This is a genomic window from Hymenobacter segetis (assembly GCF_054776495.1).
Genome location: NZ_BAAHBV010000001.1, coordinates 975171 through 1032841 on the forward strand (window position 1 = coordinate 975171; position 57671 = coordinate 1032841).

General features: G+C 60.6%; 49 protein-coding genes and 2 tRNA genes (1 of these 51 only partly in view). 33 read left to right on the forward strand and 18 right to left on the reverse strand.

Annotated features, from left to right (window positions below; genetic code table 11):
- Window positions 1-241: 241 nt before the first annotated feature.
- On the forward strand, window positions 242-535 hold the full coding sequence (gene groES / locus ACYU70_RS04210) for a co-chaperone GroES (RefSeq protein ID WP_342296444.1): 294 nt from the start codon (window positions 242-244) through the stop codon (window positions 533-535).
- Window positions 536-598: 63 nt separating this feature from the next.
- The gene (gene groL / locus ACYU70_RS04215) at window positions 599-2245 is read left to right on the forward strand and encodes a chaperonin GroEL (protein ID WP_342296443.1); all 1647 of its coding nucleotides are present in this window, start codon (window positions 599-601) and stop codon (window positions 2243-2245) included.
- Window positions 2246-2679: 434 nt separating this feature from the next.
- On the opposite strand, the gene ACYU70_RS04220 is transcribed toward groL, so the two are convergent.
- On the reverse strand, window positions 2680-4245 hold the full coding sequence (locus tag ACYU70_RS04220) for a peptide MFS transporter (protein WP_342296441.1): 1566 nt from the start codon (window positions 4243-4245) through the stop codon (window positions 2680-2682).
- 233 nt (window positions 4246-4478) lie between these two features.
- The gene (locus ACYU70_RS04225; RefSeq protein WP_342296440.1) at window positions 4479-5396 is read right to left on the reverse strand and encodes an AraC family transcriptional regulator; all 918 of its coding nucleotides are present in this window, start codon (window positions 5394-5396) and stop codon (window positions 4479-4481) included.
- A gap of 231 nt (window positions 5397-5627) precedes the next feature.
- Here ACYU70_RS04225 and pckA point away from each other — a divergent pair, with 231 nt between their 5' ends.
- Window positions 5628-7253, forward strand: a complete 1626-nt coding sequence (pckA, locus tag ACYU70_RS04230) for a phosphoenolpyruvate carboxykinase (ATP) (RefSeq protein ID WP_342296439.1) — start codon at window positions 5628-5630, stop codon at window positions 7251-7253.
- Window positions 7254-7346: 93 nt separating this feature from the next.
- On the opposite strand, the gene ACYU70_RS04235 is transcribed toward pckA, so the two are convergent.
- Window positions 7347-8306: an NmrA/HSCARG family protein gene (locus ACYU70_RS04235; RefSeq protein WP_342296438.1), complete on the reverse strand. Its 960-nt coding sequence runs from the start codon at window positions 8304-8306 to the stop codon at window positions 7347-7349.
- A 157-nt stretch (window positions 8307-8463) separates the two neighbouring features.
- Between ACYU70_RS04235 and ACYU70_RS04240 the strand changes: the two genes are divergently transcribed.
- The gene (locus tag ACYU70_RS04240) at window positions 8464-9159 is read left to right on the forward strand and encodes a 16S rRNA (uracil(1498)-N(3))-methyltransferase (protein ID WP_342296437.1); all 696 of its coding nucleotides are present in this window, start codon (window positions 8464-8466) and stop codon (window positions 9157-9159) included.
- 6 nt (window positions 9160-9165) lie between these two features.
- Here the strand turns inward: ACYU70_RS04240 and ACYU70_RS04245 are convergent, their stop codons facing one another.
- From ACYU70_RS04245 to ACYU70_RS04260, 4 genes are all read right to left on the reverse strand, one after another.
- The gene (locus tag ACYU70_RS04245; protein WP_342296436.1) at window positions 9166-10035 is read right to left on the reverse strand and encodes a cation diffusion facilitator family transporter; all 870 of its coding nucleotides are present in this window, start codon (window positions 10033-10035) and stop codon (window positions 9166-9168) included.
- Window positions 10036-10080: 45 nt separating this feature from the next.
- A complete protein-coding gene (locus ACYU70_RS04250; protein WP_342296435.1) occupies window positions 10081-10536 on the reverse strand; it encodes a hypothetical protein in 456 nt (151 codons plus the stop codon).
- 85 nt (window positions 10537-10621) lie between these two features.
- Window positions 10622-11308: a hypothetical protein gene (locus ACYU70_RS04255; protein ID WP_342296434.1), complete on the reverse strand. Its 687-nt coding sequence runs from the start codon at window positions 11306-11308 to the stop codon at window positions 10622-10624.
- 89 nt (window positions 11309-11397) lie between these two features.
- Window positions 11398-11943, reverse strand: coding sequence for a Crp/Fnr family transcriptional regulator (locus tag ACYU70_RS04260; RefSeq protein WP_342296433.1), 546 nt, complete (start codon window positions 11941-11943; stop codon window positions 11398-11400).
- Window positions 11944-12145: 202 nt separating this feature from the next.
- Here ACYU70_RS04260 and ACYU70_RS04265 point away from each other — a divergent pair, with 202 nt between their 5' ends.
- From ACYU70_RS04265 to ACYU70_RS04285, 5 genes are read left to right on the forward strand one after another with little or no spacing between them, the layout of a single operon-like run.
- Window positions 12146-12802: a DUF4159 domain-containing protein gene (locus ACYU70_RS04265; protein WP_342296432.1), complete on the forward strand. Its 657-nt coding sequence runs from the start codon at window positions 12146-12148 to the stop codon at window positions 12800-12802.
- Between the two features lie 60 nt (window positions 12803-12862).
- Window positions 12863-13447 carry a biliverdin-producing heme oxygenase gene (locus ACYU70_RS04270; protein WP_342296431.1) on the forward strand — a complete coding sequence of 195 codons (585 nt, stop codon included), beginning with the start codon at window positions 12863-12865 and terminating at the stop codon, window positions 13445-13447.
- A complete protein-coding gene (locus ACYU70_RS04275; RefSeq protein ID WP_342296430.1) occupies window positions 13429-15744 on the forward strand; it encodes an ATP-binding protein in 2316 nt (771 codons plus the stop codon). The genes ACYU70_RS04270 and ACYU70_RS04275 overlap by 19 nt, the downstream gene beginning before the upstream one ends.
- Before the next feature lie 4 nt (window positions 15745-15748).
- Window positions 15749-16195, forward strand: coding sequence for a response regulator (locus ACYU70_RS04280; RefSeq protein WP_342296429.1), 447 nt, complete (start codon window positions 15749-15751; stop codon window positions 16193-16195).
- Between the two features lie 6 nt (window positions 16196-16201).
- Window positions 16202-17449, forward strand: a complete 1248-nt coding sequence (locus ACYU70_RS04285; RefSeq protein ID WP_342296428.1) for a sensor histidine kinase — start codon at window positions 16202-16204, stop codon at window positions 17447-17449.
- Window positions 17450-17552: 103 nt separating this feature from the next.
- Here the strand turns inward: ACYU70_RS04285 and ACYU70_RS04290 are convergent, their stop codons facing one another.
- The 4 genes from ACYU70_RS04290 to ACYU70_RS04305 all read right to left on the reverse strand — a co-directional run bounded on the left by ACYU70_RS04290 (window position 17553) and on the right by ACYU70_RS04305 (window position 21033).
- Window positions 17553-18089 (reverse strand): 1-acyl-sn-glycerol-3-phosphate acyltransferase, encoded by a 537-nt coding sequence (locus ACYU70_RS04290; protein ID WP_342296427.1) that lies wholly within the window; start codon window positions 18087-18089, stop codon window positions 17553-17555.
- A 172-nt stretch (window positions 18090-18261) separates the two neighbouring features.
- Window positions 18262-19074: a patatin-like phospholipase family protein gene (locus tag ACYU70_RS04295; RefSeq protein WP_342296426.1), complete on the reverse strand. Its 813-nt coding sequence runs from the start codon at window positions 19072-19074 to the stop codon at window positions 18262-18264.
- Between the two features lie 63 nt (window positions 19075-19137).
- Entirely contained in the window at window positions 19138-19986 is an 849-nt protein-coding gene (locus ACYU70_RS04300) for an MBL fold metallo-hydrolase (protein ID WP_342296425.1), read from the reverse strand.
- A gap of 99 nt (window positions 19987-20085) precedes the next feature.
- Entirely contained in the window at window positions 20086-21033 is a 948-nt protein-coding gene (locus tag ACYU70_RS04305) for an acetyl-CoA carboxylase carboxyltransferase subunit alpha (RefSeq protein ID WP_342296424.1), read from the reverse strand.
- Window positions 21034-21335: 302 nt separating this feature from the next.
- Between ACYU70_RS04305 and ACYU70_RS04310 the strand changes: the two genes are divergently transcribed.
- The 13 genes from ACYU70_RS04310 to ACYU70_RS04370 all read left to right on the forward strand — a co-directional run bounded on the left by ACYU70_RS04310 (window position 21336) and on the right by ACYU70_RS04370 (window position 35844).
- Window positions 21336-21409, forward strand: a tRNA-Asp gene (locus ACYU70_RS04310).
- A 135-nt stretch (window positions 21410-21544) separates the two neighbouring features.
- Window positions 21545-21618, forward strand: a tRNA-Asp gene (locus ACYU70_RS04315).
- An 808-nt stretch (window positions 21619-22426) separates the two neighbouring features.
- Window positions 22427-23251 carry an aldo/keto reductase gene (locus tag ACYU70_RS04320; protein WP_425293339.1) on the forward strand — a complete coding sequence of 275 codons (825 nt, stop codon included), beginning with the start codon at window positions 22427-22429 and terminating at the stop codon, window positions 23249-23251.
- Window positions 23252-23297: 46 nt separating this feature from the next.
- Window positions 23298-24287, forward strand: coding sequence for an aldo/keto reductase (locus ACYU70_RS04325; protein ID WP_342299949.1), 990 nt, complete (start codon window positions 23298-23300; stop codon window positions 24285-24287).
- Between the two features lie 117 nt (window positions 24288-24404).
- Entirely contained in the window at window positions 24405-25580 is a 1176-nt protein-coding gene (locus tag ACYU70_RS04330) for a dipeptidase (RefSeq protein WP_342299947.1), read from the forward strand.
- A gap of 125 nt (window positions 25581-25705) precedes the next feature.
- Window positions 25706-27325, forward strand: a complete 1620-nt coding sequence (locus ACYU70_RS04335; protein WP_342299945.1) for a Na+/H+ antiporter — start codon at window positions 25706-25708, stop codon at window positions 27323-27325.
- A 90-nt stretch (window positions 27326-27415) separates the two neighbouring features.
- On the forward strand, window positions 27416-28318 hold the full coding sequence (locus ACYU70_RS04340; RefSeq protein ID WP_342299943.1) for a helix-turn-helix domain-containing protein: 903 nt from the start codon (window positions 27416-27418) through the stop codon (window positions 28316-28318).
- Window positions 28319-28435: 117 nt separating this feature from the next.
- A complete protein-coding gene (locus ACYU70_RS04345) occupies window positions 28436-29389 on the forward strand; it encodes a helix-turn-helix domain-containing protein (RefSeq protein WP_342299941.1) in 954 nt (317 codons plus the stop codon).
- 141 nt (window positions 29390-29530) lie between these two features.
- Window positions 29531-30376 (forward strand): SDR family NAD(P)-dependent oxidoreductase, encoded by an 846-nt coding sequence (locus ACYU70_RS04350; RefSeq protein ID WP_342299939.1) that lies wholly within the window; start codon window positions 29531-29533, stop codon window positions 30374-30376.
- Window positions 30377-30685: 309 nt separating this feature from the next.
- Window positions 30686-31327 carry a (2Fe-2S)-binding protein gene (locus ACYU70_RS04355; protein ID WP_342299938.1) on the forward strand — a complete coding sequence of 214 codons (642 nt, stop codon included), beginning with the start codon at window positions 30686-30688 and terminating at the stop codon, window positions 31325-31327.
- A 21-nt stretch (window positions 31328-31348) separates the two neighbouring features.
- Window positions 31349-32332: an FAD binding domain-containing protein gene (locus tag ACYU70_RS04360; protein WP_342299937.1), complete on the forward strand. Its 984-nt coding sequence runs from the start codon at window positions 31349-31351 to the stop codon at window positions 32330-32332.
- 166 nt (window positions 32333-32498) lie between these two features.
- A complete protein-coding gene (locus tag ACYU70_RS04365) occupies window positions 32499-34835 on the forward strand; it encodes a xanthine dehydrogenase family protein molybdopterin-binding subunit (protein ID WP_342299936.1) in 2337 nt (778 codons plus the stop codon).
- A 148-nt stretch (window positions 34836-34983) separates the two neighbouring features.
- Complete coding sequence (locus tag ACYU70_RS04370; RefSeq protein ID WP_342299934.1) at window positions 34984-35844, forward strand: fumarylacetoacetate hydrolase family protein; 861 nt, start codon at window positions 34984-34986, stop codon at window positions 35842-35844.
- Window positions 35845-35864: 20 nt separating this feature from the next.
- Here the strand turns inward: ACYU70_RS04370 and kduD are convergent, their stop codons facing one another.
- The gene (gene kduD / locus ACYU70_RS04375) at window positions 35865-36635 is read right to left on the reverse strand and encodes a 2-dehydro-3-deoxy-D-gluconate 5-dehydrogenase KduD (protein WP_342299932.1); all 771 of its coding nucleotides are present in this window, start codon (window positions 36633-36635) and stop codon (window positions 35865-35867) included.
- A 268-nt stretch (window positions 36636-36903) separates the two neighbouring features.
- Here kduD and ACYU70_RS04380 point away from each other — a divergent pair, with 268 nt between their 5' ends.
- Window positions 36904-37362, forward strand: a complete 459-nt coding sequence (locus tag ACYU70_RS04380) for a VOC family protein (protein WP_342299930.1) — start codon at window positions 36904-36906, stop codon at window positions 37360-37362.
- 7 nt (window positions 37363-37369) lie between these two features.
- Here the strand turns inward: ACYU70_RS04380 and ACYU70_RS04385 are convergent, their stop codons facing one another.
- Complete coding sequence (locus ACYU70_RS04385; protein ID WP_342299929.1) at window positions 37370-38833, reverse strand: Gfo/Idh/MocA family protein; 1464 nt, start codon at window positions 38831-38833, stop codon at window positions 37370-37372.
- Between the two features lie 326 nt (window positions 38834-39159).
- Between ACYU70_RS04385 and ACYU70_RS04390 the strand changes: the two genes are divergently transcribed.
- From ACYU70_RS04390 to ACYU70_RS04435, 10 genes are all read left to right on the forward strand, one after another.
- A complete protein-coding gene (locus tag ACYU70_RS04390) occupies window positions 39160-40836 on the forward strand; it encodes a GMC family oxidoreductase (RefSeq protein ID WP_342299928.1) in 1677 nt (558 codons plus the stop codon).
- 13 nt (window positions 40837-40849) lie between these two features.
- The gene (locus tag ACYU70_RS04395; protein WP_342299926.1) at window positions 40850-41461 is read left to right on the forward strand and encodes a gluconate 2-dehydrogenase subunit 3 family protein; all 612 of its coding nucleotides are present in this window, start codon (window positions 40850-40852) and stop codon (window positions 41459-41461) included.
- A gap of 154 nt (window positions 41462-41615) precedes the next feature.
- Window positions 41616-42866, forward strand: coding sequence for a nucleoside permease (locus ACYU70_RS04400; protein WP_342299924.1), 1251 nt, complete (start codon window positions 41616-41618; stop codon window positions 42864-42866).
- Between the two features lie 44 nt (window positions 42867-42910).
- Window positions 42911-44062, forward strand: a complete 1152-nt coding sequence (locus ACYU70_RS04405; RefSeq protein WP_342299923.1) for a Gfo/Idh/MocA family protein — start codon at window positions 42911-42913, stop codon at window positions 44060-44062.
- Window positions 44063-44069: 7 nt separating this feature from the next.
- Window positions 44070-45122: a sugar phosphate isomerase/epimerase family protein gene (locus ACYU70_RS04410; RefSeq protein WP_342299922.1), complete on the forward strand. Its 1053-nt coding sequence runs from the start codon at window positions 44070-44072 to the stop codon at window positions 45120-45122.
- A gap of 13 nt (window positions 45123-45135) precedes the next feature.
- Window positions 45136-45609, forward strand: coding sequence for a c-type cytochrome (locus ACYU70_RS04415; RefSeq protein WP_342299921.1), 474 nt, complete (start codon window positions 45136-45138; stop codon window positions 45607-45609).
- A gap of 11 nt (window positions 45610-45620) precedes the next feature.
- Window positions 45621-46508 (forward strand): hydroxypyruvate isomerase family protein, encoded by an 888-nt coding sequence (locus ACYU70_RS04420; RefSeq protein ID WP_342299919.1) that lies wholly within the window; start codon window positions 45621-45623, stop codon window positions 46506-46508.
- Window positions 46509-46556: 48 nt separating this feature from the next.
- Window positions 46557-47348 (forward strand): 3-keto-disaccharide hydrolase, encoded by a 792-nt coding sequence (locus ACYU70_RS04425; protein ID WP_342299917.1) that lies wholly within the window; start codon window positions 46557-46559, stop codon window positions 47346-47348.
- 160 nt (window positions 47349-47508) lie between these two features.
- Window positions 47509-48432, forward strand: coding sequence for a helix-turn-helix domain-containing protein (locus tag ACYU70_RS04430; protein ID WP_460615897.1), 924 nt, complete (start codon window positions 47509-47511; stop codon window positions 48430-48432).
- A gap of 73 nt (window positions 48433-48505) precedes the next feature.
- Window positions 48506-49246, forward strand: coding sequence for an SDR family oxidoreductase (locus tag ACYU70_RS04435; RefSeq protein ID WP_342299914.1), 741 nt, complete (start codon window positions 48506-48508; stop codon window positions 49244-49246).
- 18 nt (window positions 49247-49264) lie between these two features.
- Here ACYU70_RS04435 and ACYU70_RS04440 read toward each other — a convergent pair whose 3' ends face one another.
- The 5 genes from ACYU70_RS04440 to ACYU70_RS04460 all read right to left on the reverse strand — a co-directional run.
- Window positions 49265-50158 carry a sugar phosphate isomerase/epimerase family protein gene (locus ACYU70_RS04440; protein WP_342299913.1) on the reverse strand — a complete coding sequence of 298 codons (894 nt, stop codon included), beginning with the start codon at window positions 50156-50158 and terminating at the stop codon, window positions 49265-49267.
- A gap of 78 nt (window positions 50159-50236) precedes the next feature.
- A complete protein-coding gene (locus ACYU70_RS04445; RefSeq protein WP_342299911.1) occupies window positions 50237-51580 on the reverse strand; it encodes a gluconate:H+ symporter in 1344 nt (447 codons plus the stop codon).
- A gap of 52 nt (window positions 51581-51632) precedes the next feature.
- Window positions 51633-54839 carry a cyclic nucleotide-binding domain-containing protein gene (locus ACYU70_RS04450; protein WP_342299910.1) on the reverse strand — a complete coding sequence of 1069 codons (3207 nt, stop codon included), beginning with the start codon at window positions 54837-54839 and terminating at the stop codon, window positions 51633-51635.
- A 57-nt stretch (window positions 54840-54896) separates the two neighbouring features.
- Window positions 54897-55877 carry a YitT family protein gene (locus ACYU70_RS04455; RefSeq protein WP_460615898.1) on the reverse strand — a complete coding sequence of 327 codons (981 nt, stop codon included), beginning with the start codon at window positions 55875-55877 and terminating at the stop codon, window positions 54897-54899.
- Between the two features lie 186 nt (window positions 55878-56063).
- Window positions 56064-57671: the 3' portion of an ATP-binding protein gene (locus ACYU70_RS04460; RefSeq protein ID WP_460615899.1), read on the reverse strand. Its footprint extends 582 nt past the window's final position; 1608 of the gene's 2190 nt are visible here — the last part of the coding sequence; its start codon lies beyond the right edge, outside the window — the gene reads right to left on this strand; the stop codon is at window positions 56064-56066.

The following is a 57671-nucleotide window of genomic DNA, read 5'->3' on the forward strand; positions in this document are numbered from 1 at the left end:
GCTTCTATTCTGAACCTGCAAAAGCCGGTGCTTCTCTAGCGAGAGGCACCGGCTTTTTCTTTGGGCCAACGCTGTATAGCTGCACGACTGAACCGGCCACCGGTACCGGCGCATCCGCCACTTCTGCCACATTTCACGGTTGAAACCTGCCCATTTTGTCAGGTTTGTGGCGCTGGCACGGGAAATGAGACAGGGCTGCACACGAAGATTTTCCATCTAATCCAACCCAAATACACCCAAAATGGCACTTAGCATCAAGCCCCAAGCTGACCGCATTATTGTTAAGGCTGCGGCCGCCGAGGAGAAAACCAAATCCGGCATTATCATCCCTGACACTGCTAAGGAAAAGCCTCAGCGTGGTACTGTAATGGCAGCAGGAGAAGGCCGGTATGCTGAAATGACTGGCACCTTAGTTCCGGTACGTGTTAAAGTTGGTGACGAAGTACTCTATGGCAAATATGCTGGCACCGAAATTACCGTCGATGGCGAGGATTACCTCATCATGAAAGAGTCGGACATTTTCGCTGTGCTCTAAGCGACTTGCTTGGGCTAATCGAAATCCTTAACATTTACCCTCCCAAATACTCCAACCCTAGCAATGGCTAAGAACATCCAATTCGACACCGAAGGCCGCGCCCGTCTGCAGGCCGGTGTGAACAAACTGGCGAACGCCGTGAAAGTGACCCTCGGCCCCAAAGGCCGCAACGTCATTATCGACAAGAAATTCGGCGCTCCCTCGATTACCAAGGACGGCGTGACCGTGGCCAAGGAAATTGAGCTGCGTGACCCGATTGAAAACATGGGCGCTCAGCTCGTGAAAGAAGTGGCTTCGAAAACGGCCGACCAGGCTGGCGACGGCACCACGACGGCAACGGTATTGGCCCAGGCCATCTACACCGCCGGCTCGAAAAACGTGGCCGCCGGTGCTAACCCGATGGACCTGAAGCGCGGCATCGACAAGGCGGTTATCGCCGTGGTTGCTAACCTGAAGTCTCAGTCGAAGAAGATTGAAAACTCGGCTGAAATAGCTCAAGTGGGCGCTATTTCGGCCAACAACGACATGGAAATCGGCCAGATGATTGCCGATGCCATGGACAAAGTTGGTAAAGAAGGCGTCATCACGGTAGAAGAAGCCCGTGGCACTGAAACCGAAGTGAAGACGGTGGAAGGCATGCAGTTTGACCGCGGCTACCTCTCCCCTTACTTCGTGACCAACCCCGAGAAAATGGAGGTTGAGTTCGACTCGCCTTACGTCCTCATCTACGACAAGAAAGTGAGCACCATGAAGGAGCTCCTGCCCGTGTTGGAGCAGGTGCTGCAGACCGGTAAGCCCCTCGTCATCATCTCGGAAGATGTGGACGGTGAGGCTCTGGCTACCCTCGTGGTGAACAAGCTGCGTGGCTCGCTGAAAATCGCGGCTGTGAAGGCTCCTGGCTTCGGCGACCGCCGCAAGGCCATGCTGGAAGACATTGCAACCCTCACGGGCGGTACCGTTATCAGCGAAGAGCAGGGCTACAAGCTCGAAAACGCTACCCTGGAGTACCTCGGTACGGCTGAGAAAATTATCATCGACAAGGACAACACGACCATCGTGAACGGCAAGGGCTCGAAAGAGGCCATCACCGGCCGTATCAGCCAGATTAAGGCGCAGATGGAAACCACCACGTCGGACTACGATAAGGAGAAACTGCAGGAGCGCCTCGCTAAACTGAGCGGCGGTGTTGCTATTCTCTACATCGGCGCTTCGACTGAAGTGGAAATGAAAGAGAAGAAAGACCGCGTGGACGATGCCCTGCACGCTACCCGCGCCGCCGTTGAGGAAGGCGTGGTACCCGGCGGTGGCGTGGCCCTGGTGCGTGCCATCGAGGCTTTGGCCGCGGTGGACACCCACAATGCTGACGAGCGCACCGGCGTGAACATCATCCGCACCGCCCTTGAGGCTCCCCTCCGCACTATCGTGGCCAATGCTGGCGGCGAAGGTTCGGTGGTGGTGCAGAAAGTGCGCGACGGCAAAGGTGACTACGGCTACAACGCCCGCGAGGACCGTTACGAAAACCTGGTGGCCGCTGGTATCATCGACCCCACCAAGGTGACCCGTCTGGCCCTCGAAAACGCTGCTTCTATCGCCGGCCTGTTGCTGACGACTGAGGCCGTGATTTCGGACGAGCCCGAGCCCAAGGACAACGGCCATAGCCACGGCGACGGCGGCATGGGCGGTATGGGTGGCATGGGCGGCATGATGTAAGTCAACGCCGCTGGCAGCCTTTCGCTGTTAGCTCATGAGAAAGCCCCGCTGGCAGTGCCGGCGGGGCTTTTTTGTGTCGAAAGAGGTCTGGAAGGTTTGTAGTCGGGACGGAAGGTTCAGACCAGTGACCGAAGGTTTGTAGTCGGGAAGCGGTTGGCGGGAGTCGGGAAGCAGTTGGCGGTAGTCGGGAAGCAGTTGGCGGCGGTCGGGAAGCAGTTGGCGGCGGTCGGGAAGCGGTTGGCGATAGTCGGGAAGGGTTTGGCGGGGGTCGGGAAGCAGTTGGCGGCTATCGGGAAGCCATTGGCGACCGTCGGGACGGAACTGGCGGGGCTCGGGATACGGCAGGCAGTAGCCGGCAAGCCCACCTTCGGGCAGCAAAAAGCCCCCGATGCTGCTGCATCGGGGGCTTTTTCAGAAGCTAAACAGACTCCGCCTTACGCCTGCGCAATAGGCGCGGGGTAGTTGCGGGCGTCCATCATCTTGGCCAGCTTGCCGCTGATGAGGAAGAGGATGGCGGCAGCCACGGCGGCCGAAACCACGAAGACCATGAAGAAATCGTAGAGGTTGGTGATGTGGTAGCCGAGTATTTCCGGGGCGGGGGCCGTCGATTTGGGGTCGGGGTAGAGGCTGCTCATGTAGCCGGCCAGGTAGTTGGCGGCGGCGTTGGCGAGGAACCACACGGCCATCAGCAGGGAGGCAAATTTGACGGGAGCCAGCTTGTTCACCAGCGACAGGCCGATGGGCGACAGGCAAAGCTCGCCCACGGAGTGCAGGAAATAGAGCGCCACCAGGAAGAACATGCTCACCTTCACGCCGGGCTGCAGGTTGTGCACGCCGAAGCACATCACGAGGTAGCCAGCGGCCAGCATGGCGAGGCCGATGCACATTTTGAGGGGGGATGGCGGCTCGGCCCCGCGACGGCCCAGGGCCGTCCAGACCATGGCCATGAGCGGCGCGCCCACCACCACGAAGATGGCGTTGAGGTTCTGGAAAATACTGGCCGGCAGCGTGAAGCCAAAGATGGTGCGGTTCATCTGCTCATCGGCGAAGAAGGTGAGCGAGGCCGGAGCCTGCTCGAACGCCGCCCAGAAAAACACCACGAAAAACGACACGATGAAAATCACCATGATGCCCTTGATGTCGGCCCCGCTCAGGGATTTATCGCTGAAAATCATGTAGGCAATGCCCACGACGGCCACGCCCAGCAGCGGCGCGATGGTGGGAAACTTGGCCGAATCGAGCCAGAGAATGCCCAGGATGATGGCCAGCAGCACCGGCAGCAGCGCGTAGACGCCCATGATGCCGCCCGAAATGGCGGGCGTTTCGCCCACCTGCACGCCTTCCGGCGTGTGGAGGTATTTGTCTTTGCCCCAGTTGAAAACGACGGTGCCCAGCAGCATGGCAATGCCGCAGGCCAGGAAAGCCCAGCGGAAATCGGCGGGGTTGCCGGTGTCGCCGATGAGGCTGGTGATGGTGTTGCCGATGAACGAGCCCAGGTTGATGCCCATGTAGAAGATGGTGTAGGCCGCGTCTTTGCGCTTATCGGCCGGGCTGTAGAGGGAGCCCACCATGCTCGAAATATTGGGTTTGAAGAAGCCGTTGCCCACAATCATCACGCCCAGGCCGAGGTACAGCATCCAGTGGCTCAGGGCGTGGGTGTCGGCCGCGCCGTAGTTCGAGGCCGAGAAAAACAGGGTGAACTGGCCCAGCGCCATCAGCAGGCCGCCGGTGAGGATGGAGCGCCGGTTGCCCCAGTAGCGGTCCGAAATGAAGCCGCCGATGAGGGGCGTGAGGTACACCAGACTGGTGTAGCCGCCGTAGAATTTGGACGCGAAGGCCTTGTCCATCATCATGGCCTTGGTGAGGAACAGCACCAGCACGGCGCGCATGCCGTAGTAGCTGAACCGCTCCCACATTTCGGTGGCGAAAAGCAGGTACAGGCCGCGCGGGTGGCTCGTGGACTCCGCGGATTGCTCTATGGGAGCAGGAATGGTTTGCATTGAAGAAAACTAGGGGTGAGAAATGAGTTGCTAGCAGGGGAAATGCGGCCCGCTGCATTCTTGATGCAATACGGGCACGGTAAATCTAAGAAAGTTTCGGCATTATGAAGCTTGTGGGCCGGGCTGAATTAATGGCAGAACTGTCATCCTGAGCGTAGCGAAGGACCTTTTCACCCCTGCGCCAGTTGAATTTACTGCCAACCGTTCAGCGGTGAGAAGGTCCTTCGCTGCGCTCAGGATGACAGTTCTGCCTTGCCGGTCTTGCCGGCTGAGTCACTCCGGTACGCTTTGGCCCGGTAGGCCCCGGGGGCCATCCCGGTTTGCTTGCGGAAAAACCGCGTGAAATACCCGGGGTCCACAAATTGCAATTCATAGGCAATTTCGGCCACCGAGAGCGAGGTATATAAGAGGTAATTGTGCGCCCGGCGAATGGTGTGGGCCTGCACAATCTGCTGGGCCGTTTTGCCCTTCACGGCCTGGCAGATGCGGTTGAGGTGAACCGGCGTAATCTTGAGCTCCTGGGCAAAATCGGAAATCTTCTTCTCGAAGGGCGCGGTGCGCTCGATGGCTTTCTGGAACTCGCGGAAGTAGTGCAGGGCGCGGTTGGGGCTTTCCTCCTGGCCCCGGCGGTGGTGCAGCAGCCGGAATATTTTCACGAACAGCAGCTTGAAATAGCCATTCAGCGCGAGCTGCTTGCCGGGCAGCTCCGAATTGATTTCCTCGTGAATCTGCTGCTCCAGGGCCGATAAATCGGCGAAGCTGACTTCGGAGTTGAATTCGGACAGAATGTGCAGCGCGTTGATTTCAACCAGCACACCGGGCGTGGCTTGCAGAATGGTATCGAGCAAGGCTTCTGATAAGGTGAGCGTGCGGCCCTTCACCTGCGGGCTGAAGGTGAAGCCGTGGACAGTATTGGCCGGAATGATGACCAGGCAGGGCGTGCGCAACTCTACCAGCTCGGTGGCCTCGAAAGCGGCGCGGCCGGCTTCGAGGAAAAACAGCTGGAACAGGTTTTCGTGCAGGTGCGGCTTCAGGCCCCAGTCGGTGAAGCGCTGGCGGGGCACGATGAGCTGACTTTTGAGGTAGTCGTGCGAAATCTGGGCACGGCTATCGCCGTAAATTCCGTTGTAGCGGGCAATATCGGTGCGCATGGACAAAAGGGCGAAAGACCGGGACAAACCAAACCTAAAGGTAGTCAGGCGTTGCATTCCTCCTATCGGTTTTGATTTTTAAGCCGTATATTCCACTTAACGGGCACAAGTCAGCGATACCTGGTTTGATTTGTCCTGCTAAAAAAACAAATTGTTTCACTGGTAACGTTTGCAGCGTTTCTACCTTTGTACCAGAAGTCAAGAGAATTCCCACCCAACACTTTCAGGGCCATGCAACAAGAATCCCAGTTTGCCGCCAATCTCCGCAATCGTTTGCAGCCTTTGGGCTTCACCGAAACCGCCACCGTTCACCTCAACCCAACGCCAGCCGAGCTCATTGAGCACGCCCTGCGCAACGGCGAAGGCCAGCTTACCGACACCGGCGCGCTGATGGCCGATACCGGCAAATTCACCGGCCGCTCGCCCAAAGACCGGTTTGTGGTGAAGGACGCCAACACCGAAAACAGCGTGTGGTGGGGCGATATCAACATCCCTTTCGACACCGATAAATTCGACCAGCTGCACCAGAAAATGGTGGCCTACCTGGCCGATAAGGAGCTGTACGTGCGCGAAGCCTACGCCGGAGCCAACCCCGACTACCAGCTTAAGCTGCGCATCGTGAACGAGCAGGCCTGGCACAACCTGTTTTGCTACAACATGTTCCTGCGTCCCGCGCCCGGCGCGGACACCTCCTGGACGCCCGACTTCAGCATCATCTGCGCCCCCGGCTTCGAGGCCGACCCGGCCGTGGACGGCACCCGCCAAGCCAACTTCGCCATCATCAACTTCACCAAGAAGATGATTCTGATTGGCGGCACGGGCTACGCCGGCGAGATGAAAAAAGGCATTTTCGGCGTACTGAACTACCTGCTGCCCCACGAGCACAACACGCTGAGCATGCACTGCTCGGCCAACGTGGGCAAAGGCGGCGACACGGCCATCTTCTTCGGCCTCTCCGGCACTGGCAAAACCACTTTGTCGGCCGACCCCAACCGCGGCCTCATCGGCGACGACGAGCACGGCTGGACGCCCGACGCCGGCATCTTCAACTTTGAAGGCGGCTGCTACGCCAAGGTGATTGACCTGAGCAAGGAGAAGGAGCCCGAGATTTACGATGCCATCCGTTTTGGCTCCATCGTGGAGAATACGCGCTTCATCCCCGGCACGCACACTGTGGACTACGCCAACAAGTCGGTGACCGAGAATACCCGCACCGCCTACCCCATCAACTTCATCCCGAACGCCATTGAGCCCGGCGTGGCTGACGCCCCGAAGAACATTTTCTTCCTCACGGCCGATGCTTTTGGGGTGATTCCGCCCATCAGCAAGCTCGATAAGAGCCACGCCATGTACCTGTTCATGTCGGGCTACACGGCTAAGGTGGCCGGCACCGAAATGGGCGTGACCGAGCCCCAGACCACGTTCTCGGCCTGCTTCGGCGCGGTGTTCCTGCCGCTGCACCCCACCAAATACGCCGAGATGCTGGGCCAGAAAATGGACGAAAACCCGGACATCAACGTGTGGCTCATCAACACGGGCTGGACGGGCGGCAGCTACGGCACCGGCCACCGCATGAAACTGCCATACACCCGCGCCATGATTACGGCCGCCCTCAACGGCCAGCTCGACGAGGTAAAATTCACCAAGCATCCCGTGTTTGGCATGATGGTGCCCGGCGCGGTGCCCGGCGTGCCTTCCGAAATCCTGGACCCGCGCAACACCTGGGCCGACAAGGAAGCCTACGACAAAACGGCTTCGGACCTGGCCGAGAAATTCGTGGAGAACTTTAAGAAATACGCCGAATTTGCCAATGAGGAAATCCTGGCCGGCGCGCCGCACATTGCGGTAGAAGCTTAGGTTTCCGCAGTAGTTCACTCACCAGAAAGCCCCGTCGGTTGCAGCCGACGGGGCTTTTGCTGTTTTATTGAAGGAAGCTGGACGGCTAAACGGTTAGCTCACCAGCTGCTCGACGGGAATGCGCTGGCCGTTTTTAATCAACCATTCTTTGAAGGTTTGCAGCTCGGGATTTAGCTCCCGCGAGAAGGCCAGATTCCGGGCCTTGAGGCAATCTTCGGCAAAATCCCGCTGGAACTGGAACATGTTTCCGAGGTCGTCGGCTCCGGGAAAGCCCAGGTTGCGGTATTGCTCGGGCGTTATCTCGTTGTAGGCAATGGGCAGGCCGAAAACTTTGGTCATAGCATCGGCCATTTGCTGGCCAGTAAGCTGCTCGCCGGCGATGCCAACCGTTTTGCCAATCAGCGCCTTGCCTTTCTTGAAGACGCCCAGCGCGCACTTGCCGATGTCCTCGGCCGCGATGCCCGACAGCTTGCTATTGCCGAGGGGGAAACTGATGGCCAGCTTGCCGTCCGGCCCCGGTTTCGGCCCCATGCCGAAGTAGATGAAGTTCTCCCAGTAGAACGAGGTGAGCAGGAAAGTGGTCGGCACTTTGAGGTCGGAGAAGTAATGGTTGGCCCCGCCTTTGCCGTCGAGGTGCGGCACTTTGTATTTGCCCATCAGCGTGGGCATCCGGTTGTCGGTCAGCGGAATCCACTTGCGCGAGTCCTCCAGCGTCGACCAGATAACGTGCTTCAGGCCCGCATCCTTGGCCGCCTGGGCCATATTGCGGGCCTGGGTATCCTCTTTCTCGGGCGAGTAATGCTCCCAGAAAAAGGTCACGCAATACGCGCCGTAAGCACCGGCCATTGCCCGGCGGATGCTCGCCGGGTCGTCAAGGTCGCCGGCTACGACCTGAGCCCCGAGCCGCACCAGCTGCTGCGCCTTGGACGAATGAATATCGCGGGTGACGGCGCGCACGGCGAATTCATCGGAGGCGTCATTCAAAATTGCGCGGACAAGGCCGCCGCCCTGGGCACCAGTGGCACCGAAGACGGTAATGAGTTTCTTTTGCATAGCTCAAGCGGTTGATAGAAATCAAAAAAAAGGAAACGTTACTAAATTTAATTAATATATTCAATATTTACTATTAATAAAAACAAGCTAATTGCCTCCCCTTATCAAGTAGCTCTCCGCAAAGCGGCTTTTACTCCACCCTGCCGTTCTTTGCGCCATGCATACCTTCTTTGCGCCCGACCTCGCCGGCCCTACCTACACCCTGCCCGAAGACGAAAGCAAGCACGCCGTGCGCGTGCTGCGCCTGGGCGTGGGCGACGAAGTGGAACTACTCGACGGCCGGGGCGGCCTCTACAAGGCGGCCGTGGCCGATGCCAATCCCAAGCGCTGCCAGCTTCGCATCACGCACCACGAGAGCGTGCCGCCCCGCTCCTACTTCACCCACGTAGCTGTGGCCCCCACCAAAAACCTCGACCGCATGGAGTGGTTCGTAGAAAAGGCCGTGGAAATTGGCGTAGAGCGCATCAGCTTCCTGCGCTGCGCCCGCTCCGAGCGCCGCGAGCTGAAGCTGGAGCGGCTGGAGAAAATTGCCATCAGCGCGTTGAAGCAGTCGGGCCAGGCCTGGCTGCCGCAGCTGGATGAGCTGCAGGATTTTGGGGCTTTTGTGGCCGGGGTTACGCCCGAAACCACATTTATTGCCCACCTGGAGGAAGGCGAGCGCACATCGCTGGCGCAGGTGGCCGGCGCGGGGCCGGGCTGCTGCGTACTAATCGGGCCGGAAGGGGATTTTACGCCGCAGGAAATCGCGCTGGCGCTAGCAAAAGGGATTCAGCCGGTCACGCTGGGCGCTTCGCGGCTGCGCACGGAGACTGCCGCGCTGGCGGCGGTTTTTACGGCGCACATCGGGCGTTAAAACCTTCTACCCCTGCGGCTCAATGTGAATCAGGACGTGGCCGAGCTGCGGAAGCTCACTGCGCAGGGTATCCTTGAGGTGGTGGGCAATTTCGTGGCCTTGCCGCACGGTAATATCGCCGCTCACGTTGGCGTGCAGGTCGACGTGGTACTGCATGCCGGCTTTGCGGATGAAGCACTTTTCGGTGCCGCGCACGCCATCTACCGTGAGGGCAACAGCCCTGATTTCCAGCACCAAATCATCGTAGACGTGCTCATCCAGGATTTCGCCCAGCGCCGGGCGGAAAATCTGGTAGCTGTTGTAGAAGATAAAGCCAGAGGCGAACAGGGCGGCCCAATCGTCGGCCGATTCATACCCTTTGCCCAATACCAGCGCGATGGAAATGCCGATGAACGCGGCCACCGACGTAATGGCGTCGCTGCGGTGGTGCCAGGCATCGGCTTTGAGCGAGGAACTGTTCGTCTCCTCTGCTTTTTTCATCACCTTGCGGAAGGAAATTTCCTTCCAGACGATGATGCCGCTCAGAATGCCCAACGTCCAGGCTTTGGGCAGGGCGTGGGGCGTGCCAATGTTCTGAATGCTCTCGTAGGCAATAATGGTGGCCGAGGTTATCAGAAAGCCCACCACCAGAAACGTTATCAGCGGCTCAATGCGGCCGTGGCCGTAGGGGTGGTTTTTATCGGCGGGCCGGCTGGCGTACTTGATGCCGAAAAGCACTAGGAACGACGCGAAAATATCGGTCGTGGATTCGATGGCATCGGCCACCAGCGCATAAGAATTGCCGAAATAGCCGGCCACTCCTTTGATTAGCGCCAGGCTCGTATTGCCAATGATGCTGAAATAGGTGGCTTTGATGGCGGTTTCTTCGTTGGTCATAAAGTGAGCCGAGATGCTATTCTGAAGCAAAAAGGGCGGGCCGCCCTATTTCAGGTAATACGTGCGGACCAGTTGCATGGCCTCTTTTTCGTCGGCCGTACAAACGTCGCAAAAAGTCCCGCGGCCATTGACCGGTCCTTCGTATTCCCAGGCAAAGGTATTGGGCGTCTGGCCAGCGCCGCTCACCGACAGCAAGTCATCACTGGGAACAACGGACAGCACCTGGCCATTGGCAAACTGCACCTTAAAGCCCGGCTGGCCATTCAACTGCGTTTTGCCGACGTATTTCAGCTTTACTTCTCTACGGCTAGGCCCGTACGAATAATAGATGTCGGTGCGCTTGCCGGCCTTCACCCAGAAGCTCAGGTGCTCATAGCCGACCGTGCCCGACGCGCCAAAAGAATACGAAGCGACTTTGGTGGGCGCGCTTTTGGTTTGAGCTTGGGCTGCGGCTCCGGCTAGGAGCAGCGTGGCGGTGATGGCAAGGAGCTGGACCTTCATGGTCAAACGGATGAAGTTCGGGAAGCTCGGCGGGGGCACCCACCGAGGCGGGCGGCCCCACGGTGGCGTTTACTAAACCCAGCGCTTAAATGTTGTCACTCTTAAGCAGCTGCCGAATAGCGGCCAGATGCGCCAGCAGCACTAGGGGCACCACGCAGCCCGGCAGCCATACAAACGGGAAATGCAGAATGGCCACGTTGGGCTGCTCGAAGGCGAAACGCTGCAAAGGCGTGGGGGCCGACAGCAGCGCGTTGACCACGATATTGAGCAGGGAAGCAAGTCCGAGAATGTTCCACAGCAGCAGCCCACGGCGGCCTAACTGCTGCTGGCGGAAAGCGAAATAATATATCACGGGAGCCGTGAGACCCGCCAGAATATCCCAGTTGCGACCTTCGAACGTCATCAGCTTCGGCACGGCTTGGTGCAGATACAGACCGAACAAAACCAGCTCGACTGGAAATCGGACCATGTGAAGCAGGGTCAGCATTTCTAGGCGCAACCCATCAAACCAGCGCCGCCCGGCGGCCGTGGCAAACAGCACCGCAATCAGCAGCAGCGGCGGGCCCAGCAGCAGCGCCAGTCGCGGCGGCAGCGCGTTGCTGATGGTGTAAAAGCCGCTCAGGCCCACGGCTCCTTGCAGCCCCAGCCAGGCCAGTAGCACCAGCAGCGTGCGCCCGGAACGGTGCGCGGCGAGATAGAACAGCCAGACGGCTAGGCCCGTGGTCAGGCCGAAAACGAGGCTGAGAAGCGCGGTATTGGGGAGCGTATGCATGGCCGGGCGGGTTGGTTTTTGGTACAACACAAAGGAACTGACCCACCTCCCGGCGCGGCTTGCCAAATGGCAAGAAAATGCGGCCGACGCTACTTTGCTGTCGGCCCTTTCCGAATCCGGCTCAGCGAGGTGTCGGTGATACCCAAGTAGGAGGCTACGGTTTTCAGCGGCGCGTGCTGGAGAATTTCGGGGCTGGCGTGGAGCAGGCTTTCGTAGCGGGCGGCGGCGGGCTCGGTTATCAGGGCCAGCATGCGGCTTTTGAGGGCCGCGTAGCCGCGCACCAACACCGAGCGGCCGAACTCCCGGAACTCGGGCCGGGCGTGAAATAAGGCGTTCAGTTGCTGGTGGGTGATGCTCCAGCCCTGGCAGTCGGTGAGGGCTTGGATGTACTCCTGCGAGGGTGTGCGGTTGAAAAACGACGCTACCTCGAACACAATCTGGCCACTGGCATAGAAGCCGGTGGTCACGTCGTTGCCGTCGGTATCGTAGGCGAAGGCGCGCATAAAGCCGCTGTCCAGAAACAGGTAGTCGTCGCTCACCTTGCCGGCCCGAAGTAGAAAATCGTGCTTGGCAATAGTCTTAGGCACAAAGGCAATGGCAATGTCTTCGGCCTGCGCGGCGCTGATGGGACCCATGCTTTGGAAAAATTGGGTTAGCTTCTCTTTCGTCATGAATCCTGTCTAAAATCGCGGCCTGCCGTGGCACCCAATATAGGTGCGAAGCCGGCACAGGTGGCTACATTGCGCCTGTGGTGCCCACCGTGCGGCCCGCAGGCCCGAACTTTACGATTCCCGCTGCCATTATACGGCTGGCGGGTTCGGCCTGCCCACTCGTTTTATGCTGAAATACCTGCTTTTATCCGCTTCGCTGCTGCTCTCGGCCGCCGAGCCCGCGCCCAGCTTCCGCATTGCCAAGCTGCACTACGGCGGCGGGGGCGACTGGTACGCCAACAAAACCTCGCTGCCCAACCTCATCAGCTTCTGCAACCAGAGCCTGAAAACCAACATCGCGCCCGACGAAGCCACCGTGGAGCTCGACGCGCCGGAGCTGCTCTCCTACCCCTTCATCCACATGACCGGGCATGGCAACGTGAGTTTCACCGCGGCCGAGGCCAAAAACCTGCGCCGTTACCTCACGGGTGGTGGTTTCCTGCACATCGATGACAATTACGGGCTCGATAAATTCATCCGGCCCGAGATGAAAAAGGTTTTTCCTGAGCTGGAGTTTGTGGAGCTGCCTTACTCCCACCCCATCTACCACCAGAAATACCAGTTTCCCAAAGGCTTGCCTAAGGTGCACGAGCACGACGGCAAGCGCGCTCAGGGTTTCGGGCTGGTGTACAAAGGCCGACTGGTGTGCTTCTACACCTATGAATGCGACCTGGGCAACGGCTGGGAAGACGTGGGCACCTACCCCGAAGACTCGCCCGCCATTCACGACGCGGCCCTGCGCATGGGCGCCAACCTGGTGAGCTACGCCCTGACCCAGGACTAAGCAAAAAATGCCGCGCCGCGTTCGATGGCCTATTTTCGCCTTATCAACGTTGCTTTTTCTATGCCCAATCCTCCGGAAAGCCCGGCTATTCTGCCGCGCCTTCGCCTAGAAACCAGACCATTCCACGACGCCGTGGAGCAAAACCCGTTCAATCAGGCCTTGAGCGCGGGCACGGTAACGGCTGCCGATACGGCACAATTCCTGGCTAAGATGTACGGTTTGCTGGAACCGTATGAAGCTCAGCTGAAAGCGCACGCCGCCACCTTTGGCCCCGCTTGGCAGCTCGACCAACGCTACCGTGCCCCCCTGATTCTGGATGATTTGGCCCGGCTGGGCCACGATGCCACGCCGCCTTCTTACCCCAAATTGCCGCCGCTCAGCACCCGCGCCCAACTGCTGGGGGCCATGTACGTTTTCGAAGGGTCGACGTTGGGTGGTCAGGTGATTGCGCGGCAGCTCGACAAGGCGGGCATTGCCGCGCACGCCTTTTTCACGGGCCGGGCCGAACGCACCGGACCGCTCTGGAAGGCCTTCTGCCAGCAGCTGACCGAGGCCGCCGAAACCGGCAACGACGACCCGACGGCCATTGCGGCCTCGGCCGTTCACACTTTTCAAGCCCTAGCTACATGGCTAAATCAGCGCTAAAACTCACCGACGAAAGCCTGCTCGGTCAACCCATTACGCTCAATAACTGCGACCGGGAGCCCATTCACATCCCCGGCCTGATTCAGCCCTACGGCTTTTTGCTGTGCCTCGATGAGCAGAGCCGTCGCGTGGTGCAGGCCAGCGCCAATACCTTGACGCTGCTGGGAATGGCCCCCGAAACCCTCATCGGGGCCGGTCTGGGCACATTGCTGGAGCCCGAGCAGCTGGTGGAAGTGGAGCGTGTGTGGACCAAACTGGGGCCGGACGGGCGGCTGCTGGGCATCCGTCTCGGGCGGGTGACGGGCCAGCCGGCCTACAAGCTCATCCTGCATCGCTACGACGGCCTGCTGTGGGTAGAAGGCGAGCCCGTGGCTGACACCAGCGTGAGTGCCATCGACTTGCCCGCTCTTAACGTGAGCCTGGGCCGCCTGCTCACGGCCGAAAGCGTGCTGGAATGCTGCCAGGTCACGGCCCAACAAGTGCGCGCCATCACGGGCTTCGACCGGGTGGCCATCTACCGCTTCGCGCCCGACGACAGCGGCGAAGTCATTGCCGAGGACGTGCGCGAGGACCTGCCCCCCTGGCTGGGCATGCACTACCCGGCCACCGACATTCCGAAGCAGGCCCGGGCCATGTACCTCAAAAACTGGCTGCGCTTTATCCCCAATGCCCGCTACGCGCCGGTGCCACTGGTGCCCACGGTGGTGCCCGGGGCCAGCCGCCCGCCGGACATGACGTATTCGGTGCTGCGCAGCGTGTCGCCCATTCACCTCGAATACCTGCATAATCTGGGCTCAGAGGCCACCATGACCATTTCGCTCATTCAGGAAGGGCGGCTGTGGGGCATGGTAACCTGCCATCACCAAAGCCCGCGCCTGGTGAGCTACGAGCTGCGCGACCTGTGCCAGTTCCTGGGCAAAACCGTATCGGCGCTGCTCAAAAGCAAGGAGCAGCAGGACGAGCAGGCCTACCGCCTGCGCATCCGTGAGGCCCAGGTGCGGCTGTTTGATTTGGTGGCCACCCAGACCAATTTCATGGATGGTCTGCACCGCTTCACCCCCAACCTGCTCGACGTACTGGATTGCGGCGGCGCGGCCATTTGCTTTGGTGGTGAGATTATTACCATGGGCCACACGCCCAAACCCCGCCAGATTGAGGAGGTGGTGGAATGGCTGCGGGACAACAATTCGAACGACGTTTTCGTCACCGATTCCTACGCCCAGCTGAACCCGGCGGGCAAGGCCATCCGGGGCACGGCCAGCGGCATTCTGGCGGTGGCACTGGCCCGCGAGGCGGGCGAATACATCCTCTGGTTCCGCCCCGAGCAGCTGCAAACCGTGACCTGGGCCGGCCGCAACGAAAAAAACCAGACCACCGCCGACGGCCAGATTTTCCTCTCGCCCCGGCAGTCGTTTGAGGCCTGGAAGCAGACCGTGGAGGAAACCTCAGCCCCGTGGCTGCCCCTCGAAATAGAAGCTGCTAAGGAAATCCGCCTGCACATTTCCGACATCCGGCTCAAGGTTTTCAATGAGCTGCAAGCCAAGGCCCTCAATCTGGCCCGCCTCAATGCCGAGCTGGAGCGCAGCAACGACGAGCTGGACTCGTTCGCCTACGTGGCCTCGCACGACCTCAAGGAGCCCCTGCGCGGCATCCACAACTACTCCCTGTTTTTGCTGGAAGACTACGCCGACCAGCTCGATGCCGAGGGCGTGAGCAAGCTTCAGACCCTGGTGCGCCTCAGCCAGCGCATGGAGTCCCTCATTGAGTCGCTGCTCCAGCTCTCACGCGTGGGCCGGGTCGAGCTGGCCCTCGATGCCGTGAATTTGAACGACGCCCTGGCCGACATTCTCGACCTGCTGCACCCCCGCCTGGAGCAAACCCAGACGACGGTGACCGTGCCCAGCCCTCTGCCCACCGTGCGCGGCAGCCGCACCTCCATTCACGAGGTATTCAACAATTTGCTGACCAACGCATTACGCTACAATAACCACGTCAAAAAGCAGGTTACCATCGGTGTAGCCCCGCCCGAAATTCGCGGCCCGAAAGGCACCGGAAATCCGACCGATTTCACCGTTATTTACGTACAGGATAACGGCATCGGCATCGACCCGAAGCACCACGAAAACATCTTTAAAATATTTAAGCGCCTGCACGCGCAGGACAAGTACGGCGGGGGCACCGGGGCCGGCCTGGCCATTGCCCGTAAAATGGTGGAGAAGCACGGCGGCGAGCTGTGGGTTGATTCCACGATTGGCAAAGGTGCCACTTTCTATTTTTCGATTCCCAACAATCTGTAAGTCAATGAATCCCACCGCCCTCATTCCCATCCTCGTGGTGGAAGACAGCGTTGAAGACTTCACGGCGCTGAGCCGGGCCTTCCGCAAAAACGCGGTGCCCAACCCCCTGCTGCGCTGCGAAGACGGCGACCAGGCCCTCGAATACCTCAAGGGCTACGGCAAGCACCCGGACTACCCCAGCCAGTTGCCCGTCATCATCATGCTCGACCTCAACATGCCCGGCACCGATGGCCGCGCCGTACTTGATATCCTCAAGAGTGACCCCGCCCTGCATACCATTCCGGTTATCATTTTCACCACCTCATCTAACAGAACCGATATTGCCGAATGCTACCGCCTGGGGGCCAATAGCTACCTCACCAAGCCCATCGGCTATCCCGAGCTGGAAGAAAAAGTGCGGCTGATTATCCGTTATTGGCTGGAGGCTTCCGAGCTTCCCTTGGCTGGTTAAGTACCTGTGAAGCGAATTCTACTGATTGACGACAACCCGGAGGACCGGATGCTATACCGGCGCTTCCTGGGCCAGCAGGCTGGTTTTCAGCGCCTGGAAATAGTGGAAGCATCCTCGGGGGCTGATGGGCTGGAGCAATTCCGCATTCAGCAGCCCGACTGTGTGCTGCTCGACTACAACCTGCCCGATACCGACGGCCTGGACCTGCTGGAGGCCCTGCGCGAACTGGCCCCGCCCGATACGCTGTGCGTGGTGATGATAACCGGCGGTGGCAACGAAACTCTGGCCGTGCGCGCCCTCAACTCTGGTGCGCTCGACTACCTGGTGAAGCAGCAGTTCGACCGCGAGCTACTGAATAAAACGGTGCTGCACGCCATCGAAAAAAACGAGTGGCGGCAGTACGTGGCCCGCTACCACGGCGAGCTGCAGGGCGTGAACCGCGAGCTGCGCGACTCCCTGGCCGAGCTCACCGAAATCCGCCAGGAGTTGCACGAGAAAAATGCCCAGCTCAGCGCCGCCAACCAGGAAATCGGGGCCCGCAACCGCCTACTGGCCCGCACCAATCAGGACCTCGACAACTTCGTGTACGCCGCCAGCCACGACCTGCGCCAGCCCCTCGACAACCTGCGCGGCCTCTTCGACGAGCTGCGCCGCACCGCCACCTTCCAGGACCCCGAAGAAGCCGTAGTGATGCGCCTACTGGAAGATTCCCTGCACAGCCTGTCCACCACCATCACCGACCTGGCGGCCGTGGTGCAGGAGCAGCGCAGCCCCGGCGAGCAAGCCGCCGAGCAGGTCACGTTTGACAGCCTTGTGGCCGATGTGCTCAAGGCCCTACGCCCGCAGCTGGTGGCCACCGCAGCCCACGTCGACACCGATTTTACCGGTTTGCCCACCCTGCGCTACGTGCGAAGCAACCTGCGCACCATGCTCATCAACCTGCTGGGCAACGCCCTCAAGTACCGGCATCCCGCCCGAGCACCCCACATTCGGGTGCGCACTTATAAAGCTGACGGTTGCCCGGTGCTCGAAGTGCTCGACAATGGCCTGGGCATGAATCTGGACCGCCACGGGGCCGAGCTATTCCAGCTGTTTCGGCGCTTCCACCCGCAGGCGGGCGAAGGCACGGGCGTAGGCCTGTTCCTCGTCAACCGGCTGGTGCAGTCTGAGGGCGGGCACATTGCCGTCGAAAGCGAGGAAGGCCAGGGCACGGTGTTCCGGGTATTTCTGCACGGCAATCGCGGCAAGTGCTAGGGCCTGAGCGCAGCGCTCAAGAGGCTTCAAACGCCACTCGGCCCGAAAAACCTGTCCAAAAGCTGGCAGGTTTTTCGGGCCGAGGGCGTTTGAAGCTTAATTCCTAGCGCACGCCCTGCTCGGGAAAGCGCCCCGATTTAGTGCGATAAAACGCTTTAATTTTGGCCTCATCGGCCTCGTAATCACCTGTGGGCCACACGGCTTCGCCGATTCCGGCTTCCTTTTTGGCATAGTCCAGGTACCCCAGCCGGATGGGCACGTGCGCGCCCAAGGCCGCAAAGTAGTAGCCCTTACGCCAGCGCGGCTGGTAGGCCCGCGTGCCCTCCGGCGTGATGAGAATCACCAGTTCCTCGTGCTCATCAAAGAGCTTCACCATGCCATCCACGAGGCTGTTGTTCTTGCTGCGGTCCACGGCCAGGCCGCCGATGGCCTTCACCAGCCAGCCCAGCGCGAAGTTTTCGGTCCACTCCTTTTTCACGGTGAAGCGCACGGGTACCCCCATCAAATAGAAGGCGGCCCGGGCCAGAATGATGTCCCAGTTACTGGTGTGCGGGGCCGCAATCATCATGCTTTTCTTGATGTCGGGGTTGTGAATCTCGCCCAGGTGCCAGCCGGCCACGCCGAACACGAGCTTGGCCATGGCATACCAGAAAGGGGATTTCGAACGAGCAGACTCAGGAGACATCAGTTTATAAGCGCAAGGAGAAAGGAAAAAAACAGCCAGAGCCTCGATGCCGCCGCTCGGCCCCGAATTCAATGGGAGTGCAAAGATGGGCAATTGGTCCAGAATTGCATTCAGGGGCCGCCCGCGCCTACAGCAACGCCTGCAAGGCCTCGGCCTGCCCCATGGCGTAGCGGTAGCCGATGTCGAACAGCTCGGGGCCGCGCTTGTAGCTCAGGGGGCGGTAGTGGCGCAGCTCGGGCGGCTCCAGCAGCAGGTCACACTGGTTTTTGCGGGCCGCCGTGTTGGCATTGATGGCTAGGTGCAGGGTGCGCTCGATGAGGCGGCGGAAGGTGGGAATGCGGGCTTCGGGGTTGATAGGGTTGCAGTGCACACCCACCACGCGCAGGTTCGTTTGGCCCAGCAGCGGTTCCACGGGCAGGTTATTGAGCAGGCCGCCATCCACTAGCTGCCGCCCTTGGTACTCCACCGGCCGGTAAATTATCGGCACCGCTGACGAAGCCAGCAGCGGCGGCAACAGCGCCCCCGAATTGAAATACACCGACTCGCCCACCATCAAATCCGTGGCCACCAGCGTCAGCGGCCGGCTCAAATCCTCAAAATTGACCGTACTGCCCAGGTGCCGGGCCAGCAATTGCTCCACCGCATCGAGGTGCAGCAGCCCAAACCGGCTGAACGCCGGCCGCGTGAGCCGAAACACATTGGTAGCCAGTAATAATCGCAAAATCTCGCGCGGCGCAAAGCCCGCCGCGTAAAACACGCTGGCAATGGCCCCCGAGCTCACACCCGCCAGCTGCGCCACCGGCAACTGCAACTCATCCAAGGCCGCCAGCACGCCCAGGTGCGCAATCCCGCGCGCCCCGCCGCCCGATAATGCCAACCCAAGCTGCGGATTGGTCCGTTGGTGGGTTTGCGAATTGGTGGGGTCGTAAGGAAGCTGCACGTTCTTAGCTGTCGGATTTTGTCCTGATACGTTGTTCTCCCATTATTCCGCCACTCCACCGAATTACAAATCCGCCACCCGCAGGGTCTGGTCCAGGCGTATGCCTCTGTCGGTCAGGGCTACGGTACAGGCTTCGTTGGTAGGGTCATGTTCCAGCAGCAGCACCCAGTTTTCTTCGGCAGCGCGGCGCAGCACGGCTTCTTTCTCGGGCATCGTGATGAGCGGACGCACATCGTAGCTCATCACGTAGGGCAGCGGAATATGCGCGGCACTGGGCAGCAAGTCGGCCATGAAAGCCAGCGTGCGGCCCTTGTAATCCAGCACGGGCACCATCATTTTCTCGGTGTGCCCGTCGGCCAGAATGATTTCTCGAAACTGTGGCAGCTCATCGGGCACGCCCTTTTGCAGGTCGATAAACTTCAAATGCCCGCTTTCCTGAATCGGCAGAATGTTCTCCTTCAGAAAGCTGGCCTTTTCGCGCGGGTTGGGCGTCACGGCCCAGTCCCAGTGCGCCTCATTGCTCCAATAGGTGGCATTCGGAAAAGCCAGTTGCAATACCCCATCGGGCCGGCGCTGCACCGAGCCGCCGCAATGGTCGAAGTGCAGATGCGTCAGGAAAACATCGGTAATGTCGGCGCTGGAGAAGCCCAGCTTGCGCAAGGACTTCTCCAGCGTGTCGTCGCCGTGCAGGTAAAAATGGCCCCGGAATTTCTCGTCCTGCTTGTCGCCAATGCCATTATCAATCAGCAGCAACCGGCCGCCATCCTCAATCAGCAGGCAGCGCATGGCCCAGGTGCACATGTTGTTGGCATCGGGCGGGTTCAACTTCTGCCACATGCTTTTGGGCACCACGCCAAACATGGCGCCGCCGTCGAGCTTGAAAAGGCCGGTATCGATGGTGTGGATGGTCATTTTTTAGGGGATGAGGGTGGGATGGTATGAGGTATGAGGGACAATTATACGCTAGTATTCCAACTCTTGCCCTCCTCCCCCATACCTTCCAACCTTAACCTATTCCACCACCACGCCCATCGCCGAAAACTTATCAATACGCTGCGAAATCCGGTCTGCCACCGAAATCGCGCTCAGTTCCTTCAGCGTCTTCAGCAACGTGCTTTTTAGCGTTTCAATCATGATTTCGGGCGCGGTGTGTGCCCCGCCCAGCGGCTCCTTCACAATACCATCAACCAGACCGGCCGATTTCATATCCGTGGCCGTGAGCTTGAGCGCTTCGGCCGCCTGTTCCTTATAATCCCAGGAGCGCCACAGAATGCTACTGCACGACTCCGGCGAAATAACAGAGTACCAGGTATTTTCCAGCATCAACACCCGGTCGCCGATGGCGATACCCAATGCCCCGCCGCTCGCGCCCTCGCCAATGATGACGCAGATAACCGGCACCTTCAGCATGAACATCTCCTTGAGGTTGCGGGCAATGGCCTCACCCTGCCCCCGCTCTTCGGCCTCCAGGCCGGGGAAAGCGCCGGGCGTGTCAATGAGTGTCACCACGGGTACGTTGAACTTCTCGGCCAGTTTCATCAGGCGCAAGGCCTTGCGGTAGCCCTCGGGATTAGGCATGCCGAAGTTGCGAAACTGGCGCTGCTTGGTGTTGTGGCCCTTTTGCTGGCCGATGAACATCACCGTCTGGCCATCAATCTCGCCGAAGCCGCCCACCATGGCCTTGTCGTCGCCCACGGTGCGGTCGCCGTGCAGTTCCACGAACTTCTCGGCCATGCCCTCAATATAGTCTAAGGTGTAGGGCCGCTCCGGGTGGCGCGAGAGCTGCACCCGCTGCCAGCGCGTGAGGTTGGCGTAGGTTTCCTTTTTAAGGTCTTTGATGCGTTTTTCCAGCGCCGCGACGGCTTCGCCTACTTCCACGTCGCTGTCGGCAGCGAGTTTCTGCATTTCAAGAAGCTTGCCTTCGAGGGCAGCGATGGGTTGTTCAAAATCGAGGAGCATGAGCGGCGAATGGCTTGGCAAGTGAGTAGGAAGGCGAAAATAGCGGGTAGCAGCGGTCTAAACAGGACTTATACCCGCTGCCATCGGCCCTAAATGCCGTGGGCACGGCGGTTGGCAAAGGTAAAACATCTGCCGTTGCGGTAGCGCCAGAAAAATAATCAGACTGATAAACAACCCCCAAGCTCCAAAACGCGACAGATTCGAGAAAAATATTGGCCTCATCCTTGCGGGTGGCAATTTCTTTCCCCTACCTTTGTGTCACCAAAGCGGAAAAGCACACGGCTTCTCCACTTGAGACACACGGTTTGGTAGTTCAGTTGGTTAGAATGCCGCCCTGTCACGGCGGAGGTCGCGGGTTCGAGTCCCGTCCAGACCGCTACTGTTTGTCGAAAAGGCCGTTTCCAGTACGGGAACGGCCTTTTTATTTCTCTTTTACGTCAATACAAGATTTTGTCAGCTTGTTTTGTCGCCTTAATTATGGAACAGCATCCGGCTTTTCCACAAGACAAACGGTTTGGTAGTTCAGTTGGTTAGAATGCCGCCCTGTCACGGCGGAGGTCGCGGGTTCGAGTCCCGTCCAGACCGCTACCGTTTGTAAAAAAGGCCATTTCCTACCCGGAAATGGCCTTTTTTATTGACCAAATCAAAGCTAGTGGCACGCTGCGATGCGCTTTTCACGTACTTGGCTACTGGGTCGCGCAGTTCCTTCTGGCGCTATGAGCGTGGGCAGGGCCCTTCTGGGCTGAAGCAGTCCAGCCGCCAGAAGACGAGAAATCGAACTTCTTCCGATAGCCTTTGAACTGCTGCGGTGAGCATTGCGCTTCAATACCTCTTCGGTGAAACTTGTCCATCGAGTTGCCGCCGAGCCGCTGTCAACCGGTTGAAAAATATAATATTCGGGTTAATTCCTGATTTCCGCAGCAGACGGATTGGCCTACCCTTACGGCATCAGATGCGTTTCGCGTAATGCATTGTTTATGAATGATTAATGGGTCAAAAGCGAATATGTCCCATGCAGGCATACAGCCGCCGCAACCTTTATAATGCCAGACTGGCAACGGACTATTTCGTGCTTCAGGACGCCGGGCTTTTGCCCACGTCATACAATTCATCACACTGTTTGACTACTGCCGCAGCAGCGCGGCCATGTGTTTGAAATTTATAATTATCGGTTTGAATCGTGATTTCCAGGCAAGGTGAAGGTGCGGACCTTTGCCTTAGTTAAAACATGGCATCCCGCGTAATGATGCTGCGGCCCCAAACAAGCCACAGACCACAGAAGCCGGCACGAGCGGTGACGGAAAACAGTAGTTTGGCTTTTACAGTAGTCCAATTTCAACAGTTTAAACACCAATAATTTATGCAGACCGTAACCTTAAATAACGGGGTAAAAATGCCTATCCTTGGCTTTGGCGTGTATCAGATTCCGGATGCGGCCGAGTGCGAGGCCAGCGTGTTGGCCGCTCTAAAGGCGGGCTACCGGCTGATTGACACCGCCGCAGCCTACCAGAACGAGGAGGCCGTGGGCAATGCCATTCGGAAAAGCGGCGTGCCGCGGGAAGAGCTGTTTATCACAACCAAGCTCTGGGTTGCGGATGCCAGCTACGAGCGCGCCAAGCCGGCATTTGAAGCGTCGCTGCGGAAGCTCCAGCTTGATTATTTGGATTTGTACCTCATTCACCAGCCATTTGGGGATGTGTACGGGGCTTGGCGGGCCATGGAGGAGCTGTATAAGGAAGGCCGCATCCGGGCCATTGGCGTGAGCAACTTCCCGCCTGACCGGGTGATGGATTTCATCGTGCACCACGAGGTGGTGCCGGCGGTGAACCAGATTGAAACCCACCCCTTCCACCAGCAGGTGGAGACACAGCAGTTTCTGGCCGAAAATGGGGTGCAGATTGAGTCGTGGGGGCCGTTTGCGGAGGGCCGAAACGGCATGTTCACCAACGAGTTGCTGGTGGGCCTAGGCCGGAAATATCAGAAAAGCGTGGCCCAGATTATCCTGCGCTGGCTCACGCAGCGCGGCGTGGTGGTGATTCCGAAATCGGTGAAGCCGGAGCGCATCGCGGAGAATTTCAACGTGTTCGACTTCGAGTTGAGCGCCGAGGACATGGCCGCCATCCAAACCCTGGATACCGGGGCCAGCGTGTTCTTCGACCACCGCGACCCGAAAATTGTGAAGTGGCTGGGCGAGCTGGGCCGCAACCAACGCAAATAGCTCGCCTGGGCTTTTAAGTCACCCTTTTACCCTCTTACAAACTACTATGAAAAATCGCACCTTGGGCACCAGTGGCCTCGAAGTATCGGCCCTCGGGCTGGGTTGCATGGGCATGAGCTTCGGCCTAGGGCCGGCCGCCGACAAGGAGGAAATGGTAAAGCTGATTCGGGCGGCCGTGGAGCGCGGCGTCACGTTTTTTGATACGGCCGAAGTGTATGGCCCGTTCACCAACGAAGAGTTGGTGGGCGAGGCATTGGAGCCCCTGCGCGAGCAGGTGGTGATTGCCACTAAATTCGGCTTCAATACCTCGGTGCAGGGCACGGGCGGCGGGCTGAACAGCCGGCCGGAAAACATCCGCGCCGTAGCCGAAGCCTCGCTCAAGCGCCTGCGTACCGACCGCATCGACCTCTTTTACCAGCACCGTGTGGACCCAGGCGTGCCCATTGAGGACGTGGCCGGGACGGTCCGCGACCTGATTGCCGAGGGTAAAGTGAAGCATTTCGGCCTTTCGGAGGCGGGCGTGCAAACCATCCGCAAGGCCCACGCGGTGCAGCCGGTCACGGCTTTGCAGAGCGAATACTCGCTGTGGTGGCGCGAGCCGGAACAGGAAATCCTGCCGGTGCTGGAAGAATTGGGCATTGGCTTCGTGCCGTTTAGCCCGCTGGGCAAGGGCTTTCTAACCGGCAAAATCGACCAGAATACCGAATTCGATAAGTCGGACTTCCGCAATACGGTGCCGCGCTTCGACCCCGAAAACCGCAAGGCCAACCAGGCGCTGGTGGACCTGCTGGGCCGCATTGCCCAAGAGAAAAACGCTACGCCGGCCCAGATTGCCCTGGCCTGGCTGCTGGCCCAGAAGCCCTGGATTGTGCCCATTCCCGGCACCACCAAGCTACACCGGCTGGAAGAAAACCTGGCCGCCGTTGAGTTGGAGCTGTCGGGCGATACGCTGGGAGAGATTGAGGCGGCGGCGGCTCAGATTGCCGTGCAGGGCGCGCGCTACTCCGAAGCGGCGCAGAAGATGATAAACCGCTAATTGGTCGATAAAATGCCCGCGTATAGGGGCTCAGCTTGCAACGAAGGCCGGCTGAGCCCCTACTTGTAAGCAGTTCGCAGGGCAAGGTGCGTTTGCTGGTAACCCTATTCTCTCCTGATGAAGCCTCACCCAACCTGGTCCCGCCGGGATTTCCTGCTCACCGCCGCCGGGGCGAGTGCGGTAATGATGCTCAACCCGCTGGCCGCGTGGGCGATTGACGAGGAGGACTCTCTGGTGGCTGCTTTGGTGGCCAGCACCATGGGCATCGACACCCACAACCACGTCGATGTGCCCCTCGCCAAAGCCGAACTGCCTGGGCCGGACCTCGACATATCCGGCGAGTTGAAAAAGTCGGGCTTGTCGGCCATTTGCATGACTTTCGCGGTTGATTATCAGGAGTTGAAAAATCCCGGTGATGCCTACGAGCGGTTCCTGAACGGGCTGACCGCCATGGACCACCAACTGAAACGCAACGGCCTGAAACGCGCCCTGAACCTGGCCGACCTGCAAGCCGCCCACCAAAAACACCGGCCCACCGTCATCCAATCGGTGGAGGGCGGGCACTTTCTGGAAGGCAAGCTGGAGCGGCTGAAAGTGGCCTACGACCGGGGCCTGCGCCACCTCGGCCTGCTGCACGACCACGACGCATCGGTGCCGCTGGGCGACGTGTTCACGAATCCCGCACAGTGGGGCGGGCTGACGGCTTTCGGGGCCGACACCATTCGGGAGTGCAACCGGCTGGGCATTCTCGTCGATTTGTCGCACGCTAATGTGGAAACCGTGACGGCGGCGCTGAAAGTGACGAGCAAGCCCGTGCTCATCTCCCATACCGGCCTCGATACCCAGCTGGGCCAAAACCAAAACCTAGCCCGTATGATGAATCCTCGGCTCATCAGCAGGGAGCACGCGAAAACCGTGGCCGACGCGGGCGGCGTGATTGGCGTGTGGACCCACCTGGCCGATTCTGCGTTGGAATACGCACAGAACGTGCTGGCGCTGGTCGAAGTCGTTGGCATCAACCACGTTTGCATCGGCACCGATACCAAGTTGACCACATCTTACCGGCCGCCCGGCGGCGGCCCCAAGCCGGGCGGCCCGCCTCCCCAAGGCGGCCAAAAAGGCCGCAGGGTTGGCGAGCGCACGAACGAGGCGTGGGCGGACCAGAAGGCCGGGTTCTACTACGCCGTGGTCGATGCGCTTTTGAAGACGGGCTTTACGGCAGATGAAATCGGCAAATTCGGCGGCGGTAATTTCTGCCGTGTATTTGATGCGGCCACGGCCGGTCGTCGGTAGAATGTATGGGCAGGGTCATACCCCGTAAGGCTTGCCCCCGCCCCTACACACGAACCCACAGGTAGTGAAGTACCTTGCCAGAGCCCAGCGTTGGGCTTTCGTTGTTTCATTTCCGGCGTCGCCCCATGCAAAACCTGTTCTTTGAGTTCGTCTTTCTGGTCCTGATTATTCTGGCGCTGGTGATGCTGGCCCAGAAGCTGCGGCTGGCCTACCCCGTTGTGCTGGTGCTGGGCGGGCTGGCGCTCAGCGTCACGCAGTTGTTTGATAATATTAAGATTGACCCGGAAATAGTGTTTCTGGTGTTCCTGCCACCGCTGCTGTACGAGGCGGCCTGGCAGGTGTCGTGGAAGGAATTCTGGAAGTGGCGGCGGGTGATTGCCAGCTTCGCGTTTCCGGTGGTAATCATCACCTCGTGCATTGTGGCGGTGGTGTCGCACGCGCTGATTCCGGGGTTCACGCTGGCGCTGGGGTTTCTGCTGGGCGGCATTGTGTCGCCGCCCGATGCCATTTCGGCCACCACCATTATGAAGCAGGTCAAGGTACCGCGCCAGATGCTCAGCATTATTGAGGGCGAAAGCCTGCTCAATGATGCGGCCTCGCTGATTGTGTTTCGGTTTGCGCTGGCGGCAGTGCTCACCGGGCAATTCGCGTTTAGCGCGGCGGCGGGCAGTTTTTTCCTGGTTATTGTGCTGGGCACCGCCATTGGGCTGGGAATTGGGATGGTGTTCTATGCCATTCACCGCTGGCTGCCCACTACTCCCAGCATCGATACGGTGCTGACGCTGCTCACGCCCTACTGCCTGTATTACGCGGCCGAGCATTTCCACTACTCCGGCGTGCTGGCGGTGGTGAGCGGCGGCCTGCTACTGTCCAGCAAGCGCCATTCGATGCTGACGTATCGCAGTCGCATCGAGAGCATTGATGTATGGTCGGTGCTGAGCTTCGTGCTGAACGGGCTGGTGTTTCTGCTCATCGGGCTGGAGCTGCCCACCATCACGCGGGAGTTGGACGCTGGCCTGGGCCCGGCCATCGGCTACGGCCTACTCATCTCGCTCACGCTGGTGGTGGGACGGCTGCTGTGCTCGTTTGGCGCGGTGCTGGTCACGATGTTTGCCAGTCGCTTCATCACCGTAGCCGATGCGAACCCCGGCTGGCGCGGGCCGATAATCCTGGGCTGGGCGGGCATGCGCGGGGTGGTGTCGCTGGCCGCCGCGCTGTCCATTCCGCTACTCACGCCGCAGGGCCAGCCCTTTCCCTACCGCAACCTTATCCTGTTCATCACCTTCGTGGTTATTCTCGTGACGCTGGTTTTCCAGGGCCTGACGCTGCCCTGGCTAATTCGGAAAGTAAACCCCGAGAACCGGCATCAAACAATTCCAGAGGAGCGCCAGGAGCTGATTCTGCAGAAAAAGCTGGCCCTGCAAGCCCTAAGCTATGTAGAATCGGCGGCTGGCCCCGACGGCTCGCCCAACGACGACTATCTGCACAACCTACGCACCCGCCTCCAGCTCGATGCGGCGTTTTTTACCCAAGAGCTGGAAGGTTCGGAAGGCCCGCCCGATGAAACCTTACACCGCTTCCACCGGCACTACCTGACGCTGCTGGAGCAGCAGCGCACCCTGCTGCACGAGATGAACCACCGCATGGAATTTGACGAGGAAATAATTCGTAAGCACCTCACCATTTTGGATTTGGAGGAGTATAAGCTGCGCGAGAAGCAACTGCAAACGACCGGCGCAGAGTAGCCGAACGTAAACTTATCAATTCCCCTTTTACGCAAGCCGCCGGATACGTCCGGCCGGTGTTTGCAACCGTTTCTTTTTACCATCCGGCCCATGAATACCGAATCAGCCCCCGCGCCCCCGCCCCGCCAGCTCGGCACGCATCAGGACCTCAATGCCCAGGAGCTGAAGCTGAAAGGCTTCAAGGCCTACGAAGTCGACACGGCCGTGAACCCCGGCCCCACCTACCGCCGCCGCGATTTCTACAAAGTGGCCCTGGTCACCAGCCATTGCACCGTGCACTATGCCGACCGCAGCATCGAGCTGAACGGCAACTGCCTGATGTTCGCCAACCCGCACATTCCGTACTCCATCGAGCTGCACGCCCCGCGCCTCACGGGCTATTCCTGCCTTTTCACCGAGGCTTTTATGAAGGAGAATGACCGGTCGGAAAGCCTGCAGCAGTCACCGCTGTTCAAGGTCGGCGGCACGCCCATTTTCCACCTCGATGCCGTGCAGGCCGCCTATGCCCAAAGCATTTTTCAGAAGATTCTAGCCGAACAAGGCACCGAGTACCTGTTCAAAAACGACCTAATCCGCACTTACATCCAGCTCCTGATTCACGAGGCGTTGCGCATGCAACCGGCCGAAACCTTCCTCCAGCACAAAAACGCCGCCTCGCGCATCACCACGCTTTTTCTGGAGCTGCTGGAGCGGCTGTTCCCCATCGAGAGCCCGGATAAGGCCCTGCCGCTGAAAACTGCCCAGGACTTTGCGGCCCAGCTCGCGGTGCACGTCAACCACCTGAACCGGGCCGTGAAGGAAGTCACCGGCCGCTCCACCACCGCCCACATCGCCGAGCGCGTCATCGGCGAAGCCAAAGCCCTGCTGCACCACACCGATTGGGACGTGGCGGCCATCGGCTACGGCCTGGGGTTTGAGTACTCGTCGTACTTCAACAACTTTTTCAAGAAGCACACCGGCAGCACGCCGCTGGCTTTTCGGCGGGCGGTGTGAGTTTTTTAGCACGTCGTGCTGAGCGCAACAGAAGCATGAGGTACCGGGGGTTGTTCTTTCCTTCTACACTCTCAAAGTTCGCCAAGGCTCATTATTTGATTTGCGTACCTTTGCCGGATGCAAAATCCCGAAACCGTCGACCAGTTTTTTCAGCATCAGGGCAACCCGCAGTTGAATTTTGCACCCCAACATGTGTCGGTGGCCACCACGGGCCGCTTCAATGTGTACGACCGAGCGCTCTTCTGCAACCGGGAGATGAGCTACAGCCGGCGCGACTTTTTCAAGATTTCGCTGATGACCGGCGCGGGGCGCATCAACTACGCCAGCCGGGGCGTGCTCATTGACCGGCCGGCGCTGGTGTTCTCCAATCCGCAGGTCCCGTTTTCGTGGGAACCGCTTTCGGAGGCGCAGGGAGGCTACTTCTGCCTGTTTACGGAGGACTTTTGGAGCGGCTCCGAACGGGCCAGCAGCCTGCATGAGTCGCCGCTGTTCCGGGTGGGCACCGACCCGGTGGCGTTTGTGGATGAAGCGCAGTTTGAGACGTTTGCCCAGCTCTACCGCAAGATGCTGCAGGAGATGGAATCGGGCTACGCCTACAAGCAGGACCTGCTGCGCACCTACCTGAACCTGCTCATCCACGAGGCGCTGAAGATGCAGCCCCAAACCACTTACTACCAGCACCCCAACGCGGCCACGCGCATCGTTGCGCTGTTTCAGGAGCTGTTGGAGCAGCAGTTTCCCATCGATGCGCCCGACCACGGCATGAAGCTGCGCACGCCCGGCGACTTCGCCCGGCACCTCTCCGTGCACGTCAACCACCTGAACAAAGCCGTGCGCGAGCTGACCGGCAAAACCACCGGCACCCACATTGCCGAGCGCATCGTGGGCGAGGCCAAAGCGCTGCTCCTGCACACCGACTGGAGCACGGCCGAAATTGCCTACGGCCTGGGCTTCGAGTACCCCAACTACTTCAACAACCTCTTCAAGAAGCACACCGGCCTGACGCCTTCGGCCCTGCGGGCGCAGCTTGGTACAGATGCCAGCCGCCCGACCGCCCTGGCGCGAGGCTGATTGATTTTCTTACTGAATGGATTGATTCGTGTGGTGGGGCTGGCGGCAAGCCGGGGGACCTTTGTACTGCTTCCAGAAGGAAGCTGAAACGATTCCACCGCCGCTGGCTAGCCCCACTAACCAGCCCCAACGAACCAACCCATGACGGATAAAAAAGTATGGCTCATCACCGGCGCGGGCCGGGGTCTGGGCGTTGATATTGCGAAAGCCGCGCTGGCGGCGGGCCACGCCGTGGTAGCCTCCGGCCGTAACCCCGCGAAGGTGGCCCAAGCCCTGGGCACCGCCGATAACCTCCTGGTAGTGAAGCTGGACATCACCCAGCCGGCCGACGCGACGGCGGCCGTGGCGGCGGCCATCGAGCGCTTTGGCCGCTTGGATGTGCTGGTGAATAATGCGGCTAATTTCTATGCGGGCTTTTTTGAGGAGTTGAGTCTGGAGCAGATGGACAAACAGCTGACCACCAGCCTTATCGGCCCGATGAACGTGACGCGGGCCGTGCTGCCCGTGATGCGTCGGCAGCGGGCGGGGCAGGTGATGACCATTTCGTCCACGGCCGGGCTGGTGGGTTTTGAGTTCGGAGCCGCTTACGCCGCGTCGAAATTTGCGCTGGAGGGTTGGATGCAGTCGTTGCAGGCCGAAGTCGCGCCGTTTGGCATCGACACCATTGTGGTCAATCCAGGCTTTTTCCGCACCGAATTGCTAACCGAAGAGTCCACCAATTTCGCCGAAAACGCCATTGCCGATTACGACGAGCGGCGGGCGGCGCAGGTGCAGTTCTGGCGGGGCTACAACGGCCAGCAGTCCGGCGACCCGGCTAAACTGGCGCAGGCCCTGCTCACCATTTCAGGCCAGGAAAATCCGCCCCGCCGCTTTCTGGCCGGAGCCGATGCCATTGCCACCGCCGAGCAGGTGGCCGCTGAGCTTCAGCAGCAGCTCAACGCCTACCGGGAGCTGTCGTCGTCGCTGGCTTATGATGAAGCTGTTTAGCAATTCAAAAGGCCTTCATGCGGAGCGGAACCGAAGCATAACGGCCCTAAATAATTTCGACAGCCTTTACGAAAAGCACATCGGCCGCTTTCCGTAAAGGCTGTTTGATTAGTGTAAGTATCTGTTTGAAAGCTATAAGAATTAGCGGGTCGGGGAAAAGACCTTTGGTAAATTCATCCGTAAAAAGCAATACACTTTAGCAGCACCCTGACGGCCTGTTGCTTGCGGCCAAAAGAACGGCTACTACTTGAGTCGATTTTGGTGTCGGCGCATGTGGACTTCTCACTTCCCTCCTCCTACTCCTCCGTTATGACCTCCGACTTATTCCCCATTCCTGATACACCCGGCGAATCGTACCCCGACAACGGCTCGCGCCGCTCCTTCATGAAGCAGGCCGGCGGCATTCTGGGCTTGGCACTGGCGCCGCCGCTGGTGGCCCAGGCCGAACGCCTAACGGCCTACGCCAAAACCATCGAAGGCGTCACCGACCTCACGCTACGCATCAACGGCCAGGCCCGCACCGTGCGCGCTGAGCCCCGCGTAACCCTCCTCGACGCCCTGCGCGAACGGCTCGACCTGACCGGCACCAAAAAAGGCTGCGACCACGGCCAGTGCGGAGCCTGCACGGTGCTGGTCGATGGCCAGCGCGTGAACTCCTGCCTCACCCTGGCCGTGATGGTCCAGGGCAAGGAAATAACCACCATCGAGGGTCTGGCCAAAGGCGACGAGCTGCACCCCATGCAGGCGGCCTTTGTGAAACACGACGGCTTCCAGTGCGGCTACTGCACGCCCGGCCAGATTATGAGCGGCGTGGCCTGCGTGCGCGAGGGCCACGCCAAAACCGACGACCAATGCCGCGAATGGATGAGCGGCAATATCTGCCGCTGCGGGGCCTACGCCAACATTCTGGCCGCCGTGCGCGAAGTTGAAAATAGCGGTTTCAAAGGTTAACAGAACGTCATACCACATAATATGAACGACTTCAGCTACACCCAGGCCGCATCAACCAAAGAGGCCACCGGCTTTCTGAAAGACAAGCCCCAGGCGGCCTACATCGCCGGCGGCACCACGCTGCTGGATATGATGAAGGCCAACCTGGCCGAGCCGCCCCACTTGGTCGATATCAACCAACTGCCCTTCAAAGGCATCGAGCAAACGGCCGACGGGCTCCGCATTGGCGCGATGGAGCGCATGAACACCGTGGGCGAGCACGCGCTGGTCGTGCAGCAGTTTCCGGCCGTGTCGCAGGCGCTGCTGCTGGCGGCCTCGCCGCAGCTGCGGAATATGGCCAGCATTGGCGGGAATATGTTGCAGCGCACCCGCTGCGGCTACTTCCGCGATGCGGCATTTCCGTGCAACAAGCGGGTGCCCGGCTCGGGCTGCCCAGCCCTGGAGGGCGACAACCACAACCTGGCCATCCTGGGCGTGAGCGAGAGCTGCATTGCCACCGCCTACCCCGGCGACCTGGCCGTGGCCCTGGCCGCCTTCGATGCCGTGCTGACCCTGGAAAACCAGAAGGGCAAGCAGCGCCGTGTGCCCGTCACGGAGTTTTACCTGCTGCCCGGCAAAACGCCCCAGAAGGAAACCGTGCTGGAATCCGGCGAATTGATTGTAGCCGTGACCATTCCAACCACCGCCCACGCCCAACACTCGACCTACCTGAAGGTGCGCGAACGGAGCAGCTACGCCTACGCGCTGGCCTCGGCCGCCGTGGGCTTGGACGTGCAGGCGGGCACTATCCGCGCGGCGCGGGTGGCGCTGGGCGGCGTGGGCGCGCAGCCCTGGCGCTCCCGCGAGGCCGAGAAAGTGCTGACCGGCGCACCAGCGACGGAGGCTACGTTTCGGGCGGCGGCGGCAGCAGCCTTGCAGGACGCGCAGCCGCAGGAGCACAACCGTTTCAAGGTAGAACTGGCGCAGAACACGCTGGTGCGCGCCTTGCAGCAGGTGGCGGGGTAACATCCTCAGCATTTTAGTAAGACAGTATTTTAGTAAGAACGTCATGCTGAGCGCAGTCGAAGCATCTCTACTGCGCAACTAATCAATGCCGTTGCAACGAAGCGGCAGAGATGCTTCGACTGCGCTCAGCATGACGTTCTTTTATCAGCATCAGGCACTACAAACCATGGAATTCGAACCAACCTTCTCCGAAACCAACCCCCAGGCCGGCGTGGTGGGCCAGCCCATGAGCCGCGTCGATGGCTGGGCCAAGGTGACGGGCCACGCCACCTACTCGGGCGAGTACAACCGGCTGCCGGGCCTGGTACACGCCGTGCTCAAAACCAGTGACGTGGCCAAAGGCCGTGTTCAAAATATCGATACCAGCGCGGCCCAGCGCGCGCCGGGCGTGCTGGCCATTTTCACGCACGAAAACCTGCCCAAGCTGGCCAAAACGCCCAACTCGCCCGACGACCGGAAGGCCTTCGTATCCTCGCCAATGAGCTTTTTCCCGATGGCGTCGGACCAGATATATTACGCCGGCCAGCCGGTGGCCGTGGTGGTGGCCGATACGCTGGAGCGCGCCCAGTACGCGGCTAGTCTGCTGAAAGTGAGTATTGCGCCGGAGGTGCCCGTGTCCTCTTATTTCGACCCGAAGGCCCAGCTGTATATTCCCAAAACCGTGAAATACATGCCCGGCGTAACCAAGCGCGGCGACGCGCAAACGGCCTTTGCCAGCGCCCCGGTGCAGCTCACGGCCACCTACACCCACGCCACCATCCACCACAATCCGATGGAGCCGGGGGCCACCACGGCCCACTGGGAAGCGCCCGACCGCCTCACGGTGTACGACGCCACGCAAGGAGTTTTGGAAACTCAGAAGACGCTGGCCGCCATGCTGGGACTGGCCACTGAGCAGGTGCGGGTGGTCTGCAAATTCATCGGTGGCGGCTTCGGCTGCAAGGCATGGGTGTGGCCGCATACCGTGCTGGCCCCGCTGGTAGCCCGGGCCGTAGGCCGCCCGGTGAAGCTGGTGCTCACGCGCCCGCAGCAGTTCACGAGCATGGGCCACCGCGAAGAACAGTCCCAGACGCTACGCCTCGGGGCCACGCGGGAGGGCAAGCTGCTGGCGCTCATCCACGACAAGTCGTCCACGACCTCGCCCTGGGATGACTACGCCGAAACCAACAGCCGCATTACCAACATGCTCTATGCGCTGCCGACGTTCGAGGGCACTTACCATCTGGCCCAGGCCAATGTGATGACGTCGACCTCGACCCGCGCGCCCGGCGACATGCCCGGGGCTTTCGCTATCGAGTCTTCGATGGATGACTTGGCCTATCAACTGGGCATCGACCCCATCCAGATTCGGCTGCTGAACTACGCCGAAAAAGACCCCACCAACGGCCACCCCTGGAGCAGCAAGAGCCTGAAACAGTGCTACCAGCGCGGGGCCGAGCTCATGGGCTGGAACCAGCGCAACCCCAAAAACGGCCAGACCCGCGACGGCAAGCTCCTGGTAGGCTACGGCATGGCCACGGCCAGCTACCCGGTGCACAACTCGCAGGGCAACGCCCGCGTGCGCCTCTACGCCGACGGCCACGCCGTGGTGCAGGCGGGGGCCACCGACCTCGGCACCGGCACCTACACCGTGATGACCCAAGTAGCCGCCGATTCGCTGGGCCTGCCACCCGAAAACATCCGCTTCGAGCTGGGCGATACCAACCTGCCGAGCACTCAGTGGTCGGGCGGCTCCACGGCGGCGGGCCGGGTGTCGTCGAGCGTGTATCTGGCAGCGCAGGATGTGTGGCAGCGGCTCATCAAGCTGGCCGTGATGGACAGCAAATCGCCGCTGTTCCGGGCTAAGCCGGCCGACGTGGTGATGGAAAAAAGCCGCCTGCATCTCAAAGCCGACCCCAGCAAGGGCGAGGCGTTCAGCGAAATCATGAAGCGTGCCGGCCTGGGCGACATCGAAGGCAGCGCGCTGGGCCGCTACGGCAGCGGCTACGAGGCCGCCCAAGCCACTGCCGTAGCGGACCCGAGCAAAAAGGACCACGCCAGCGAGCACTCCATGCATGCCTTTGGGGCGCACTTCTGCGAGGTTCATGTTGACCCCGAACTGGGCACCGTGCGCGTGACCAAATGGGTGAGCGTGATTGCCGGCGGGCGCATCCTCAACCCCAAAACGGCACGCTCGCAGGTGATGGGCGGCAGCATCTTTGGCATCGGCGCGGCCCTGATGGAAACCACCGAGCGCGACCCGCATTACGCCCGCTACACCAACGCCGACCTGGCCGGCTACCACGTCCCCGTGAATGCCGACATCCCGGACATGACCGTGGAATTCATTGACGAGCACGACCCTTACGTAAATGCCATGGGCGTGAAGGGCATCGGCGAAATCTCCATCGTGGGCACCAGCGCCGCCGTGGCCAACGCCGTGTTTCACGCCACCGGCCGCCGCCTACGCTCCGTACCGATGACACCGGACAAGGTGCTGGCCGCGTTGCGGGAGCCGGTGTAGGGTACGGGCTGTTGGTTTGAAACATGTAGGCATCCGGCTGAAAGCGTCGGTCTGGTCCCACTCCCGTCATGGGGGTGGGGCCATGCTTTGACTACGCTCTGCATGCCGTTCTTTTACTATCCGAATCCATCCTTGCACCGCCTCCCCAATGAAACTCATCCGCTACGGCCAGCCCGGCCATGAGAAGCCGGGCATCATCATCCAGGACCAAAAGTTCGACGTTTCGGCCTTCGGCGAAGATTACAACGAAGCCTTTTTTGCTACCGATGGCCTGCACCGGCTCGCCGAATTCCTGCAAGCCCACGAAGGCCGGCTCGCGCCCATCGCCGCCGGCGAACGCCTCGGCCCGCCCGTGGCCCGGCCCTCCAAAATCCTGTGCATCGGCCTGAATTACGCCGACCACGCCCGCGAAACCGGGGCCACGCCCCCACCCGAGCCGGTGCTGTTCATGAAATCGACCACCGCCTACGCGGGGCCGAACGACGACCTCATCATCCCCAAAAACTCGACGAAAACCGACTGGGAAGTCGAGCTGGCTGTGGTCATCGGCCGGCGTGCTTCTTATGTAGAAGAAGTTGATGCCCATGAGTATATCGCCGGCTACACGCTGCATAACGACGTGTCGGAGCGCGAATTCCAGCTGGAGCGCAGCGGTACCTGGGACAAGGGCAAGGGCTGCGATACCTTCGCACCCGTCGGCCCGTTTATGGCCACGCCCGATGAAATCGGCGACGTAGACGACCTACGCCTCTGGCTCTCCGTGAATGGCCAGATGATGCAGGACGGCACCACCGCCAACCTCATTTTCAAGATTCCCTTCCTGATTTCCTACCTCAGCCAGTTCATGACGCTGCTGCCCGGCGACATCATCTCGACCGGCACGCCCGCCGGCGTGGGCCTCGGCATGAAGCCGCCCGTGTACCTCAAGCCCGGCGACGTGGTGGAGCTGGGAATCGACGGCCTTGGCACCTCGCGCCAAGAGGCAAAAGCCTATTCACCATACTCCTGAAGTATAAAACCTGGCTATAATTACCGCCCCATCCAGCCGCCATCCACGGTAAGGATGGTGCCGTGCACGTAGTCCGAAGCAGCCGAGGCCAGGAACACGGTGGGGCCTTTGAAATCCTCCGGCGTGCCCCAGCGGCCGGCCGGGATGCGGCCCAGAATGGTCTGGCTGCGCTCTTCGTCCTGGCGCAGAGCGGTGGTATTGTCGGTGGCGATGTAGCCGGGCGCGATGGCATTCACATTCACGCCCCGGCCGGCCCATTCGTTGGCCAGCGCCTTCACCAAGCTGCCCAGGGCACCCTTGCTGGCCGCGTAGCCGGGCACGTTGATACCGCCTTGGAAGGTGAGCAACGAGGCCGTGAAAATAATTTTGCCGCTGCCCTGGCGCAGCATCTGGCCGCCAATGGCGCGGGCGAGGCGGAACGGCGCGTCGAGGTTGATGGCCAACACGTCGTCCCAGTCCTGGTCGGAATGTTCGACGGCTGGGGCGCGACGGATGGTGCCGGCGTTATTAACAAGGATGTCGATACGCGGAAAATCCCGCTGCACCTGCGTGATGAAAACATCGGTGGCGGCGCGCTGGCTGAAATCAGCCTGGTAGGCGTGGAAATCGCGGCCCAGCGCCCGCACCTGGCGGCCGGTATCGCCACCATCGGCCGCCAGCGTAGCCGATACGCCGATGATGTCGGCCCCGGCCTCGGCCAGCCCCAGGGCCATGGCCTGGCCAATGCCCTTATTACAGCCGGTTACCAGCGCGGTTTTGCCAGTCAGGCTGAAGGCGGAATTGATGTTCATGCAGGAAGGAAGGGCGGACTGAAAAATTGAACTGCCCAAAAGTAGCGCCACCCGCCCGGCGCACTCTACCGCACTCTACTGAATTTTAATGGCGCTGAGCCCATACGTCAAGAATAACCCAAACAGATTCAGCCATTCTTCAAACGTGCATTCAGTACGACAAGCATCTGCAAGTCAGAAAAATGGGATGCCGGCGGCTCGAAAAATAATTGCACCTTGCGGCAGCTTTCACCGGTCTGTTTGTGCAGCCCCAAATACTTCCTGAATTATGAAAAAAACGCTTTTTGGCAGCTTGTTGGGGCTAATTGTCGCCTTGGGCAACGCGGGCTCTGTTTTCGCCCAAAGTACGCCAACGGTCAGCCACGTCGCGCTTTACGTCTTCGACCTGCGGAAAAGCGTGGATTTCTACGGCAAGGTGCTGGAGCTGCAGCAGATTCCGGAGCCCTTCAAGGACGGCCGCCACGTCTGGTTTCGGATGGGGCCGCACAGCCAGCTGCACATCATTCAGGGCGCGGCCAAAGTAGAGCCGCACGACAAGAACATGCACCTGGCTTTCAGCGTGAAAGACCTGAAAAAATTCACCGCCCATCTCGACCAGCTCGCCACCGTCTATGGCAGCTGGGCCGGGCAAGCCAAAGAATCGACAGCCCGCCCCGACGGCGTAAAACAGGTGTATTTGCAGGACCCGGATAACTACTGGGTGGAAGTGAACGACGACCCATTTTAGCCCCCCCCTACCAGCCGGGCCGGTACGTGCGCTTCACAAACTGGTTGGCCTCCTCAAAATTGGTGACGCGCAGTTGCTGCGGGTCCCAGAGCAGCTCGATGCCCCGGCCGGGGTAGTCGAAGCCCACGCCGGTGGTTTTAGGGCGCTGAATATCGTAGCCGCGAATGGCGAGGTTGGCCATGAGCAGGGCTTCGGTGAGCGGACCGGCCAGCTCGAAAGGCGAGCTGACGGCTTTGTTGCCGTAGCCGGCCAGGCAGGCTTCGACCCACTGCGCGTAATGGCCGTTGGCACCATCGGGCACACGGTCCAACTTGGGTTTCACGTGCACCTCTTGGTTGCGGGAAAGTGGCAGCAGGCGCGGGTCGGCGGAGTAGATGCTGGCCATCATCTTGCCCTTTTTGCCGATGAACAGGATGCCGTTGCCGCCGTCGCCAAACTTCTCGTTGGGGCCCAGTTCCTCGGGCCGCTCGGGCTGAATGCCGCCGTCCATCCAGTGCATGGTGACTTCGTGCTTGGTCTTATTCGTCTTGGGAAACGTGAGTGTGACGTGGCTGGATGGTGGGCAACTTTCGGGGAAATAGCCGCGCTTAAACTCGTCCACATACACGCTTCCCACGCTGGCCTGCACCGCCGTGGCGTAGCCCAAATTCAGCACCCGAAATGGCGCTTCCATGAGGTGGCAGCCCATGTCGCCGAGCGCACCGGTGCCGTACTCCCACCACCCGCGCCAGTTGAAGGGCACCAGCTTATCCACGTAGGGCCGCTGAGGCGCGGTGCCCAGCCACAAGTCCCAATCCAGCTCTTTGGGCACGGCGGTGGCCGGCGGGGGCCAGGCAATGCCCTGCGGCCACACCGGCCGGTCGGTCCAGCAATACACGGTGTGCACCTCGCCGATGAGGTGGGCGTCATACCATTCCTGGAGCTGCCGCACGCCGTCGCCCGATGCGCCCTGGTTGCCCATCTGGGTCACCACTTTGTAGCGCTTGGCGGCCTCGGTCAGGGCGCGGGCTTCGTAGATATCGTGGGTGAGGGGTTTTTGCACGTAGACGTGCTTGCCCAGTTGCATGGCCGCCAGCGTGATAACGGCATGGTTGTGGTCGGGTGTGGACACCGAGACGGCATCGAAATTCTTGCCTTCCTTATCGAGCAGCTGCCGCCAGTCCTTATAATACTTCGCCTGCGGAAAGGCCTGCACCGAGCGGGCGGCGCGGCGGTCGTCCACGTCGCACAGGTAGCCGATGCGGACTTTGCCGGTTTTGGCGAAGGCGGCCAGGTCGCTTTCGCCCTTGCCGCCCACGCCCACGCCGGCCACCACCAGCTGGTCGCTGGGCGCGGTGTAGCCCCGGCCGCCCAGCACGAAGCGCGGCACAATCATAAAAACAGCCGCCGCGGCAGCGCCCTGCTTGAGGAATTCGCGCCGCGACGGGGCTTCGGGCAGGTTATTCAGCGGCGTTTCAGGGAGCTTGCTCATAGGTAGTTAGTGGATTTTTTCAACTGGGGAAGGAAGCCTGGCAGTCAATCAGCAGAATTGACCAAATCACTAGCAATGAACCCTTTGCATTACTTTAAAATACAATCTGCTAATAGATTGGATTGCGCCCTCGATACCTTGGTAAGTGGGTGGACACTCATCATTAGCAATATTATGTAAATTATTGGTCCCGTAGTGGTTGGCCGGCAACAAATTATTTTATATTTGCTCGCACTGCGTGGCCCGTACTGCTCGTCGGCCTGATGCCAGCAGATGAGACTCCGATTGGTTCCTTTCTCAAATTCCACATCATTTGCTAGCGTAACATGGAAAAAAATACGTACGATGCCATTGTCATCGGGTCGGGTATCTCGGGTGGCTGGGCCGCGAAGGAACTGACAGAAAAGGGTCTCAAAACCATTATGTTGGAGCGCGGCCGCAACGTGGAGCACATCAAGGACTACGTGAACGCCAACAAGGCCCCGTGGGAATTTGAGCATCGGGGTGGCAAAACCCAGAAAATGATTGCCGACTACCCGGTATTGAAGCGCGACTACACCCTCAACGAAACCAACCTCAGCTACTGGGCCAGCGACAAGGACAGCCCCTACGTGGAAATTAAGCCCTTCGACTGGTTCCGGGGCTACCAGGTGGGCGGCCGCTCACTGATGTGGGGCCGGCAGTCGTACCGCTGGAGCGACTTCGACTTTGAGGCCAATGCTAAAGACGGCATCGCCGTGGACTGGCCCATCCGGTACAAAGAAATGGCCCCGTGGTACAGCTACGTGGAGAAATTTGCCGGTATCAGCGGCTCAAAAGAGGGCCTACCGCAGCTGCCCGACGGCGAGTTTATGCCGCCCATGGAGATGAACGTGGTGGAAAAGGACGTGGCCGCCCGCATCAAAAAGCACTACGAGCACCGGCGCATGGTCATCGGCCGCACGGCCAACATCACGGTGCCGCACCACAACCGCGTGAACTGCCAGTACCGCAACAAATGCTGGCTGGGGTGCCCGTTCGGGTCGTATTTCAGCACGCAGTCGGCCACGCTGCCGGCCGCTGTGGCCACCGGCAATCTCACGCTGCGGCCGTTTTCCATCGTCACCAAAATCCTCTACGACAAGGACACCAAGCGCGCCAAGGGCGTGGAAGTGCTTGATGCCGAAACCAACCAGACCGTTGAGTATTACGCCAAGGTAATCTTCCTTAATGCCTCGGCCCTGAACTCGGCCTGGGTGCTGATGAACTCGGCCACCGACATCTGGCCCGGCGGCCTGGGCAGCAGCAGCGGCGAGCTGGGCCACAACCTGATGGACCACCACTTCCGGGCCGGCGCGCACGGCGACGTGGTAGGCTTCGAGGACAAATACATATATGGCCGCCGCGCCAACGGCATTTACATTCCCCGCTTCCGCAACCTGTTTGGTGATAAGCGCGACTACATCCGCGGCTTCGGCTACCAGGGCAGCGCCGGCCGCGAGGGCTGGAGTCGTGAAATTCCGGAAATGAGCATCGGCGGTGATTTCAAGGATGCCCTCACCGAGCCCGGCAAGTGGACCATGGGCATCACCGGCTTCGGCGAAACCCTGCCCTACCACGACAACCAGATTAGCCTCGACAAAACTAAGAAGGACAAGTGGGGCCTGCCCGTACTGGCCATCGACGCCAGCATCCGCGACAACGAGCAGAAGATGCGCATCGACATGATGGCCGACGCGCAGGAAATGCTGGAAAAAGCGGGCTTGAAGAACGTGAAGACCTATAACAACGGCTACAACCTGGGCGGCGGCATCCACGAGATGGGCACCGCCCGCATGGGCCGCGACCCTAAAACGTCGGTCCTCAATGCCCACAACCAGATTTGGGATGCCCTGAACGTGTACGTAACCGACGGGGCCGCCATGACGTCGGCCGCCTGCCAGAACCCCTCGCTGACCTACATGGCCCTCACGGCCCGCGCCGTGGACCACGCCGTGAGCGAGCTCAAAAAGCAAAACCTCTAAACCGTCCCCCATCATGAACAGAAGAGACGCCCTGGCCCGCGTGGCCATCATCATGGGTGGCACCGTTATCGGAGCCGATTTTTTCCTGAGCAGCTGCTCCTCTCCTACTAATAAGGAAGAGAAAACCGCCGCCAAGGAACCTGCCGCCGCGAAAGAAGCAAAGCCGTTTCTTGATGCCAACCAGGTCAGTTTCTTGGATGAAGTAGGCGAAACCATCCTGCCCGCCACCAAAACGCCGGGGGCCAAAGCTGCCCAAGTAGGCAGCTTCATGAGCGTGATGGTGCGCGACTGTTATACGCCCGCCGACCAGAAAATCTTCCTCAACGGCCTCACCAAGCTCGACCAGGACTGCAAAACGAAAAACGGCAAAGGCTTCCTGGCTTGCGATGCGGCCCAGCGCACCGCCTTCCTCACCGCCCTGGATGCCGAGCAAAAGGCATTCACCCAAAACAAGCAAAAAGACGACCCCGCGCACTACTTCCGTATGATGAAGGAACTCACGCTGCTGGGCTTCTTCACCTCAGAAGTGGGCGCTACGAAGGCCCTGCGCTACCTGCCCGTGCCCGGCCGCTACGACGGCAACGTGCCGTATAAAAAAGGCGACAGGGCTTGGGCAACGACTTGATTTGTCGGCCTTTTCAGACCGTCATGCAGAGCGCAGCGAAGCATCTTTACTGCAATAGTAAATAATTGCGTTGTGCGGTAAAGATGCTTCGCTGCGCTCTGCATGACGGTCAATGTTCCGCCTGCTTCTGAATCCTACCTCCAAACCCTCCCACATGACGCCCGCCATCCGCTTTAAGCTGTCCCTGATGATGTTCCTGGAGTTCTTCATCTGGGGAGCATGGTTCGTGACGCTGGGCACCTACCTGCTGCATAACCTGCACACCACCGGTACGCAGGTGGGCAGTGCTTTTCTCACACAGTCGGTGGGGGCTATTGTGGCCCCGTTCATCATCGGGCTGATTGCCGACCGGTTCTTCTCGGCCCAGAAAATCCTGGGGGTGTTGCACCTGCTGGGCGCAGCGCTGCTGTGGCTGGCATCGCGGGCAGGCGATTTTTCGGCCTTCTACCCTTACGTGCTGACGTACATGATAGTGTACATGCCCACGCTGGCGCTGGTGAACTCCATTTCCTTCCGCCAGATGCAGAATCCGCAGAAGGAATTTGCCTCGATTCGGGTACTGGGCACGCTGGGCTGGATTATCGCCGGCATCACCATCGGCTGGCTGAATTGGGAGCAGAGCGGCAACCTTGGCCTCACGTTTCAGATGGCGGCCGGGGCTTCGGCCCTGCTCGGGGTATTCAGCTTCACGCTGCCGCCCACGCCGCCCGTCAAAAAAGCTGGCCCCGCCACTATGGGCGAGCTACTGGGCCTCGAAGCCATCGGCCTGCTGAAGAACCGCTCTTACCTGATTTTTTTCCTGGCCTCGGTCGCCATCTGCGTACCGCTGTCGTTTTACTATGGCTTCACCAATCCATTTTTGAATGAGACGGGCATGAAATCGGCCGCTGGCATCCAGAGTCTGGGGCAGGTTTCGGAAGTGCTGTTTATGCTACTAATTCCGGTGTTCTTCGTGCGCTTGGGCGTGAAGAAAATGCTGGCTATTGGCATGCTGGCCTGGGTAGTACGGTATATCTTCTTCGCCTACGGCAACGGCGATTCGAACTATTGGATGCTGATTGCAGGCATCGTGATGCACGGCATCTGCTACGATTTCTTCTTCGTAACCGGCCAGATTTACACCGACAACCTCGCCGGTGAGCAGTCGAAAAGCGCGGCCCAGGGCTTTATCACGCTGGCTACCTACGGCGTGGGCATGCTAATCGGCTCCCTCCTCTCGGGCCAGATTGTGGACGCCCACAAAACCACCGGCGACCTCCACGACTGGCACACCATCTGGCTGATTCCGGCCGGCATTGCGGCCGTGGTGCTGGCCGTATTCGTGCTGCTTTTTAAAGACCAGAACGCCCCCGCACCAGCTGAAGACCTCAGCTACGCCGAAGCCAACGCTCGTTTGGAAGTGTAGAGACGCATATTTGCGTCTCTACTTTTAGCACCACACTCCCTCCTATGAAACTACGACTGGGCATGATTGGCGGCGGCCAGGGCGCGTTCATCGGCGGCATTCACCGCATCGCCGCCGCCCTCGATGGCCTGTATGAACTCACCGCCGGCGCGTTCAGCAGCGATGCGGAGAAGTCGCGGGCCACAGGCGTACTGCTGAATCTGGCCCCAGAGCGCGTGTACGGCTCTTTTGAGGAGCTGATTATGCAGGAAAAGCAGCGGCATGAAACCGAGCGGGTGCAGGTTGTGGCCATCGTTACACCAAACCACCTGCACTTCGAGCCCGCCAGGCTGGCGCTGGAAAACGGCTTCCACGTCATTCTCGATAAACCGATGACTTTCTCGCTGGCCGAGGCCAAGCAATTGAAGGAAATTGCCACCGCCAACGGCCGGAAACTCTGCCTGACCCACACCTACACCGGCTACCCAATGGTGAAAGAAGCCCGGCAACTCATTGCCGCGAACACATTTGGCCCCATCCGCAAGGCCTACGTAGAATACCCGCAGGGCTGGCTCAGCGCCTTTGAGGAAGGCACGGATAACAAGCAGGCGGCCTGGCGCACCGACCCCGCCCGCAGCGGCATTGCCGGGGCGATGGGTGACATCGGGACCCACGCCTTCAACCTGCTGGAATACGTGACCGGCCTGCAAGTCGAAAAGCTCTGCGCCGACATCAATACCGTGGTGCCGGGCCGTCGGCTGGACGATGACGGGGCCGTATTGCTCCGGCTATCCAACGGCGCGAGCGGCGTGCTGGTAGCCACCCAGGTGGCGGCCGGCGAGGAAAACAACGTCCGCGTCCGGGCCTATGGCGACAAGGGCGGGCTGGAGTGGCAGCAGGCAGATGCCAACACGCTGCAAGTGAAGTGGCTGGACCGGCCCACCGAGATTTATCGGACGGGCACGGGCTACGTCGGTTCCTTCGCGCAGCATAATGCCCGCACCCCAGCCGGCCACCCCGAGGGCTACCTCGAAGCATTCGCCAACATCTACCGCAACTTCGCCCTGACCTTGCAAGCCGAAATGGCCGGCCAGACTGCCCCGCCCGAAGCCCTCGATTATCCAGGGCTGGAGGAAGGCATCCGGGGCATGGCATTCATCGAAAACGTCATTGCCTCGGGTCATTCTGATAAGAAATGGACCGAATTCACCGTCTGACCCGCCCATGACTACCATTCAGGGACCCGCCGTTTTTCTTGCCCAATTCATCGGCGATGAAGCGCCTTTCGACAGTCTGGCCGGCATTTGCGCCTGGGCCAAGGGCCTGGGCTTTCAAGGCGTGCAACTGCCCACCAACGACCCGCGCTTCATCGACCTGCAAAAAGCCGCCGAAAGCCAGACCTACGCCGACGAAATCCGGGGTGTGGTGAATGCCGCTGGCTTGGAAATCACCGAATTATCGACCCACCTGCAGGGACAGCTGGTGGCCGTGAACCCGGCCTACGACCAGCTATTCGACGGCTTCGCGCCCGAGGCCTACCGCAACAACCCCAATGCGCGCCAGCAATGGGCGGTGCAGCAGTTGAAATATGCCGCCAAAGCCTCCCAAAACCTGGGCTTGAAGGCGCACGCCACCTTTAGCGGGGCGCTGCTGTGGCCCATGGTGTACCCTTGGCCACAGCGGCCGGCCGGGCTGGTTGAGGATGGCTTTGCCGAACTGGGCCGCCGCTGGCTGCCGATTCTGAATGTGTTTGACGAGTGCGGCGTGGACTTGTGCTACGAAATTCACGCCGGCGAGGACCTGCACGACGGTGTGACTTACGAGCTGTTTCTGGACCAAGTGAAGCAGCATCCGCGCGCCTGCCTGCTCTACGACCCTTCGCATTTCGTACTCCAATGCCTTGATTATCTGGAATACATCGACATCTACCACGAGCGGATTAAGATGTTCCACGTCAAGGATGCCGAGTTCAACCCCACGGGGCGGCAGGGCGTGTACGGCGGCTACCAGAGCTGGCTGAACCGGGCCGGCCGCTTCCGCTCGCTGGGCGATGGGCAGGTCGATTTCAAAGCCATTTTCAGCAAGCTGACCCAGTACGACTTCCCCGGCTGGGCCGTGCTGGAGTGGGAATGCGCCCTAAAAAACGCCGAAGATGGGGCCCGCGAAGGCGCTCAATTCATCAAAGACCACATCATTCGCGTCACAGAAAAGGCGTTCGACGACTTCGCCGCCACGGCCCCCAACCCGACCCTCAACCATTCCCTGCTCGGAATTTAACCGCCTCCTTCCCATGAAAAAAACTGCCTTATTCCTCAGCCTTTGTGCCCTGCTGGCCGCCTGCGATTCCGGCTACAAAAAAGATGGCCCCGATGAAGTGAGCCAGCAGTCGGCCTCGTCGGCCGAACTCAAGAGCGACAGCACCACCGGTGCCAACGTGGCCGCCGTGGCCGAGCAGCCGCAGGTCGATACCAGCACCTCGAAGATTGGCACCGGGCACAGCGGCGGCCTGGTGGCCAACGGGGCAAAGCTGATGGCGGCCTCTGACTGCGCCAGCTGCCATAAAGAAAAGGAGAAGCTGGTAGGCCCATCCTACGCCGACGTAGCCCAGAAATATCCGTCTAATGAGCAAAATATCAGCATGCTGGCCGGTAAAATCATTCAGGGCGGCTCTGGCAACTGGGGGGCAGTTCCCATGACGCCGCACCCCGGCGTGACCGAGGCCGACGCCCGGGAAATGGTGAAATACATTCTGACCCTGAAATAAAACCGCCCGTCATGGCCTCGCCTCCTACCCGCCGCACGGCGCTCAAAAACATTTTGGCGGGCACGGCCGCCGCCGGAGCGGCGGGAGCGCTCGGCGCTTTCGTCCCCGCCGAAAACGCGCTGGATTCGCCCGCTTTGAAAAACAACATCAACCACTCAGTGTGCCGCTGGTGCTATGGCGATTTATCGCTCGACCAACTGTGCGCGGCGGCCAAAAGCATTGGCATCAAGGGCATCGACCTGGTTGGGCCGAAGGACTGGCCCACGCTGAAGAAGTATGGGCTGGATTCGCCGATGTGCAACGGGGCCGAAATCAACCTGACTGATGGTTTCAACGACCCGCAGTTTCACGCCACGCTGCAGAAGAGCTACGCCGAGATGATTCCGAAAGTGGCGGCGGCGGGCTATAAGAACCTGATTTGCTTCAGCGGGAGCCGGCGGGGCAAGGACGATGCCACCGGCTGGGCCAACTGCGTGAAGGGCCTGACGCCCCTGCTGGAGCTGGCCGCCAAGCACAAAGTAGTGCTGGTGATGGAGTTGCTGAACAGCAAAATCGACCACAAAGACTATCAATGCGACCGCACAGCCTGGGGCGTAGCGCTGGCCAAAAAGCTGGGCTCAGAGCATTTCAAGCTGCTTTTCGACATATACCACATGCAGATTGACGAGGGCGACATCATCCGTAATATCACCGATAACCACGCCTACATCGCACACTACCACACCGGCGGTGTGCCCGGCCGCCACGAAATCGACGAAACCCAGGAGCTGTACTACCCGGCTATCATGCGGGCCATTGTGGCTACGGGTTTTAAGGGCTACGTGGCACAGGAATTCATACCGAAGCAGCCCGACAAGCTGGCCTCGCTGCGCAAAGCTGTGCAACTGTGCGACGTGTAGCGGGCTCCGCTTCACCGTCATCTCTCCCACCTTCCAATCCTTTTTCTCATGAAAACCCGCCTGATATTCACCGCCCTTTTGGCCGGCAGCCTGGGAGCCGTCCACGCCCAGCAAACCGCCAAACCCGAGGATACGGAAGTGTATGAGCCCGTGCCCAAAGTGGTGACGCCCGGTAAAACTGTCGGCGATGCACCTTCGGATGCGCTGGTGCTGTTTGATGGTAAGAACCTGGACCAGTGGGTGCTCACCAGCGACCACAAAGCGCCGGCCAGCTGGACGGTGGCGGGAGGAATTATGACCGTAAAAAAGGACGTGGGCAACATCGAAACCAAGCGCAGCTTCGGGAACTACCAGCTGCACTTGGAGTGGCGCATTCCGGCCAATATCACCGGCACGGGGCAGGCCCGGGGCAATAGCGGCGTATTCCTGGCCTCAACGGGCAGCGGTGACCTGGGCTACGAGCTGCAAATAGTGGACGCGTACCAGAACAAAACCTACGTCAACGGCATGGCCGGAAGCCTCTACAAGCAGGCCATCCCGCTGGCCAACCCCGCCCGCAAGCCCGGCGAGTGGCAAACCTACGACGTGGTGTGGACGGCCCCGGTGTTCGGCGCGGGCGGCGCGCTGGTGACGCCAGCCTATGCCACCGTGTTTTTCAACGGCGTGCTGGTGCAGGACCACACCGCCCTCACCGGCCCTACGCAGTACATCGGCAAGGCCTCGTACCAGGCGGCGCACGGCCCCTCGCCCATCAAGCTCCAGGCCCACGGCGACAAGAGCGAGCCGCTGAGTTTCCGTAATATCTGGATTCGGGAGCTGCCAATGGCGGCGGCGAAGTAAGGAGCTTTTCGGGAATAACAGAACGTCATGCTGAGCGCAGCCGAAGCATCTCTACCGCGCAACTAATTTCCAATCAAAAGGAATAGTATTGCGGTAGAGATGCTTCGGCTGCGCTCAGCATGACTTATTTCTATTCAACTCATAAGAATAGCGCCGCAATTTGAGTTGCATAACTTTGGCAATGGGTTCACGTGAAAGTATTGCTGATTACTACCAACGGTACAGCCGAGGAAATCCGGCAATGGGACAGTTCACCGCTTACCGGATTGAGGACGTTCCTACGCCAAGCTCTTTTCCGCATGTGCGGCGGGATTTTTATAAGATAAAGCTGTTGTGCAATGTGCAGGGCATTCTTTCGTATGCCGACCAGCGGGTTGAGGTGCAGGACTCAGCCCTGATTTTTGTTAATCCCCTGATTCCCTACTCATGGGAGCGCACGAACGGGAGCGAAACCGGCTTCGTGTGCTTGTTTACGGAGGAGTTTATTACGCAGCAGCTGCGCACGACCAGCGTGGCGGGTTCGCCGCTATTTCGGGTGGGTGGCACGCCGGTGTTATTTCCTGCGCCGGAAGTGGTAGGCCGGCTCAGCAGCCTTTTCGAGCAAATGCTGGTGGAGTTGCAGTCTTCGTATGCCAACCGTGATGAATTGTTGCGCAGCTACGTACAAATCATCCTTCATGAGTCGCTTAAGATTGCGCCAGCGGCGCACTTCTACCAGCCAGGCACTTCGGCGGCGCGCCTCGGCTCCCTGTTTCTAGAATTGCTGGACCGGCAGTTCCCCATCGCATCGCCGCACCATAAACTGCCGCTCAAAAATGCGAACGAGTTTGCCCGGCAGCTCGCCGTGCATACCAACCACCTGAATAAGGCGCTGAGAGAAATAACGGGCAAAACCACCACCGAGCACATCGCTGAAAAGATGACGGACGAAGCCAAAGCATTGCTGCGCAACAGCGATTGGAGCATTGCTGAAATCGGCTTCTGTCTCGGCTTTGAGCACGCCTCTAACTTCAACAGCTTCTTCAAAAAGCAAACCGGGCTGCCGCCCAACCACTACCGACGGCAACCGGTAGCACTTTCATAACTTTTGGATTGATTCACATACTTCTGCATTGCCGCAGACAGAGACCTTTGTGCTACTAAACCAGTAACACAACATGGAAAGCTCAATAGCAGGCAAAGTCGTCGTCATCACGGGGGCCAGTAGCGGAATTGGCGAGGCCGTGGCCCTCCTCCTGGCTGGGCGCGGGGCCAAAGTGGTGCTTGGCGCTCGCGGCCTGGAACGCCTGCAGGCGCTGGCCGCTCGCATTAAGGCGGCCGGCGGGGAAGTCGCCTATGCCCCTACCGACGTGAAGCGGCGCGATGAAGTGGCCAACCTCGTCGGGCTGGCGCTTGAGCGGTTCGGCAAGCTCGATGTGCTCATCAATAATGCCGGCATTGGCCCTATTTCGCTGCTTGATGAGCTGCGCGTGGAGGATTGGGAGGAGATGATTGATGTCAACATCAAGGGCGTGCTGTACGGCATTGCGGCCGCGCTGCCAGTTTTTCGCCGGCAGGGCTTCGGACATTTCATCAACACCGTTTCGACGGCGGGCCTGAAAATTGTGCCGATGCAGGCCGTGTATGCCGGTACCAAGAATGCCGTGCGCACCATTTCGGAGGGCCTGCGCCAGGAAGCCGGCGATAAACTGCGCGTGACCATTATTTCGCCCGGTTTCGTGCGCACCAATTTTGCCGATTCCATGACCAACTTGGCCGTGCAGGCCCAAATCCGGGCCACAAGCGAGCAGTTGGCCATTTCGCCGGATGCCATTGCCCGCGCCATGGTATTTGCCATCGAGCAGCCCGCCGATGTGGATGTGGGCGAAATCGTAATCCGGCCGACGGCGCAGGGGTAGCGCCGTCGGCACGGCGGGCTACACCAGGTTTTTCTTGATGTAAGCCAAACTTTTAGCCGCGCTATCGAAGGGTGAGCCGGGCGTGATGTCCTGCTCCACGAAAAAGTATTGCAGGCCGGCTTCGTTGGCGTGGGCGAAGATTTTTTTGAAGTCGATGCTACCGTTGCCTACTTCGGTGAAGGAGTGCGGCGCGGCTTTGTCCATGTCCTTGACGTGCCAGAGGGGGAAGCGGCCGGGGTGCTGCTTGAATAGCGTAAGGGGGTCGTGGCCGGCTTTGGTGGCCCAGTAGAGGTCGAGCTCCATTTTCACCAATTTGGGGTCGGTGGCGAGGAGCAGGTCGTAAGGCAGCTTGCCATTTTGGGGCACGAACTCGAAGTCATGGTTGTGGTAGCAGAGCTGGATGCCGGCTTTCTGGCAGCGCTCGCCGGCTTTGTGGAGCTGGTCGGCGATGGTCTTGTAGTGGTCGAGGTTGCCGCGCTCGGCTTCTGAGAGATAGGCGCAGACCATGTATTTCACCCCGGCGGCGGCGGCATCGTCCACGGCGCGGTCCCACTCGTGGAGCATGGTGCCCATGGCGGGCGCACCGTTCATCTGCTCCTCGCCGAGGCGGTAGTGGCTGCTGGGCATTATCAGGCCATTTTGCTTGAGCAGGGCGGCAAATTCTTTGGGTGACATGCCGTAGAACTTCTGGGTGCCGGTGTAGGTCGCGCCCTCCAGCGAATTGTAGCCCATTTTGGCCAGTTGCGCCAGCGTGCCGGCAGGGTCCTTGGCCATGGCGTCGCGCACGGTGTAGAGCTGCAGGCCGATGTACTTTTTGTTGTAGCCCTTGTCGCGGGCCAGCAGGGACGGTGATACCAGCAAGCCGGCCGATAGCAGCGCGGCCGAGGTCAGGAAATTTCTACGGGAATTCATGGAGCAGCGTGGGTTGAAGGATGAATTAAGATGAAGCCAAGATAGGGATTAACAATTACTTGCAAACTATTCAAAACATCATAATCGTGCCAGAGCGGGCGCTACCAACGGCAGCGCCCAGTCGAGCACCAGCACGCCCAGCAGCCCCACCACCGACACAATGGTTTCCATGGCTGACCACGAGCGCAGCGTGTCGCGAATCGAGAGGTTGAAATATTGCTTAAACAGCCAGAACCCACTGTCATTCAGATGCGAAAACAGCAGGCTGCCCGCCCCGATGGCCAGCACCATTAAGTTGGGATTGACGGTCGAGTGGGCCATGGTGGGCAGCATCACGCCGGCCGCCGTGAGCCCCGCCACCGTGGCCGAGCCGAGGCACACCCGGATGAGGCCGGCCAGCAGCCAGCCCAGCAGCAGCGGCGGAAGCCCGGTGCCATTCAGGCCGGCGGCAATGGCCTGGCCCGCCCCACTTTCCACCAGCACTTCCTTCAGCGCCCCCGCCCCGCCGATGATGAGCAGCAGCAGCGCCACATCGCGCAAGGCTTCACCGTAGGTTTCCATCACGGAGGTCATGGATTTGCCCTGACTGCGGCCCAGGCTGAACGTGGCCACCCCTACCGACAGCATCATCACTACGCCCGGGTCGGCTAGGAACGCCAGGGCCGGCGCGAGCGGGCCGCCGGGCGGCAGCACCGCCTGCAAGCCCAGCACGACCGCCAGCACCAGCACCGACAGCAGCGACGACAGGAAGCTGTTGACCCGGCCCGGCAAGGCGCTTTCGGCCAGCGCTTCGCTCACAAACCCCGCCAGCGGCGCGGAGACGATGCCCCGCAACGTGCGCGCATACAGCGGCCCGGCCACAACCACGGCCGGCACCGCCACCAGCAGCCCGTAGCCAAATGTGAGGCCCACATTGGCATGGAACAGCGCCACCAGTGCCGTGGGGGCCGGGTGCGGCGGCAGGAAGCCGTGCAATACCGAGAGCGAGGCCAGCATGGGCAGGCCCACGTACACGGCCGGCAGCCGGTATTGATATACCACCGAGAATATCAGCGGAATAACCAGCAAAAAACCCACGTTATAGAACAGCGGAATGCCGATGATGAAGCCGGTGACCATCATCGTCCACTGAATATTTTTCGAGCCAAAAGCCTGCATCAGCACGGCGGCGATGCGCTGGGCCGCGCCGCTTTCGGCCACCAGCTTGCCCAGCATGGCCCCCAATACCACCACCAGCGCAACCGAGCCCAGGGTATCGCCGAGGCCTTTTTGCACGGCAGCCAGCACCTGCGCGGGCGGCAGGCCCAGCGCCAGCCCCGCCGGAATGGTGACCAGCAAAAACGCCAGAAACGCGTTGACTTTGCCCCAACTGCTGAGGACGATAAGCGCCAGCACAGCTAGCACAATGATGAGGAGCGTCATGCCGCAAGGTAGGCCCGCCGGAGGGCAAAAAGCGCACCCATTAAGCGACGAATTATCCCGGTACCGGCTGGGGCTGCGGGGGTTGCGTTCGCTCGTTCTGGCGGCGCAGGCGCTGGCAGAGCACCTTCAGGATATTGCGGGTGACTTCAGGGCAGTCCTCCATCACGTCGTAGAAATCTTCCTGGTCGATGCGAAACGCGGTGGCCGGCCCCACGGCCACGGCCGAGGCCGAACGGGCTTCGGCATCGAGCAGGGCCAGCTCGCCAAAAAAGTCGCCGCTGCGGAAGGTCGTCAGTTGGCGCGAGCCGTCGAAAATCCCCACTTCGCCCTCACTCACGATGAACAGCGAGGTGCCCAGACTGCCTTTGCTGAAGATTTCCTGCCCCGCTTCAAACGCCACTTCCCGCATAATGGGCTCGATGTTGCCGAGGATGTTTTCGGGCGTGTTGGCAAACAGGGAAGTGCCTTTGAGGATGAGGACCCGGTCGCGGGCCGAGGTGCGGGGGGTAGTCGGCTGTGGATTCATGGCGAGGAAGGCGACGGCGGGATGCGTGAGGAGGAGCTGGTCATAGGCAGCCGGGCGCAGCACGGGCAATTGTTGGAGCACGGCCAGGGCACTTTCCTGAACCAGGAGGCTGGTGGATTGCAAGTTAGGCACCAGATAGGATACGGTGGCGGGCTGGGGGTGCCACTGCCGCAGGGCCACGCTAATCGTCCAGGCCGTGAAGGCTTCCGCGCCCCGGCGCACGATGGTGGTTTGCACGGTTTCGGCGGTGGTGATGGGGCCGAGCAAGGCATCCATGACCTCGGCACGCTGGCTCAGGCGGCCCGTTTCCAGCATGGCCTGCAAGCCGGCAAACAGCGGGAGCGGAATCATATTCTCCAGAATTGCGAGGGCGCTGGCCTGGGTTTCGCCGGTGGTGTGGATGGCGCCGTGCTGCGCTTCCAGCAGCGGCGGCCGCTCGTACACCTGCATCAGCAGGCCAAACAAACGCTGGGTGCAGCGGCGCAGCTCCTGGCGCAGGGCGGCGCGCAGCTCAGAATTGGCGGCGTGCATGCCGTGCAAAAAGTGCTGCGCCAGGCGCATCTCCTCCTCTATGAGCTGCTGAAAGAGCGGCGCGTCACTGGGCATGGTGACAAAGCTGTCGAGCGCCCGCAGCGCCGCCGCCCGCGCCTGCAGGTTGGCCCCGCTGGCTACTTCCAGCAGCACTTGCCGGGCGGCGGGCGTGGCCATGCGGGCGCACACCTGGGCCATCGCCTGGGCGCGGCGCTGGTCGCATTCCTGAGCCAAAGCGGGCTTGAGTAGCGGCAGCACGGGTGCCCCGATTCTGACCAGGCCGGCCAGGGCCGGTTTCTGCACCTTCTTCATGCACAGAAAGCTTATCATCAGGCTTATAATGTCGGGGCCCGGCACCTCGGCCACGGCCCGTACGGCAGCCTGCACCAGGGCGGGCTCGGGGCTGTGCAGGCAGATGGTGATTGCCTGCTGCTGCTGCTCCGGCGTAAGCAGCTCAATGAGCTCCAAGGCCGCGTGGCGGGCATTGGTTTCGGCCGAGGACGCCACGGCGGCCAGGCTGGCCAAGGCCGCGCCATCGGTGGGATGCGCGCCCAGCCGGCCCCGGATAGCGCCCTGGCGCACGGCCCAATCGGGGTGCAGCAGCAAGTCGTCGGCCGATGGGTGGGGTCCGGCCAGGCAGCTGGCCATTTCGCGCAGGGCCGGGTCGGGGTCTTCCAGAGCCAGACGACGCAGCCGGGGCAGTTCCACCCGGTCTCCCAACAGCCGCAGCGCCCGGTGGCGAATGCGGTTGCTGGGGTGCGTGAGCAGGTGCTCTGCCTGTTCGAGCAGGGCAGTGGCTTCTATTTTGTGCAGATGCTCGATGGCCTGCAACACCATCTCCTCGCTGGACTCGGCCTCGGCCGAGCGCCGGTCCGGCGGCTCACTGCCCACCCGAACCGGCTCATTATCAGCCGCACCGTGCAGGTGCAGGCTCGTCTTCAGGGCCTCCAGGTAGTGCCAAAGCATATACCGCAGCAGATACACCACCCCGAGTACCAGGGCGGCCATCCACACAAAGGGCAGCCAGGAGTTTGCCGGAAACGGCTGGGCCGCCAGCAGCAGCAGGCCACCCAGCCCCACGCCTGCCGGCTCATAAATCCCCTTCACGACACTGCGCCCCGCCAGGTGCTCGGGCGGCGGCAAGCGGTGGAACAGCACCAGAAAAACCGGCTCGAACAAGGCCCGGCGGCATATTTCCAACCCCAGATAAAGCCCGCTGAAATAAACCAGCTGGCCCCACGGCCCCACGGGAAGCATTCGCAATACCCAGAATATCAAAACACTACCCAGCACAATAAACGGCAGCAGCAGCAACGTCCGGCGCACGCCCACCCAGGCCAAGCCGCGCCGCGCAAACAGCAGCCGGCCCGCCGCCGCCAGCAGATAAGCCAGCGCCAGCACTGCGCCCAAGTACTGCATCACATCTACCGGGCCGGGCAAAAAATTTCGAACACTGAGCAAAAAAACATACTCCACTCCTACCGCTATTGCGGCCACCGCCATCACGCTCAGTCCCATCACCCGCACCAACGCGCCCGGCCCCAGCAGCTGCCGGATGAGCGGCAGGCTGCGCACAGCCGGCGGGGCGAGGGGCAAATGCGGCAACCCGGTTCTTCGTCGAAAAGCCGCCTGCTGCACCAGCGCCGCCAGCACGTAGGAGCTCAACGCCATGATTAACAGCATCGAAATGGCATGGGCCGCGGGTACGAAAATGGCCAGCGCCGCCCCCACGGCTTTGGCCGGCAGCTCGCCGGAGCTCACCACCCCGAACAGCCGCCGCCCCTGGCGCGCGTTGAACAGGGTGGCCGACATGCTCCAGGCCTCCAGGTTGGTGAGTAGGTACAGCAGGCGGTAGCCCGTCATGATGCCCACGGCCGTGGCTACCGACGGCGTGGGCTGCCAGGCCAGCGCCAGCACCACGGCGATGACCACCACCGTCAGCAGCGCCCGCACGGCCAGGCTCGGCCCCAGCCAGCGGCGTTCCAGGTAGGCATAGAGGCTGCCGGTCAGCCCCATAACCACTGCTCCCACGCAGTAGGCCACGGGCAGGCTGGAGGCAGGGTGCCGGGCCAGCAGCAGCGCCGTGGCCGCCAGATACACCAGCACGGTGCCAAAGCTGAGCAGGGAATTATGGGCAAAGAGCAGCCACACCGACGTGGTTTCGTGCGGCCGAACTCCCAGAAACCGGTACCACCTTTCCATGATATTCCTGCTGAATTGGCCCGGCGGCGCGGGGCCCCGGCTCCCATCCCAGAACGGCTAGTGCAAGGCCCGCTTTTTAATCAGGCCGCCCTTCATGTCGCTCACGCTCTGGGAGACTACGAAGGCGTTCGGGTCAATTTTATGAATCTCATCCGTCAGGCTGACCACCTCCAGGCGGGTCACGACCGTGAAAATGGCCTCCACTTTCAAATGCTGGTGCCCGTGGGTGCCAAAGCCCTGGGTGCATTCGTACACGGTGGCTCCACGGTGGAGCTTATCGGTTATCATGCGCCGGATTTCGGTGCTGTGAAACGAGATGATGGTCAGGCCGGTGTATTCCTCGATGCCCACCAGCACGAAATCCACGGTTTTGGCCGCGGCCAGATACGCCAGAATGGAATACAGCGCCGTTTCTATCGACAGCAGCCAGGCGGCCACCGAGAAGATAGTTATGTTGATAATCAGCACAATGTCGCCGATGGAAGCGGGCAGCCGGCGCGTGAGGTAGAGGGCCAGGATTTCGGTACCATCGAGCACGCCACCGCCGCGCATGGCCAGCCCCACCCCGGCTCCCAGAAAGAAGCCGCCGAATACGGCAATCAGCAGCTTATCCTGCGTGAGGGGCGGGAACGACACCACCAGCAGCGCCCCCGCCAGCGCCAGAATAGTGAGCAGGGTTTTGAGGGCGAACTTCTGCCCCACCTGATAATACCCCAGCACGATAAACGGAATGTTAATCAGCACAATGAGCGCCGACAACGAGATACCCGTCAGCTGGCTCACCAGCAGCGAAATACCCGTTACCCCGCCGTCAATAAAACCGTTCGGCAGCAGAAAGCCCTTCAGCCCCAGTGCAGCCGAGAAAACGCCACCCGCCAATAGCACGCCCTGCAGGAGGATGGCCCCCAGCTGGTGCTGCGCAAAGAACTGAGACACGCCTGTGCCAGCCTGCGCCAGCACTTTGGGGGGCGGGGGCGCCGGCTGGCGGGCTAGTTTCCGAACCCGGAAACGAGAAGGCGGTAGTTGTTCGAGCAACATCGTAAGTGTCAAAACTTAACCTTGCACCATGTCTACTTCCCCGCGGGCAATTCCCCCACCGCCTTCTGATTGATGAGGCGGGCGGCACATCCCGGGCGGCATTCATTTCATACGGACCAAGCGGTTAGATAATGTTCAGTTTAAACAAGCAATTACTTAAATATATTCAATAAATAGTATATAAATTCAAGTCGCCACATCTTCCATCACCTTTTCAACGGTAACAGGCAGACTAATAGTAAATTGACAATATTCACCCTCCTGGCTTTCCACACTCAAAACTCCACCGTGTCCCTTCGTAATCACGTCGTAGCTCAGCGACAGGCCCAGGCCGGTGCCCTCGCCAGTGGGCTTGGTGGTGAAGAAGGGCTGGAAGATTTTCTCGCGCACCGCCAGCGGAATGCCCGCCCCGTTGTCGCGCACCCGAATCTCGACGGCGTGGTCAGTTTGGCGGGTTTGCACCTGCACTTCGGGGCGGTAGGCGGCATCGGCGTGCTTGCCTTTTTCGGTTACGGCGTAGAATGCGTTGGTTAGTAGGTTCATGAGCACGCGGCTCAGGTCCTGGGCTACGGCCGGAACGGGCTGCAACTGCGGGTCCAAATCGGTGGTGAGCGTGGCGCTGAAGTCTTTGTTGCGAGCGCACCAGCCGTGGTAGGCCAGGCGCAGGCTGTCCCCGGCCAGGGCGTTGAGGTCGGTGGCTTGGCGGGTGCCGCTGCTCGGGTGCGAGTGCTCCAGCATGCGTTTCACGATGCGGTCGGCGCGGGCCCCGTGCTCCTGAATCTTCACCTGGTTCAGGGTCAGGTCATCCAGCAGCTGCTGGATATTTTGCCCGCCACTGCTGGAGAGGTGCTCCCCGGCCAGCTCCTCCTGCAGCTCGGCCAGCAGCTCCACGTTCAGGTCCGAGAAATTGGTCACGAAATTGAGCGGGTTTTGAATTTCGTGGGCCACGCCGGCCGTCATTTCGCCCAGAGAAGCCATTTTCTCGCGCTGCACCAGCTGGGCCTGGGTGTCCTGGAGCTCGGTCAGGGTGCGGTTGAGCTGGTCGCGATGGGCGGCAATCTGGGTATTCATCTCGTTCAGGTGGCGGTTGGCCCGCTGCTTGAGGTAGATGTTGCGCCACAGCAGCCCCGCTATCAGCAGCACACTGGCCAGACCGGCCAGCAGCCCATTGAGCTGCAGGCGCTGCCGGGCCGCCTTCTGGGCCTGGAGCTGCCGGGTTTTGGTGAGCAGGTCAATCTGGGCCTGCTTGCTGGTGAGCTCATAGTCGTAGCGCAGGCGGCTGGTGCGGCGGCGCGTGTCCTCGCCCGAGAGCGTGTCGTTATAGGCCAGGTGCAGGTTGCGGAAGTAGTAGGCTTGCGCAAAGTCGTGGCGCTGGGCGTAGGCTTGGGCCAGAATGTCGCTGGCATTGCGGATGTTCTCGTTGCTACGCGCCTGCTGGCTAAGCTGCAGGCCGTGCCGGGCCAGGGCCACCGCGCTATCGGTCTGGTGGGCCAGCAGGTAGGCGCGGGCCAGCATCAGCTCCACGGCGGGCAAGTTGTAGTCGTCGTGGGTGGCGCGCACCAGCTGCTGGGCGCGAAGCCCGTGGGCCAGGGCCGCCGCCGGGTTGCCCTGCAGGCCATACACTTCGGCCAGGCTGGTTTCGCTGCCGGTTTCGCCGATGGCATCGCCGAGCTGCCGGCTCAGCACCAGCGCCCGCTGGTAGTAGTAAATGGCCTGGGGCCATTTTTTCAGCATCTGAAACGAGTTGCCCAGGCCATTGAGCGCCAGCAGGGTCACTTGCTGGTCGTGGGTGCG

Excerpts from the sequence above, each read along its gene's own strand:
- groES (WP_342296444.1), top strand. The coding sequence starts at position 242 with ATGGCACTTAGCATCAAGCCCCAAGCTGACCGCATTATTGTTAAGGCT.
- groL (WP_342296443.1), top strand. The coding sequence starts at position 599 with ATGGCTAAGAACATCCAATTCGACACCGAAGGCCGCGCCCGTCTGCAG.
- ACYU70_RS04220 (WP_342296441.1), bottom strand. The coding sequence starts at position 4,245 with ATGCAAACCATTCCTGCTCCCATAGAGCAATCCGCGGAGTCCACGAGC.
- ACYU70_RS04225 (WP_342296440.1), bottom strand. The coding sequence starts at position 5,396 with ATGCGCACCGATATTGCCCGCTACAACGGAATTTACGGCGATAGCCGT.
- pckA (WP_342296439.1), top strand. The coding sequence starts at position 5,628 with ATGCAACAAGAATCCCAGTTTGCCGCCAATCTCCGCAATCGTTTGCAG.
- ACYU70_RS04235 (WP_342296438.1), bottom strand. The coding sequence starts at position 8,306 with ATGCAAAAGAAACTCATTACCGTCTTCGGTGCCACTGGTGCCCAGGGC.
- ACYU70_RS04240 (WP_342296437.1), top strand. The coding sequence starts at position 8,464 with ATGCATACCTTCTTTGCGCCCGACCTCGCCGGCCCTACCTACACCCTG.
- ACYU70_RS04245 (WP_342296436.1), bottom strand. The coding sequence starts at position 10,035 with ATGACCAACGAAGAAACCGCCATCAAAGCCACCTATTTCAGCATCATT.
- ACYU70_RS04250 (WP_342296435.1), bottom strand. The coding sequence starts at position 10,536 with ATGAAGGTCCAGCTCCTTGCCATCACCGCCACGCTGCTCCTAGCCGGA.
- ACYU70_RS04255 (WP_342296434.1), bottom strand. The coding sequence starts at position 11,308 with ATGCATACGCTCCCCAATACCGCGCTTCTCAGCCTCGTTTTCGGCCTG.
- ACYU70_RS04260 (WP_342296433.1), bottom strand. The coding sequence starts at position 11,943 with ATGGGTCCCATCAGCGCCGCGCAGGCCGAAGACATTGCCATTGCCTTT.
- ACYU70_RS04265 (WP_342296432.1), top strand. The coding sequence starts at position 12,146 with ATGCTGAAATACCTGCTTTTATCCGCTTCGCTGCTGCTCTCGGCCGCC.
- ACYU70_RS04270 (WP_342296431.1), top strand. The coding sequence starts at position 12,863 with ATGCCCAATCCTCCGGAAAGCCCGGCTATTCTGCCGCGCCTTCGCCTA.
- ACYU70_RS04275 (WP_342296430.1), top strand. The coding sequence starts at position 13,429 with ATGGCTAAATCAGCGCTAAAACTCACCGACGAAAGCCTGCTCGGTCAA.
- ACYU70_RS04280 (WP_342296429.1), top strand. The coding sequence starts at position 15,749 with ATGAATCCCACCGCCCTCATTCCCATCCTCGTGGTGGAAGACAGCGTT.
- ACYU70_RS04290 (WP_342296427.1), bottom strand. The coding sequence starts at position 18,089 with ATGGCCAAGCTCGTGTTCGGCGTGGCCGGCTGGCACCTGGGCGAGATT.
- ACYU70_RS04300 (WP_342296425.1), bottom strand. The coding sequence starts at position 19,986 with ATGACCATCCACACCATCGATACCGGCCTTTTCAAGCTCGACGGCGGC.
- ACYU70_RS04305 (WP_342296424.1), bottom strand. The coding sequence starts at position 21,033 with ATGCTCCTCGATTTTGAACAACCCATCGCTGCCCTCGAAGGCAAGCTT.
- ACYU70_RS04320 (WP_425293339.1), top strand. The coding sequence starts at position 22,427 with ATGCCTATCCTTGGCTTTGGCGTGTATCAGATTCCGGATGCGGCCGAG.
- ACYU70_RS04325 (WP_342299949.1), top strand. The coding sequence starts at position 23,298 with ATGAAAAATCGCACCTTGGGCACCAGTGGCCTCGAAGTATCGGCCCTC.
- ACYU70_RS04330 (WP_342299947.1), top strand. The coding sequence starts at position 24,405 with ATGAAGCCTCACCCAACCTGGTCCCGCCGGGATTTCCTGCTCACCGCC.
- ACYU70_RS04335 (WP_342299945.1), top strand. The coding sequence starts at position 25,706 with ATGCAAAACCTGTTCTTTGAGTTCGTCTTTCTGGTCCTGATTATTCTG.
- ACYU70_RS04340 (WP_342299943.1), top strand. The coding sequence starts at position 27,416 with ATGAATACCGAATCAGCCCCCGCGCCCCCGCCCCGCCAGCTCGGCACG.
- ACYU70_RS04345 (WP_342299941.1), top strand. The coding sequence starts at position 28,436 with ATGCAAAATCCCGAAACCGTCGACCAGTTTTTTCAGCATCAGGGCAAC.
- ACYU70_RS04350 (WP_342299939.1), top strand. The coding sequence starts at position 29,531 with ATGACGGATAAAAAAGTATGGCTCATCACCGGCGCGGGCCGGGGTCTG.
- ACYU70_RS04355 (WP_342299938.1), top strand. The coding sequence starts at position 30,686 with ATGACCTCCGACTTATTCCCCATTCCTGATACACCCGGCGAATCGTAC.
- ACYU70_RS04360 (WP_342299937.1), top strand. The coding sequence starts at position 31,349 with ATGAACGACTTCAGCTACACCCAGGCCGCATCAACCAAAGAGGCCACC.
- ACYU70_RS04365 (WP_342299936.1), top strand. The coding sequence starts at position 32,499 with ATGGAATTCGAACCAACCTTCTCCGAAACCAACCCCCAGGCCGGCGTG.
- ACYU70_RS04370 (WP_342299934.1), top strand. The coding sequence starts at position 34,984 with ATGAAACTCATCCGCTACGGCCAGCCCGGCCATGAGAAGCCGGGCATC.
- kduD (WP_342299932.1), bottom strand. The coding sequence starts at position 36,635 with ATGAACATCAATTCCGCCTTCAGCCTGACTGGCAAAACCGCGCTGGTA.
- ACYU70_RS04380 (WP_342299930.1), top strand. The coding sequence starts at position 36,904 with ATGAAAAAAACGCTTTTTGGCAGCTTGTTGGGGCTAATTGTCGCCTTG.
- ACYU70_RS04385 (WP_342299929.1), bottom strand. The coding sequence starts at position 38,833 with ATGAGCAAGCTCCCTGAAACGCCGCTGAATAACCTGCCCGAAGCCCCG.
- ACYU70_RS04390 (WP_342299928.1), top strand. The coding sequence starts at position 39,160 with ATGGAAAAAAATACGTACGATGCCATTGTCATCGGGTCGGGTATCTCG.
- ACYU70_RS04395 (WP_342299926.1), top strand. The coding sequence starts at position 40,850 with ATGAACAGAAGAGACGCCCTGGCCCGCGTGGCCATCATCATGGGTGGC.
- ACYU70_RS04400 (WP_342299924.1), top strand. The coding sequence starts at position 41,616 with ATGACGCCCGCCATCCGCTTTAAGCTGTCCCTGATGATGTTCCTGGAG.
- ACYU70_RS04405 (WP_342299923.1), top strand. The coding sequence starts at position 42,911 with ATGAAACTACGACTGGGCATGATTGGCGGCGGCCAGGGCGCGTTCATC.
- ACYU70_RS04410 (WP_342299922.1), top strand. The coding sequence starts at position 44,070 with ATGACTACCATTCAGGGACCCGCCGTTTTTCTTGCCCAATTCATCGGC.
- ACYU70_RS04415 (WP_342299921.1), top strand. The coding sequence starts at position 45,136 with ATGAAAAAAACTGCCTTATTCCTCAGCCTTTGTGCCCTGCTGGCCGCC.
- ACYU70_RS04420 (WP_342299919.1), top strand. The coding sequence starts at position 45,621 with ATGGCCTCGCCTCCTACCCGCCGCACGGCGCTCAAAAACATTTTGGCG.
- ACYU70_RS04425 (WP_342299917.1), top strand. The coding sequence starts at position 46,557 with ATGAAAACCCGCCTGATATTCACCGCCCTTTTGGCCGGCAGCCTGGGA.
- ACYU70_RS04435 (WP_342299914.1), top strand. The coding sequence starts at position 48,506 with ATGGAAAGCTCAATAGCAGGCAAAGTCGTCGTCATCACGGGGGCCAGT.
- ACYU70_RS04440 (WP_342299913.1), bottom strand. The coding sequence starts at position 50,158 with ATGAATTCCCGTAGAAATTTCCTGACCTCGGCCGCGCTGCTATCGGCC.
- ACYU70_RS04445 (WP_342299911.1), bottom strand. The coding sequence starts at position 51,580 with ATGACGCTCCTCATCATTGTGCTAGCTGTGCTGGCGCTTATCGTCCTC.
- ACYU70_RS04450 (WP_342299910.1), bottom strand. The coding sequence starts at position 54,839 with ATGGAAAGGTGGTACCGGTTTCTGGGAGTTCGGCCGCACGAAACCACG.
- ACYU70_RS04455 (WP_460615898.1), bottom strand. The coding sequence starts at position 55,877 with ATGTTGCTCGAACAACTACCGCCTTCTCGTTTCCGGGTTCGGAAACTA.